The following is a 55,741-nucleotide window of genomic DNA, read 5'->3' as shown; positions in this document are numbered from 1 at the left end:
AGCCCGTGCCGCCTATGACGACATGGTCGCCGCCATGGACAAGGCTGTCGGCATCTCCATGGAAAATGGCGACTATTTCGCTCTGCAGGAAATGCAGAACGTCAACACCCTGCGCCGCGATGCCAATGCCATCCTGCAGTCCATGATTGATCGCAATGCCACCATCATGGACGAAGCCAAGGCACACGCAGCCGAAGTCTATCAGACCTCGACGATGCTGCTGATCGGCCTGCTGGCAGGCTCCGCCCTGATCGCTCTGATCGCCGCCACCTGGATCGTGGTCTCGATCTCCCGGGCTCTCTCTAGCGCCGTGCGTCTGGCCGACGAAGTGGCCGGTGGCAACCTCTCGGCCACTGCCGAGGTGAAATCCGACGACGAAGTGGGTGATCTGATCAAGGCGCTCAACGCCATGACCCAGAAGCTGCGTGAAGTCGTCGCCGAAGTCACCAACGCCACCCGCAATGTCGCCGCCGGTTCCCAGGAAATGTCGGCCACCGCCGAACAGCTCAGCCAGGGTGCCACCGAACAGGCCTCGTCCACCGAAGAGGCATCCGCCTCGATGGAAGAGATGGCGGCCACCATCAAGCAGTCGGCCGACAATGCCACTCAGACCGAAAAGATCGCCCGCCAGTCCGCTGCCGACGCGATTGCCTCGGGCGAGGCCGTAAACAACGCGGTCTCGGCCATGCAGACCATTGCCGAAAAGATCATGGTGGTGCAGGAAATCGCCCGCCAGACCGATCTGCTCGCACTCAACGCGGCAGTCGAAGCGGCCCGCGCTGGCGAACATGGCCGTGGCTTTGCGGTTGTCGCCTCTGAAGTGCGTAAGCTTGCCGAGCGCAGCCAGGCAGCGGCTGGCGAAATCTCGACCCTCTCGGGCACCACGGTCAAAGCGGCCCAGTCAGCCGGCGACATGCTCTCCAAGCTGGTCCCGGACATTCAGCGCACCGCTGAGCTGGTGGAAGAAATCTCGGCCGGCTCCAGGGAGCAGAATGCCGGCGCCGCCCAGATCAACACGGCCATCCAGCAGCTCGACAAGGTGACCCAGCAGAACACCTCTGCCGCCGAGGAAATGTCGGCAACCTCCGAAGAACTGGCCAGCCAGGCCGAGCAGCTCCAGTCCGCCATCAGCTACTTCCGCATCGATCCGTCCTCCATCACGGCTGTTGCCAATGATGCGCCAGCCAGCAAGGCCGATCTCAAGTCTGCCATTTTGGCCAAGGCGCCGCACATGACCCCGCGCAAGCCGGTCCAGAGCAAGCCAAAAGCCAAGAGCGGCGGCGGCTTCGACCTCGACATGGGGGATGCCGGTGATGATCTCGATGGCGATTTCACCCGCCGCGGCGCGGCCTGAGTGGATCGGTAGCCATGGCTGAACAAGCCCAATATGTGACCTTGGGCGTCGCGGAGGAAATCTTCGCGGCGCCCGTCGCCAAGGTCCTCGAAATCCTCGACATGCAGCCCACTGCCCGTCTGCCAAGGGCACCTGAAAACCTGCTCGGCATGATCGATGTGCGCGGTCAGGGCGTGCCGGTGCTGGACTTGCGTCTCACTCTGGGCATGGAGCCTGCACCAGACACGGAGAACACCCGCATTGTGGTCCTCGCCATCAATGGCACGGAGGGCCAAGTGACCATGGGCCTCAGGGCCGACCGGGTGTTCGAGGTGACTGTGCTCGACCACGCAACGCTTGACGCGCCACCGCCCGTGTCCGCCGGCTGGGGCGACCAGGTGATCCAGGGGATCGGCCGGCGCAATGGCGAATTCGTCACCGTGCTCGATCTCGACCGCATGCTGGGCAATATCCCGTTGCCAGCCCATCGCGCGGCCTGAACATCACAAGGCCGGCTCTCCTGCCGGCCTTGCACCGCCTTTTTTGGAGTATTGTAATTGGCTGCCCTTGCACACCGCTTGGAAGACGACGACCACTTGTCCGACGCCGATTTCATCAAGATTTCCAATCTGATCGGCCAGCAGGTCGGCATCAAGCTGCCCCCCAGCAAGCGCCTGATGGTGGAAGGGCGTCTGCGTCGCCGCCTGCGCGCGCTCGATCTGGCCAGCTTTTCCGATTACGGCGACTATCTGTTCCGGCTCGACGGGCTGGAGACCGAGATCACCTATCTGATCAATGCGGTCACCACCAACAAGACCGACTTCTTCCGCGAGCCCGAACATTTCGAATTGATGCAGAAAAAGCTCGTTGCTGAGCTGATTGCGCAACGCCGCGACCGTCTGCCCCTCCTCAAGGTCTGGAGCGCCGCCAGTTCGACCGGCGCCGAAGCCTATACGGCCGCCATGGTATTGGCCGACATGGTCGCCCAACGCCGCGACTTCCGCTTTGCCGTTCTGGGGACGGACATCTCAACCGATGTGCTCGATATCGGTCGCCGGGCCATTTATCCCGCAGAGCAGGTCGTTCCTATGCCTCCCGGCATGCAGTCGCGCCACCTCATGCAGGCCCGCCGCCCCGGCGCCCGCCCCGAAGTGCGCATCGTTCCCGAACTGCGCCGGCTGGTGCGGTTCGACCAGCTCAACCTGATGGACGAGAGCTACCCCTATGACCGGGACGTCGACATCATCTTGCTGCGCAATGTGCTGATCTATTTCGAAAAGGCCGACCAGGCGAAGGTCATATCGCGGCTGGTCGGGCATTTGCGCCCCGGCGGTTATCTTCTTCTTGGTCATTCGGAGTCCATGATCGGTACATCGATCACCATGCGACAGGTTGCCCCTGCCGTGTTCCAGAAGACCTGAGACGAGACGAAGCGATGAAAGACAAGATCCGCGTTCTGATCGTTGACGACAGCGCCTCGGTGCGCACGACGCTTTCCGATATCATCTCGGCCGACCCCGATCTGGAAGTCATGGCAACCGCCGCCGACCCCTATGTGGCCGTCGAACGCATCCGCCAGGAAGTGCCGGATGTGATGTTTCTCGACATTGAATTGCCGCGCATGGACGGGATCACCTTCCTGCGCAAGATCATGTCCCAGCGCCCCATTCCGGTGGTGATTTGCTCGAGTCTGGCTCAGGACGGGTCGGACACCTTCCTGCAGGCGCTTGAAGCCGGCGCGGTCGACGTGGTGGCCAAGCCACGCGTCGACACCGCCCAGTTCCTGCAAGAGTCGCGCATGCGCATCTGCGACGCTGCCAAGGCCGCCGCCCATGCCAAGCTGCGGGGCCTCGCCAAGGTTTCGCCCGAGTTGCGCACGTCACCGCCTGACGTCAAGGTCGAGGCCAAACTGACCGCCGACGCCATCATCCCCCCGATTTCGGATGCACGGCGAGAGAGCCTGTTTGCCCGACTGCCGGTCACCGAACCAATCGTAGCCATCGGCGCTTCAACCGGCGGTACCGAAGCACTGCGCGAAGTGCTCGAAGCCCTGCCCGCCGACGCCCCGCCCATACTGATCGTCCAGCACATGCCGGAGAAATTCACCGCCGCCTTTGCCCGTCGCCTCGACATGGGCTGTGCGGTCCGGGTCAAGGAAGCCGAGGATGGCGATCTGGTGCAGCCCGGCCAGGTGCTCATCGCCCCGGGCAATCTGCACATGCTGCTGGTCCGCAATGGCGCGCGGTATACTGTTTCCATCAAGGAGGGGCCGCATATTTCGCGCCACCGCCCGTCGGTCGATGTGCTGTTTCGCTCGATTGCCCAGGCTGCCGGGCGCAATGCCATGGGCATCATCCTGACCGGTATGGGCGACGACGGAGCGCGCGGCCTGCTTGAGATGCGCCAGATGGGCAGCCCCACCATTGCCCAGGACGAGGCCAGTTGCGTGGTCTTCGGCATGCCCAAGGAAGCCATTGCCCGCGGCGGCGCTGGCCGCACCCTCCCCCTGACCAAAATGGCTGGCGAAATCGTTGCGCATGCGCGCGCCGCCACTTCCGGAGCAAAGACGTGACCTCTTCTGCCGACCCCCACGCCATGCGCCGCCTGGCTGACGATCTGGCCCGCCCACGCCAGGATATTGAAGCGGCCTTCGTTGCCGTGGGCGGCCGGCTGACCGATGGCGCGGCCCTGCTCAACAAGCTTTCCAAACTGTTCGAAGCCCTGCCCCAGACGCTGGGCGGAGAGCAGGTCGAGGAAGCCAGCAGTCATTTGCGCGCCGTGGCCTCCCGCGCCGAACACCTTGCGACCTCGTTTGCCCAGGAAAAATCCGACCTGGCCCGGCTGGCGGAAGTGGTCGCCGCCGCCAATTCGCCGATCTCGGACCTCAAGCGCGCCGTCAAGATGATGGGCATTGTTTCGGTCAATGCGCGCGTCACCGCCGCCGGCATTGTCGGGGACAGCGATGATTTCGAGGTGTTCACCACCGACATCGCCACGCTCTCCGATTCGGCCAGCCGCACCATCCAGGACTTTGCCCAGGTCTATCGCCAACTCACCGCCGAAGTGGATCGCGCCACCAGCCAGCGCGCCCGCTTCGAGGCGGCCCACGCCGATACCCTCACCCATCTGGGCAGCAGCCTGGGCTCGACCCTTGTCGCACTCGACCAGCAGCGCGCCGTGGCGCTGGAGAGCAGCACCGAAACCGGCCGCGTCTCGCGCCAGATTGTTGGCCGCATCGGCAGCGCCGTCATGTCGCTGCAGGTGGGCGACGCGACACGGCAGCGGCTCGAACACGCCGAACTGGCCCTCACCAGCATGGCCGAGCTGCTCGGGGGGGAGACCGCTTTCGATCAGACCCTGCCCGCCGATCAGCATGAAACTGCCCTGGCGGCGCTGGCCGCACTGCAGCACCAGCAAATCGCCGCCACCGCTCAGAGCTTTGCCCAGGAGGTCGAGCAGGCCGAGGCTGATCTGTCGGCCCTGGCCGCCGATGCCGGCACCATCATGGCCCGTAGCCGCGATTTTCACGGCGACGAGCGCGGCACCAGCTCCGCCGTAGCCAGCCTCAGCGCCCAATTGCGCAGGGCCGTGACCATTCTGGCTGATTTCGAGGCAGAACGTGCCAAGCTGGAAATCGTCGCCCAAGCCGTCCAGGAAACGGTCAAGACACTGCTCGAACACGTCGCGGCGGTCCAGGAGATCGAGGCCAATATGCGTCTGGTCAGCCTCAATGCCGCCGTGCGCTGTGCCCAACTCGGGCCGCGCGGCGCCTCGCTCACCGTCATCGCCACCCAATTGCGCGAACTGACCAGCGAAACTGTTATTGCCGCGGAAGCGGCCATGGCAAGACTTGGCGAGTCCTCGACGCTGGCCGGGTCCTTCGGCACCGCCACGGATCAAGGCAGCGGCCAGATCGGGGAACTCGAAGAGCAGGCCAATCTGGCGCTCGACATTCTCTCCACGCTTGATCAGGCCCTTGCCGATGCCCTGAAACGCCTCAACAGCGATGGCCCCAAGGTGATCAAACTGCTCGAAGCGGCCGCTGGCGGTCTATCGGGCCAGTCGGCCATGGCAGAAACTCTCGACGACATCGCAATCGCCACCGCCGCGCTCAGCACCCAGGCCCCACCGGCCCAGCTCACAACCGAGCTGTCAGCCATTCTTGCGAGCCTGCGCAAAACCTACACCATGGAAGCTGAGCGCCAAATCCACGACCGGCTTTTCGCCGCCACCAGCAGCGCACAAAGCGCTGCATCCGATGAGAGCGGCAAAGCGGAACAAGAAGCAGACCTGGCCGAATTCATGCTCTGACCGGGCGCGCAGACGCGCGCCGGCTTGAGCGCCTTTTTTGGCTACCAAAACTTCCAGATTTCAGAGGGGGTTTGGTAGCGGAGGAGGGATTTGAACCCCCGACACAAGGATTATGATTCCTCTGCTCTAACCAACTGAGCTACTCCGCCCCAAAGAGGCCGTCGGTGGTTGGCCGACGCGCGCCTTAGTAAGGTTTGCCGGTTCACTCTGTCAAGCGCTGCTGCACGAGCGGTGAGACTTTTCCATCTCTCTCATCACATCGCGCACTTGCGCCAGATCTGACTCGAATTTCGCCCGCTCACGGGTCCGCCCTTCCTTGTCGGGAATGCGCAGAAGATAAGAGGGGTGATTGGTGACGAACAGCATGGTGGTTTCGCTCAGCGCAATGGGCTTGCCCCTAAGCTTGCTTATGGTGACGCTGCTCCGCCCCAACAAGCTCTGTGCCGCGGTGGCACCTAGCGCCACGATGACCTTCGGATTCACCAGGTTAATCTCATGGTCGAGCCAGAATTTGCAGGCTTGCACTTCGTCGCTATCGGGCCGTTGGTGAATACGCCGCTTGCCGCGCGGGGCGAATTTGAAGTGCTTGACCGCATTGGTGACATAGACCCGCCCTCGATCGATACCGACCTCCTCGATAATGTCGTTCAGCACCTGACCGGCGGGCCCGACGAACGGTTGACCGGCTAGATCCTCCTGATCTCCCGGCTGCTCGCCCACGAACATCACGTCGGCCCGTGCCGGACCTTCGCCGAACACGGCCTGGGTCGCCTGTTCAAAAAGCGGACAGCGCTGACAAGACTGCACAGCCTCGCGCGCTGTTTCCAGCGAGTTGATACCTTCCACCGCTTCCGGTTCCAGCACCCGCGCCTGCTGACGCAGATGACGGGCCGGCGGTTGACTGGCCGCGCGCTCGATCATCTCCTGCTCCATGTGCTTTGCATTGCGAACCAGAGGAGCAATGAGCTCGGCCTCGGGCAGGTTGCGCCAGTATTTCACCGGCATCTCGCTCTTCATCATCGCAACCTTGAGCCGCGCCGGGTTGAAGATTGAGGCGTAGTAGGTTTTCCAATCCTCTTCGACAGCATCGGCAGCCGGCACATCGGATTTGCGTCCACCCGACCCAAACGCCAGACTTTCCCCATCCCACCAGGCACTGGCATAAGGCGTGACGATCCCCCAGCTCATGCCGGCGAAGCGACGCGCGAAGAACGGTGCCGTGGCTTCGAGCACAAAGTGGTCGGGCTCGAACCAGGCGATGAAGCGTTCCCCGTTCCTGCCCTCCACCGCGCGAAATCGCACGAAAGCCTTCAACTTGTGGGCATCGCGGCGCACCGCCGAGGCCATGCGAGCCAACAGCGCGCTATCCCGATCCCCGGCATTGTCGAGGCATCGCGGGTCGGATTGCAGCCGCCAAAGCACGCCATAGAGGACGGCAAAGCGCCCGGGATCGGCGTGCTGAATAACCTGCTCGCCTAACGCGATAAATCTTCGCGGCACGCTCCCAACTGGCCCGTCGGCATCGGGCAACATGTCGTCTCCGGCCTCAAACAAACCATTGTCGTCACCTGCAACCCGCCAGACGAGTTGCCCAGGCGCCATACCGGCCACCAGCAGGCGGCGCGCCTTGTCCCGCCACTCAGCAAAGTCATTGCGCTTTACAAGCCGCACCGCCAGCATCAGAACAGGCTCAATTGCTGCGGCGCTGGCGTCAGCTTCTGTTTGAGCCGCTGATCGTCGAGCAGCCCGCCCGGTGTCCAGTCTGCACAGGTGATGAAGGGCCGCACCTTATCGATTGAGGCAGTCATTCGCGCAATATCCGCCAGGGTAAGCCGGTGATAACGGCGCGAAGCAATGATGCGGTTGACCGCATTGACCCCCAGACCCGGAACACGCAGCAAGCGCTCCCGCTCTGCCCGGTTGACGTCGATCGGAAAATCCTGCCGTCGCTTGATCGCCCAGGCAAGTTTGGGGTCGATGGAAAGGTCGAGATCGCCGCCCTGCCCGCCCGAGACGATTTCTGGCACATCAAAGCCGTAAAATCGGATCAGCCAATCCGCCTGGTAAAGTCGATGCTCCCGCATCAGTGGCGGTGGTTTGAGGGGCAGGCGTGCGCTTGCATCGGGAATGGGCGAAAAGGCCGAATAATACACCCGCTTTAGCCGGTAACCCGAATAAAGGCCCGCGGCGCGCGTCAGGATTGCCGCATCATTGGCGCCATCGGCCCCGACGATCATCTGCGTCGATTGCCCGGCCGGGGCGAATTTTTCTGGTGCGGCTTTCGATTTCTTCTCAGGCGCGGCTTCGTCTAGTCTCCCGCGCAGTCGCGCCATGGCCGTGCGAATTTCTGACGGGCGCTTCTCCGGTGCGAGCTGTTCCAGCGCGACGTCGGTGGGAAGCTCGATATTGGTCGACAGCCTGTCTGCCCAGCGACCCGCCTCGATCAGCAATTCAGGCGCCGCATTGGGAATGACCTTGAGATGGATATAGCCTGCGAACTGATGGGTCTCGCGCAAAGTGCGGGCCACACGGACCAGTTCCTCCATGGTGTGGTCCGGCGACCTGATGATCCCCGAGGACAAAAACAGACCCTCGATGTAGTTCCGACGATAGAAGTCGAGCGTCAGCCGCACGACCTCATCCACCGAAAACCGCGCGCGCTGCACATTGGAGGACGAGCGATTGATGCAATAGACGCAGTCGTAGATACAGAAATTGGTCAGCAGCAGCTTGAGCAGGCTGATGCAGCGTCCGTCCGGTGCGTAGGAGTGACAGATACCGCTCCCTTCGGTCGAACCGATCCCCTTGGTCCCGGCGCTACTGCGCTTCTCGCTGCCGCTTGAGGCGCAGGAAGCATCATACTTGGCGGCATCAGCCAGGATCGCCAGCTTGCGCGAGAGGGTCAGGGCGGCCATTGTTCATCCTTTGTTCCGCTTGGTCATAGCGTCTTTCAGGCGAACCGACACTTCACAAAACTCTTGCGCGCAATAATGTGAACGTCGCGTTTGTTCACCAATCGAAACCAGTGCGTTGCGATTGGCTTGCTTTTCTCCGGGTAATTGCGGCCCTACATTGCTCTCAACACCGGCGCCCATAGCGCCCATGAGGAGTATTGGACATGACTCTCGAACTTGGCGGCATCCACCATCTGACCGCAGTAACGGCCGATGCGCCGAAGAACTTGCAATTTTATACCCAGACCCTGGGCATGCGCCTGATCAAGAAAACGGTGAACCAGGACGACACCTCGGCCTATCACCTGTTCTATGGCGATGGCGTGGCCTCGCCCGGCGCCGACCTGACCTTTTTCGATTTCAACACGATGCGCGAGACGCGTGGCAATCACACCGTGGGCCGCACTGGCCTGCGTGTCGACAGCGCCGAAACCCTGCAATGGTGGAAGGACCACCTGCAGTCCAACAATGTCGGCACCAGTTCCATCAAGGAGCGTTTTGGGCATCTCTCGCTCGACTTCGAGGATTTCGAAGGCCAGCGCTTCCGTCTTGTGGTTGACGATAAAAACACGGTCGTGCCCTGGGAGAAATCCCCGGTTCCGGCCGATAAGCAGATCATTGGACTGGGGCCAATCACGCTTTCCGTGCCAAAGCTCGAGCCGACCGACGCCGTGCTTACCCGCGTGATGAACATGCGCCAGGTGCGCAACTACCCGGCGCGCGAACGCAATGCCGAGGTCTTCGTCTATGAAATGGGTCCGGGCGGACCGGCGGCCGAACTGCATGTGTCGGTCGACCCGAGCCTGCCCCAGGCCCGCCCCGGCGCCGGCGGCGTGCATCACGTCGCCTTCCGCACGCCCGATCAGGACACACTGCGCGAGTGGATCAGCCGCGTGAACAGCTTCGGCATTCGCTCCTCGGGTGAGGTGGAACGCTTTTACTTCACCTCGCTCTATTTCCGCGAGCCAAACGGCATCCTGTTCGAGATCGCCACCGACGTGCCCGGCTTTGCCACCGACGAGCCGATGGAAAGCCTGGGCGAAACCCTGAGCCTGCCACCCTTCCTCGAAGACCGGCGCGCCCAGATTGAAGCCGGCTTGAAGCCATTGGTCTGAAAAGGCGCCCACACCGGCTGTAAACCTCAGCCGGCGTGGGCGACGCACTCGCGCCGGCAGCGCCCACCTGATGGGTCGGGAAGTTGGGGGGGTGCGGCGGTCAGTCCCAACACTTTTGCATGCACTTGCCGCCGCTCCCGGCTATTCTGGTGTGGTAGGACGGGCGCGCCATCCCCTACCTTGGTGCTCTCGGACATGTTCGTTTCTGGGAGGCTCCGTCATGTCGGACAAACCGAAAACCGGGCCCTTCGGGCTCAACCGCATCCGCATCATGATTCTCCTCATGGGCGCGCTGGTGCTGCTGATTTCCATCGGCATGTTTCTGGGCGGCCCGAATTCCTATCAGGCACTCAGGGACGCCTCCAACGCGGCCAAGGAACCGACGGCGGAACAGTTGTCTTCCAACTAACACTATTGTCGGAAATTCCTCAAATTGTATGCTCCATTTACTGGCTGGATTAGGGGTAAACAATGGAGATATTCATAGTCCTTTTGTTCATCGTTGGCGTCGTCGGCGCCATCGTTCAACATCTATTGAAAAAGAAAGATGAGGTTCGTCTGCAACAAGAGGAGTTTGATCGGAAGAGCAGGATCGCCGCCCGCTATTCAAAGGATCCTCTCAGAGACGACATCCTGGGCAATCGAATTCGGCCTGGCATGACAGTTCAACAGCTTGTGGACGCATGGGGGCCACCCGCGGCGATCGACGAACGGGTTCTCAAAACCAAAGTGGTCCACACATACAAGTACGCTCAAACTGGCGCTCGCACGTTTCGCCAAAAGGTGAAGGTTGAGAACGGAATCGTAGTAGGCTGGACGAACACTTAGGACATCACGCCACCAGCGCCTGCGGCACGGCCTCGGCAATGAAGCCGCCACCCAGCACTTCGCTCATTTCGCTGTCATCGGCATAGAACACACAGGCCTGGCCCGGCGAAATGCCATACTCGCCGCTGACCAGTGTCACATAGACTTCGCCGTCCTGCATCTGGATGACAGCCGGCTGTGGGCCACGGGTCGATCGCACCTTGACCTCGACCGGCGCCCCATTGCCTGCACTGACTTCCGCCAATGGCAAGCTACCGAGCCAGTTCACATCGCGCAGCCGGACGGTGTGGGTCTTGAGCGCCTCGCGCGGACCAACGATCACCCGGCCAGCGCGATGATCGAGCTTGACCACATAGAGCGGTTCACCCGCGGCAATGCCCAGGCCTTTGCGCTGGCCAATCGTGTAGTGAACGATACCCTCGTGTTCTCCCAGAACACGACCATCCATATGGACGATCTCGCCCTTGGCCAGCGCCTCGGGGTGCATCTTGGCGATGATGTCGGCATATTTGCCCTGCGGCACAAAGCAAATGTCCTGGCTGTCATGCTTTTCAGCAATTTCCAGGCCCATTTCGCGCGCATGCTCGCGCACTTCCGCCTTACCCATGCCGCCCAGCGGGAAGCGCAGGAAGTCGAGCTGGTCCTGGGTGGTGGCAAACAGGAAATAGGACTGGTCCCGTTCATTGTCGCGTGGGCGGAACAGATGGCGCCTACCGTCCTCGCCCAGCCGGGTCTGCACATAATGGCCCGTGGCCAACACATCGGCGCCCAGGTCCTGCGCCACCGTCATTAGATCAACGAATTTCACCGACTGGTTGCAGGCAATGCAGGGCACTGGTGTTTCGCCCTGCTGATAGGCGTTGGCAAACGGCTCGATGACTGCATTCTTGAAGCGCTCTTCATAGTCGAGCACATAATGGGGAATGCCCAACTTGGCCGCAACGCGGCGCGCATCGTGAATATCCTGCCCGGCGCAGCACGCGCCCTTGCGATGAATGGCTTCGCCATGATCGTAAAGCTGCAGGGTCACGCCGACCACTTCATAGCCCTCTCGGGCGAGCAATCCGGCAACAACGGAGGAATCCACGCCCCCGGACATGGCGACGACGACGCGCGTGTCCTCAGGGCGCTTGGCAATATCAAGCGAGTTCAACATCTCTTCTCGTATCCGGTTGGGGTCAAGGGCCAGCGGAAACTGTGAGCGGTTCCATACGCCGAGATCGCCGATCTGTCCATTGCCGCACCCGGCAGCTTTTGCCCAATGCCCGGCAAGCTCGACCCAGCCAACACCAAGCCTGGGACGAGACCAACTCATAAATCATTGAAAAAAATGACAAAATAGATCGCCCACAATCTGGCAAGCCTCTTGCATTGCACTATCCGGATGAGTGTTTTGTTCAAGGGCGCCCCAAGTTGGCATCACATCTGACAATAATCAGCGGCACCAGCGCCTCCGGCGCCATCGGCAAGGCGTTCGCCGGCCAGTCCGCTGCCGCACAGGACGCAGCCAGCGAACCGACCGGCCTGCTTGGTCTGTTCGCGGCCCTGCTGGACAATGCCGGGTTGGAAACCGGCGCAACCGTGCCGGCGCCCGTGCCCGGTGCCAATTCTGGTCAGCCCAATTCTGTTTTCGATCTGGCCGAACTGTTCCGCCTGGGCTTGGCGACTAGTTCGGGTGAAACCACCTCGGATGACGAAGCCGATCCCGAAGCGCTGGCGACCGCCATCGACCAGCCCACCCAGGCCGCAACTGCCAACCCAACTCCCATGGTCGACTTTGTTGAGGCGTTGAGCGCGCTCAAGACCAGCCTGGATCAGGGCGAAGCGCTCGACCCGGAACTTCTCGAGCAGGTGGAAAACGCACTTTCCGACCTGGCTCAGTCCCTGGGCCTCGACATTGAGGCACTGACCGTGCCCGAAGATTTCGCCGCCCTGCTCGAATCCACCGGCGAAGATGACACGGGCCTGGCTGGTGCGTTGACTCAGTTGCTGGCGCCGCTCGCCCAGTCGCTCTCGACCGCCCAGCCCGCGACCGACGCACAACAGACCCGCGCAACCTCAGAGGCCACCGCGCGGCTCAAGGCACTTGGCGACAAGCTCGGCGCCCTGCTGGCCGCGCTGGCAGACGGTGATGTGCCGGCCGAAAAGCTGGCCGCACTGGGCATGACTCCCGGACAACCCCTCGACGCCGAAATCGAAGCCGCGCTTGGCCGCTTTGCCGCTGGCCTGACTCAGCGGGCCGCTTCTGTCCCCGAGGAACCGGTTCTGGCCGCGCCAACCCTCAAGGTCAGCGAGCCGGTGCTGTCCGGCAAAACTACCGACACGCCGGACACGCTGGACATGTCCGGCGCCACCGCTCGCACCACCGAAGACTCAAACACCTCGGGTCAGCAGCGCGACGACAACGGCCCATCCGCCGCCGATCGCGGCAGGGAACGCATAGAACCCGCCAATCGCGAGACGCGCCGCGGCAATGCGGCAGCCACCGCACCGGTCGACGCTTCGAACACGCCTGCCCCTTCCGCCGATGCCAATGCACAGGCGACGAACGCCGCCCGCATCGATGCGGCGGCCAATCCGCGCATCATCCAAGCCGGCTACCAGACCAGCCAGCAGCAGCTCAACCTGCCTCAGATTGCCTTCGAACTGGCCCGGCAGGTTCAGGACGGCAATACCCGCTTCCAGATCCGCCTCGACCCGCCCGAACTGGGCCGCATTGATGTCCGCCTCGACATTAATGAATCTGGCCAGGTCAATGCGCGGCTGGTAGTGGAAAAGTCCGAAACCCTGGACCTGATGCAGCGCGACCAGCGGGGGCTGGAGCGCGCCCTGCAGCAGGCCGGGCTCGACAGCAGCAAGACCAATCTCGAATTCTCGCTCAAGCAGAACCCCTTTGCGGGACAGCAGGGGCAGATGGGTGATGGCCAGAATACCAGCGGTCAGTCCGGCTCCGCCGACGAGAACACTGGCTCGGCCGAGACCAGCGAAGAGCCGGTGCCCCTGGTCAATCTTTATCGTGGCGCCCTCACGGCCAGTGGCGTCAACATCACCGTGTAAGGAGTTAGGTCTATGGCAGTCGATGGCGTTTCCTCCAGTTCGTCCAGCAGCGCGGTATCTTCTGCGCGCTCGACGATTGCTGGCAATTTCGACACTTTCCTCTCGATCCTGACGACCCAGCTCAAGAATCAGAATCCGCTCGACCCGCTCGACACCAATCAGTTCACCGCACAATTGGTGCAGTTCTCCGGCGTCGAACAGCAGCTCAAGACCAATGAATTCCTCGAAGCCCTGCTGCTCAACACCCAGACCAGCTATCGCGCCGACGCCGTCTCCTATATCGGCAAGGAAGTGACCGCGTCTGGCGAAACCGCCGAACTCAAGGATGGCGGCGCCTATTGGGCCTATAATGCTGCTACCAATGTGGCCAATGCCACGGTGACCATCAAGGACGCGTCCGGCCAGGTGGTCTATACCGAATCCGGCTCGCTCAATGCAGGCCCTGGAAATTTCCTCTGGGACGGCATGGGGTCTGATGGCAATAAGAAGCCGGATGGCGTCTACACCATCTCCATCAAGGGCACCAATCTGGCGGGGAACGAGGTGAAGGTTTCGACCTCCTCGGTGGGCGTCGTCACCGCCGTGGACTTCTCGGGCGCCGAGCCGATGCTGACCGTGGGCAAGAACAAGGTCGCACTTTCTGATGTAACCAGTATCCGGCAGGTCGACACTCCCCCCGCAGAAGAGAAAGCCGGGAGCTGATCGGCTGCTACCGGTGGCCCCTTGCGCAGGCTGATGTCCGGCCCGGATGCGGCCTGCGCATTCTCTTGCGCAATTGATTGAAACCGCTGGCGTTTCTTAACCTGTTGTAAGTTTCCCCTTAGGGGTATCTTAAGCTCACTGCCCTACTCTCAGGCTCATATGGTCAGGTTTGAGTAGAGAGTAAAATGACCGTACAGATGCGTCCTCGCGTGAAGTACGTTATTGGCCCCGACGGCAGCCCGCTGACAATTGCGGATCTTCCTCCAGCCAATACGAGACGGTGGGTAATCCGCCGCAAGGCTGAAGTTGTTGCCGCCGTTCGCGGTGGCCTGCTCAGTCTCGAAGAGGCGTGTGAGCGTTATACGCTCAGCGTCGATGAATTCCTCAACTGGCAGGCCGCCATCGACAAACATGGCCTTGCCGGTCTCCGGACAACCTGGATTCAGCACTACAGAGAAGGCTGATGCCTTTTCTCGCCGATATCAGGCTGCCAATTACAAACCCGCCGGATTTTTCCGGCGGGTTTCTTCTTGCTCGTCAGGGTGTGGCGTCCGTCAGCCACTCGGCCGCCGCCGGGCGGGTCTTCATGCGATTGTAGTAGGTTTCGCAGGCCGGCATCGGGGGATGGTCGAAGGGGATCGCGAACCAGCGGTGCAGCCCCAGCGTGATCGCTATGTCGGCCAGTGAAAATTCACTGCCCACGACAAAATCGCCGCTCTTGGCCAGGTGGGCCTCAATGATGTTCATCTTGCCCGTCCAGGCCGCGATATTGTCGGCCACTTTCTGGCCGTCATCGAACCCCGGCGCCTTGCGAATGATCGACATCAGCGGATAGGCCCAGTTGGACCCCATCTCGTTGTTCTGCCAGAGGACCCATTGCATGACGAGCCCCTGCTGGCGCGCCTCCCCGGGCAAGAGCCCGCCTCCGGCCTTTCGGTTGAGATAGAGCATGATCGCCACGCTGTCCCAGAGCACGAAGTCGTCCTCAACCAGCACCGGCACCTGTGCATTGGGATTGAGGGCCATGAACTCGGGCACTTTGGGATTGCGATTGGGCATGCCCCAATCTTCATGTTCATATTCCAAGCCCAGTTCGCGCGCCGCCCAGGTCGCCTTGCGCACATTGATGGACGTCACCCGCCCCAGAATCCGCATCATGTCCCTTCACCTTCCATTAACTCGACCCGGCAGTTCTTGCCTAAAATCGCAAGTTGCAACAGCCAGTTAATACATTGTTTACCATCCACTAGGTAATTTTTGCCCATCGGTCATGGGGGCACCTCGACCGTTTACAAACGGACCGGGTCTGCCGCGTGGAAAGTCTAACACATCTCATCAACCGCATCGGCCTGCCGCGCATTGCCGCCATGGCTCTGGTCGCCGTGTTGATGTTGGGATTTTTCGGCTTCCTGATCATACGGTCTCAGACGCCGAACCTGGCGCCGCTCTATTCGGGACTGAGCCTGGAAGATTCCTCGGCCATCGTCACCGAGCTGCAAACCCTTAACATTCCCTACGAATTGAGGGGTGAAGGCGCCACCATTCTGGTGCCGCGCGACCAGATCACCACCATGCGCATGACGCTGGCCGGCGAGGGCCTGCCGACCCGCGGCCAGGTCGGCTACGAGATTTTCGATCAGCAATCCACCCTGGGGGCCACCAGCTTCGTGCAGAACATCAACAATGTCCGCGCGCTCGAAGGCGAGCTGGCTCGCACCATCGGTTCGCTTAATCGAATCACCGGCGCCCGCGTGCATCTGGTGTTGCCCGAACGTGAATTGTTCCGTCGCGAACGCCAGGATCCGTCCGCGTCCATCGTTTTGACCACCCGTGGCGAATTATCCACGGGAGAAATTCGCGCTATCCAGCATCTGGTGGCCTCGGCCATCGAAGGGCTGACGCCAGGCCGTGTCTCCATCGTCGACGATCAGGGCACGCTCCTGGCCTCGGGCACCGGCGAAGATGTCGCTGGCGTCATGACCGCGCAGAACGACGAACGCACGCTGGGCTTTGAAAACCGGATGCGGACGCGTGTCGAGGACATGCTGGCCAATGTCGTCGGGGCTGGCCGCGCGCGCGTCGAGGTCGCCGCCGAACTCGACTTCAACCGCTCCACCACCACCCAGGAATTGTTCGATCCCGAAAGCCAGGTGGTGCGGTCTACCCAGACGCGGGAAAGCGAAAATCTCTCCGGCGGCAATAACGGCCAGGTGACCGTGGCCAACGAGTTGCCGGGCGCTGACCAGAACAATGGTGCCGGCGGCGTCACCGAACAGGGCACCTCGAGCGAAGAAGTCATCAATTACGAGATTTCCAAGACCACCCAGACCGATGTGACCGAGGCCGGTGCTGTCAAGCGTCTGTCCGTGGCGGTTGTGGTCGATGGCACCTATGCCGACGACGGCGCCGGCAACATGACCTACACCCCGCGTTCCCCCGACGAGATCGCGCAGATCCTGACCCTGGTCCGTTCCGCCGTCGGTTTTTCGGCCGAACGCGGCGACAGTGTCGAAGTGGTCAATATGCAGTTTGCCGAGCGCCCCGAATTGGCTCCGCTGGGCACTGAGGCCGGCTCAGGCCTGCTCGACTTCACCCGCGACGACCTGATGAACGGCGCAGAAATGGGCGTGACCCTGCTGATCGCCCTGGCCCTTGTGTTCTTTGTCATGCGTCCGCTGCTCAAGAAGGCCCTGACCCCCGAAACCCAGCCGCTGGCTTTGCCAGAGGCCGCCGAAGTCAGCTATCACGGCGTCCTGGACGCCAATGGTCAGGTGGTTCCAGAAATTGAAGAGGCTCCGCGCGACAAGACGCCTGCCTGGGTGGCTAACGCCAAATCCATGGGCGAAACCCAGCTCCAGACGCTTCAAACCGTCGGGGAACTGGTTGAAGAGAACCCCAGACAGGCTGCGCTGATCGTGCGTGACTGGCTGGGCAACGCGGCGTAGGTACGATGGCCCTGGTATCCCAATCCAACGAAGACAATGCCGCCGCCGGCGCCCCGACAACGGTGGGCGCACAGCTGCAGGTCGGTGGCGAACAGCGCGTCCTGAGCGGCGACGAGAAGGCCGCAGCGCTTCTGCTGGCTCTTGGCCCCGACTACGGCAAACCCATTTTCGACGAGCTCGATGAACTCGAGGTCAAGCAGCTTTCCCGCGCCATGGTGCGGCTGGGGCCGATCACCCAGGAAATGCTCGATGATCTGATGATCGAGTTCGTCACCACCATCTCGTCCAATGGTTCGCTCTCGGGCAACACCGACTCGACTGAACGCCTGCTCCTGAGCTTTTTGCCCCAGGACAAGGTCGACGCCATCATGGAAGAAATCCGTGGCCCGGCCGGCCGCAACATGTGGGAAAAGCTTTCCAATGTGCAGGCCGACGTGCTCGCTGCCTATCTCAAGAACGAATACCCCCAGACCATTGCCGTGGTGCTCTCCAAGATCGCCACCGAACACGCTTCCAAGGTGCTCGCCGTGCTGCCCGAAGAGCTGGCCATGGACGTGGTGACGCGCATGCTCGGCCTGGACCCGGTGCAGAAGGAAATTCTCGAAAAGATCGAGATGACTCTGCGCACCGAGTTCATGTCGACCCTGAACCACACCAAGCGGCGAGACAGCCACGAACAGATGGCCGAGATTTTCAACGCCTTCGACCGACAGACCGAGGCGCGCTTCATCACCAGCCTCGAAGAGGTCAATCGCGACGATGCCGAGCGCATCAAGCAGCTGATGTTCACCTTCGAAGATCTGGCCAAGCTCGACATGTCTGCGATCCAGACCCTGCTCTCAAAACTCGACAAGCGTGAACTTGCTTTGGCGCTCAAGGGCGCCAACGACTCGCTCAAGGACAGTTTCTTCAACAACATGTCGAGTCGCGCCGCCAAGATGCTTCAGGACGACATGCAATCAATGGGCCCGGTACGCCTCAAGGACGTGGACGAGGCCCAGACCCGCATGGTCGCCACGGCCAAGGATCTCGCCGCCAAGGGCGAAATCCTGATCATGAAATCCACATCCGACGACCAGATGATTGCGTGACACCATGGCCCAACCCGCACGCTTCACCTTCGATCTGGATCTCGAACCCCGCTCCTCCGCCAGGCGGCCTGCCCCCGCACCAGTGCCCTCCATTCCCGAGGACGTGGTGGCCCAATTGATCGCCAACGCGCGCGAAGAAGCTTATGCCGAGGGTCTCAAGGCCGGCGAACAAAACGCGGCATCCATGGCGACACAGACCATCGCTGCGGCCGCCGGCACCTTGGCGACCCACACCATCAACTCCGCCAAGGCGCTGGACGCAGCGCGCGACGAACATCACCAGCAGGCGGTTGAGTTGGCTCTGAGTATTGGTCGCAAGCTGGCGCTGCACCTGCTCGCGCGCTTTCCGCTGACCGAGCTTGAGGCGTTGATTAGCGAATGCCTGCCCAGCCTCAATGGCGTGCCGCATCTGGTGGTGCGCTGCCATCCAGATCTGGCCGACGCTATTCGCGACACTGCCACCACCCAGATGTCCCATTCCGGCTTCGCTGGCAGGCTGGTCGTCATGGGTGACCCGGAAATCCGCCTTGGCGACGGTCGACTTGAATGGGTTGACGGAGGTCTCGTGCGCGACATTGCCGACACCGCCCGTCAGGTCGATCACCAGATCGCCACCTATCTCGCGGCGCGCACAGGCGGCCAAAGCAAGGAGAACGGTTGATGACCGAGCCTGAAAACGACATCACCGCCGCCGAAGGCTTCAATCTCGGTGAAATGGATGCACCCGAACGCAATAGCCGGGGCGAGGCCCATATGGAGCGCTCCGCAGCCGATCTGGAGGCCGTGTTCGACGTACCCGTGCGCGTTTCAGTCGTCCTGGGGCGCACCAAGATGCCAGTCTCAAGCCTGCTCAAGCTCGACACCGGCACGGTAATCGAACTGGACCGCCAGGTTGGCGAGGCGGTCGAGATTTTCATCAACGAGCGCTTGGTGGCGCGCGGCGAGATTGTGCTGGTCGAAAACCGGCTCGGTGTCACCATGACCGAAATCATCAAGCCGCAATAAGGGAAGACCACGATCATGCGATTGCTCATCATCGGGGCCCTGGAAGGCCAGCTTTCAACAGCAACCAAGATGGCCATGGATGGCGGCGCCAAAGTAGCCCACGCCCCCTCCATCGAAATCGCCCTGGCCTCACTCCGCGCCGGCAAGGGCGCCGACCTGCTGCTGGTCGATGTGATGATGGACATTGCCGGCCTGATCGCAGGCCTGGAAGCCGAGCGCATCGCCATCCCTGTAGTGGCCTGCGGGGTCGAGACAAACGCTGCGGCAGCCGTCAACGCCATTCGCGCCGGGGCCAAGGAATATATCCCGCTGCCGCCGGACGCCGAACTGATTGCAGCTGTGATCGCGGCGGTCGCCCGCGAAAGCTCGGACTTTCTCTATCGCGACCCGGCCATGGAGCGCGTGGTCCGAATGGCCGAGCAGGTCGCTGGCTCGGAAGCCTCCATCCTCATCACCGGCGAGAGCGGCACCGGTAAGGAAGTCGTCGCCAAATATGTGCATGGCCGTTCCAAACGCGCCAGCAAGCCGTTCATCTCGGTCAATTGCGCGGCCATCCCCGAAGCGCTGCTGGAAAGCGAGCTGTTCGGCCATGAAAAGGGTGCCTTCACCGGCGCTGTTGCCCGCCGCATTGGAAAGTTCGAGGAAGCCTCCGGCGGCACGCTACTGCTCGATGAAATCTCGGAAATGGATGTGCGCCTGCAGGCCAAATTGTTGCGTGCCATTCAGGAGCGCATCATTGATCGCGTCGGTGGCACCAAGCCGGTGCCGGTCGACATCCGCATTCTGGCTACGTCCAATCGCAATCTGAACGAGGCCGTGCGCGAAGGCAGCTTCCGCGAAGACCTTCTGTTTCGCCTCAACGTCGTCAACCTCAAGCTCCCGCCCCTGCGCGAGCGCCCCGGCGACATCATTGCCCTGTCCGAACACTTCGTCGCCAAATATGCCAAGGCCAATGGGCTCCCCCCGCGCAGTCTCTCCCCCGAGGCCCGCGACGCGCTCGTCAAGGCGCCCTGGCCGGGCAATGTGCGCGAGCTGGAAAACACCCTGCACCGCGCCGTCCTGCTTTCCTCGGGCGACATTATCGGCCCCGACGCCATCGTGCTGCCCGACGGCATGGGCCTGAGCGAAGCAGCACAGGCAGCCTCTCCGGCCGCCCAATTGGCCCAGACTGCCGAAGCCATGAACCGCGCCCTGGTAGGTCGCACCGTGGCCGATGTCGAACGCGACCTGATCCTCGATACTCTCGACCACACGTTGGGCAATCGCACCCACGCCGCCAACATCCTGGGCATCTCGATCCGCACCTTGCGAAACAAGCTCAACCAATATGCCGACGAGGGTGTGGCTGTGCCTGAGCCCGGCGACAAGCGCGGTGCCGCGTGAGGCAGACCACTAGATGACCGACGCCCCGACCGGCAAACCACCAGGCTTTTCGTTGCCCTCGATCGCGAAGGTAGTCGAGACCCTGCGCTCGGGCGATATCGCGCTCGCCACCGGCGTCATGGCGCTGATCGTCATCCTGATCGTGCCCATGCCACCGATCCTGGTGGACATGCTGCTCGCCATCTCGATCGTCTTCTCGGTGATGATCCTAATGACCTCGCTGTTCATTCAGAAGCCGCTGGAATTTTCGTCTTTTCCGACCGTCCTGCTGATCGCAACCATGCTGCGGCTCGGCCTCAACCTGGCGACCACGCGGCTCATCCTCTCCGACGGTCACAATGGCACCGGCGCTGCCGGGAATGTCATCGAGGCCTTCGGCAGCTTCGTGACGGCGGGCAACTTCGTCATCGGTATTGTCGTCTTCATAATCCTGGTGATCGTCAATTTCATTGTCATCACCAAGGGCTCTGGACGTATCGCCGAAGTCGCGGCCCGTTTCAGCCTCGACGCCATGCCCGGCAAGCAGATGGCCATCGACGCCGACCTGTCAGCTGGCCTGATCGACGAGGACACCGCCAAGAAGCGCCGCGCTGACTTGGAAGGCGAAAGCGCCTTTTTCGGTAACATGGACGGCGCGTCCAAATTCGTGCGTGGCGATGCCATTGCCGGCTTGATCATCACCTTCATCAACGTTTCCGCCGGCATGCTGATCGGCATCATGCAGCAGGGCCTGGGCTTTCAGGAAGCGGCCAACAACTACACTCTGCTCACTATCGGCGATGGCCTGGTCAGCCAGATCCCCGCGCTGATCGTCTCGACCGCCGCCGGCATTCTGGTGTCCAAATCCGGCGTGACCGGCGCCGCCGACAAGGCCCTGTCGCTGCAGTTCACCGGCTACCCACGGGCCCTGGGCATGTCCTCGGCGGTAATGGTTGCCCTGGCGCTGCTACCCGGGATGCCCATGCTGCCGTTCCTGGCTCTGGCCGGCGGCGTCGGCTACGCCGCCTACCGTGCCGGCAGGGCCAAGGCCGGGCGTCAGGTGGAAGAACAGGCCGAGGAACTCGCCAAGTCCGCCCCCCCGCCGCAACCCTCCGAGCCGCCAATTGCCGACAGTCTCAAGATCGACGATCTCAAGCTCGAGCTGGGCTATGGCCTGTTGAGCCTCGTCAAGGAAGACGAGCACGGCAATGACCGGCTGACCGAGCAGATCAAGGCGCTGCGCCGGCAGCTTGCACTGGAATTGGGCTTCATCATGCCGCCCGTGCGCATTCTGGACAACATGCAGCTCGAGCCAAACGATTACAAAGTCCGCATTAAGGAGGTCGAGGCCGGTGTCGGCGAGGTTTATGCCAACCAGCTCATGGTGATGGACCCCTATGGCAACCAGATCGACCTGCCTGGCAACCACACTACCGAGCCCACTTTCGGCCTGCCGGCTACCTGGATCGAACCGGCCCTGCGCGACGAGGCCGAATTGCGCGGTCTTTCCATCATCGACCCCTCAACGGTGATTTCCACCCATCTCACCGAAATTCTCAAGGCCAACGTCTCGGATCTTCTCAGCTACGCCAATGTGCAGTCCCTGCTTTCGGGCCTGCCCAAGGATCAGCAGAAACTGGTCGAGGATCTGGTGCCTGGCCAGATTACCGTTTCTGGCCTGCAGCGCGTGCTTCAGACTCTTCTGTCTGAACGTATTTCCATTCGCGACCTGTCCACCATTCTCGAGGCCGTGGCCGAAATCGCTGGCAATGGCCGCTCTGTTTCCACCATCACCGAACACGTCCGCGCCCGCCTCGCCCGGCAGATCTGTGCCGCCAATCTGGGCAATGACGGTAACCTGCCCCTGCTCACCCTCTCGCCGCAATGGGAGCGTGACTTCGCTGAATCCATGGCAGGCGACGGTGATAACAAGCATTTGGCCATGGCACCGAGCAAGCTGCAGCAATTTATCGGCGCAGTGCAGTCTGCCTATGAGCGCGCCGCCCAGCAGGGCGAATTGCCGGTGCTGATCACCTCGCCCTCGATCCGCCCCCAAGTCCGCTCGATCATTGAGCGCTTCCGTCCGCAAACCGTGGTGATGAGCCAGAACGAGGTACATCCGCGCATCCGGCTCAAGACGGTGGGCAGCGTCTAGGGAGAATCGGTCGGCCGTAGTGTCAGCACGGGGGCAGTTGCGGGGGGTGGATTAGCCTCCAGACCTGCAATCAGCGACTTCATCTCGTCGATCTCACGTACCTGGGCGGCAATGATCTCGTCGGCCAGTTCGCGCACCCGCGCGTCCATTGCCAGGCGCAAACGCTCGTCGCACCCGCAGGTCCCCGATAATGACGCGGGCATCCGCTTTCAGAAACTTTCGGCTCTGGCGCCACTGCATGGCCTCGGCAGTGGCACGCCGCTCCTCATCCCAGAGGTCGAACTTGAGCTCGGCCATCCAGGCGTCCGGCTCCATCCGCACAGCGCCGGTTTCAGCCTCCAGTGCGGCAGCGCGGGTCGATTTCCCTACCCCGGGCAATCCGGATATGATGAACAGTGTCGCACTCACCGCTGGGTCAGCGCCAGCTTTGCCCCCAGCACCACAAAGGCCGCCGCAAAGCTCCGGCGCATCCAGTTCAGCACCGCCGGCCGCGACATCACCTGTCCGCGAATGGCTGCGGCGAACAGTCCATAAAACGCAAAGACCGCGAACGTCATGGCCATGAACACGCCGCTCAATTCGAGCATGCGCGTGACCGCATTCGGCGTGCCCGAGGGCACGAACTGTGGCAGGAAGGCGAAGAAGAAAACGGAGAGCTTGGGATTGAGCAGATTAATCAGCATGACCTCGGCAGCCATGGCACCCAGTGGCTTAGTATCCTGCCGCGCCGCAACCGATACGGCACCGGTCTCCCGCAATGTCGACCAGGCCATGTAGAGCAGATAGGCCACGCCGAGATATTTTATGATGTCGAAGGCCAGCGCGCAGGTGTGGAGCACCGCAGCCAGTCCGGTAATGGCAGTCAGCATGTGCGGCACAATACCGAGCGTACAGAACACGGCCGCCCAAAGGCTCGCCCGACCACCCCGCCCAAGCCCGGTTGCGATAGTGTAGATCGCCCCGGCGCCTGGCGAGATGACGACGATCAGCGTCGTTATCAGAAATTCAATGCTCATCTGGCCCTGCAGCCTGCGCGGGCAATATGCCCGGCGCAGACGGATTGCGCCAGAGGAGCGCGTCTATCCCAGACCGCCCGGCACAACGGGCGGCAGATCAAGTTTTGAGGCCTCGGCGGACGTATCGACCTCGTCTTCTTCGGCCAGCTCGCGCTCGGCTTCATACCAGAATTCCTGTTCGCGCCCCTCGGGCTGCCCGGCCTTGTCCCAGAGCTGAAAGGCGCGGTCGCGAATCTTGTCTTCATCCACGGTGTGCATCTTGTCCTCCTCGGTTGTGCTCGTGAAACGCACACCACTCCATACAGTTGCTGTGGAACAAGCTTGTGACCGGGCGCATTGTGGCTGCGAAGTCGAGGGCGACCGATGAAACTGTTTTCCTGCACCCATTGTGGCAATACGGTCTATTTTGAAAACGCGGTTTGCGAACGCTGCGGCCATCAGCTGGGCTATCTGCCGGAGCGCTCCGCCTTGGTGTCGTTAGTCGAAGATGGCGGGCTTTGGAGCTCTCCGGCCATCGCCGACGATGCCTTCGTGTTCTGCGCCAACGCCGCCCATGGCGCCTGTAACTGGCTGATCCCCGCTGAAGCAGGCGGCGACATCTATTGCGCCGCATGTCGGCACAACGAAACCATTCCCGATCTTTCCGACCCGGAAAATCAGCGCCGCTGGCAGACCATAGAGCGCGCCAAGAAGCGCCTGTTCTATTCACTGATACGCTTGGACCTGCCGCTTCACACCCGTGCAGAGGACAGCCAGCACGGCCTTGCTTTCCGTTTTCTGGCTGACGATGCGCAAGGCAGCGATCGGGTCATGACCGGCCACGACAATGGCATCATCACCATCGCCCTGAGCGAAGCCGACGATGCCGAGCGCGAATACAGGCGCACCAGCATGAACGAGCCCTACCGCACCCTGCTGGGCCATTTCCGCCACGAGATCGGCCATCACTTCTGGGATCTGCTGGTCGCCCAGGGTCCGGCCCTCGAGACCTTCCGCGGCCTGTTCGGCGACGAGCGGCAGGACTACGCTCATGCATTGGAAGCCTACTACGCCAATGGTGCCCCGCAGGGCTGGTCTCAGACCCACATCAGCGCCTATGCCACGGCCCATCCCTGGGAAGACTTTGCCGAAACATTTGCTCATGCCCTGCACATCATCGACACCGTCGAAATGGCCGCGGCTTTCGGCGTTCGCGCTCGCCCGCGCATCGTGGACGAGAATCTCGATATGGCGCCGGTGCAGCTAGATCCCTATCGCGAGCCGGATATGGCAAAGATCATCGACAACTGGGTCCCCTTGGCGAGCCTGATCAACAATCTTAACCGCGCGATGGGGCAGGCCGACGCCTACCCCTTCGTCCTCTCCCCGCCGGTCATCGAAAAGCTCGCCTTCATCAACGCACTGGTGCGCCAGCCATCTGGCTCATTCAGCCCCGCCGTGTGACGTGGTCATAGGGCGACAACGCATCCTCGAGCGCCTGCAGGTCCTCCGGCAATTCGGCTGCAAACAGCATTTCCTCGCCCGTCGTCGGATGCTCGAACCCCAGTTCGGCAGCGTGCAACGCCTGACGTCCCAGCGCCTTCACCGCCTCCGCGATTTCGGCTGGCAGCTTGTTGACCTTGGTCGCAAAACCGGGTGCATAGAGCAAATCGGAAACCAGTGGATGGCCGATATGGGCCATGTGCACGCGGATCTGGTGGGTGCGCCCGGTTTCGAGCTGGCACTGGATGCGGGTGACATCCCAACCCGGCGCGCCATAGCGCGCTTCCACGGCATAGTGGGTGATCGCCTCGCGTCCATGCTTGATGACGGCCTGCTTCAACCGATTGCCCGGATCGCGTCCCAGCGGCGCATCGACCGTACCCATGCCCGACTGGGTCGAACCCCAAGCATAGGCAATATAGGCGCGATGCAGCGGCCCCGTGCGCCCGTGATCGGCGAATTGTTCGCTCAAATGCTTGTGCGCCTGTTCGGTCTTGGCAGCCACCATCACCCCGGAGGTGTCCTTGTCCAGCCGATGCACGATACCGGGCCGCTTGACCCCGCCAATGCCTTTCAGACTATCCCCGCAATGAAAGATCAGTGCGTTGACCAGCGTAGCCGAGGGCGAGCCGGGCGCTGGATGCACGACCATGCCGACCGGCTTGTTGATGACGATCAGGTTTTCGTCTTCAAACAGGATATCGAGCGGAATGTCCTCGGGCCGCGGATCGGGATCTTCGGGGGGTGGGGCGACAAGGACGATTGTCTCCCCGGCCTTGAGTCGGTATTTGGGTTCACCAACCGGGCGTCCGTCGACAGTTACGGCACCGCCCAGGATCAAATCCTTGATGCGATTACGGCTCAGCGCGTTATGCGCCTTGGCCAGCATCGCATCGAGCCGCCCGCCGCTCATTTCGGCGTCGACCACAACCTCAATGGGTTCGCCCTCCAACTCGAAATCGATGTCTTCCGCCATGAGCAATCCTGAACCAAATACGCCGGACACCGCCGACACCGAATTGTCGCCGGAAGCCAGGGCCATGCTGGGAAAAGCCCGCCGCTCCTTCGCGGTCTCCATGGGCATTCTGTTGCTCGGCTTTATGGCGATTGGCTTTGCTCTTGTCTATCGCGTCATGCGCGACAGCCCGCCCCCCGCCGTGGCGGAAAACGTCACCATCCCCGTCGGCGCCGAGGTGATCTCGGCGCTGAGCACCGATGGCACTATCCAGGTAACGTACAGCGCCGGTGGTGCAACTACGCTTAGCGTATTCGACGCCGAGACGGGCGAATTGCAGCGCAGCGTGCAGATCGGGACTGAGTAATCGCCCCACCGCGACAGCCCTAGCGCTCCTGAATTTCCTTGAGGGCCGCCAGGCGGTCCGACACGGTGCCGCGCTGGGTATTGGCGGGTGTGGGCAACACATCCAGCCCCTCTCCGTCATCGGCAAAGCGTTGCACCCGGTCGAACAGGCTTTCCTCGGGCTGCCGGGCCTGGGCCGGCGCCTCGTGATCAACGGCATAGACCAGCCGGCTCACGCTGGCGGCGATGTCATTGAGCTTTTCGCGCAAATGCGCTTCCTCAAACCGCTCGGTTTCCCAATCGGCCATAATCGAGGCTTCCACATTGCTCACCTTGGAACGAAGATGCTCAAGCTCTTCTTCCATTGAAAGCCTGTCGGCCAGCAGTTGCTCGACCCGGTCTTCGTTCTTTTCCACCACCTGGCTGGTTTCGGCCAACAGAGCATTGAGGCGGTTTTCTGCACTTGCAATGCGCGCTTCAGCCGTCACCAGTTCTTCTGCGTCAATCTCGCGCTGGGCTTCGCGTCCGGCCAGGGCGTCGCGCATCTGGGCAATGGCTGCACTGGCCTCGGCACTGCGCCGATCAGACTTCTCCAGCCGCTCGATCAGACTATGCGCCTGGTCCTCAAGGAAAGCGGCCCGCTTGCGCTCGATTGCCAGCGCTGCGGTGAGTTGGTCGATATCGCCTTCGTAATCGCCAGAGAGGGAAATGCCATCGACCCTAGTCGCCTTGGCGAGCCCGCCACGCAGGGAATTGCGGAGTGTTTCGACCTCTTCGGCGCGGTTTTCCAGCTCCCGATCACGCTTGCGCAGCCGGTTGCCGAGATTGGCGCCTTCCTTTTCCAGTTCGAGAATGCGCGCCCGCAACTCGACTTCGCGTTCTTCAAGCTCCCGAACCACGCCGAGGTGTTTTTCGCGCTCGGCCCGGAGCGCCCCAAGTTCAGTGCGCTTCTGATTGGCGTCGCCAAGCTGCTCGGCCAGTCGTTTGCGCAGCGTCTCGACATTCATCTCGAGACGCCGGGTGGATAGCGCAAACTCGGCCCGCAACTGGTCCTTGTCGGCCCGGAATTCGGCCATGGTAATGGGCGTTGCCGCCTCGATGCGGCGCTTGGTCAGGCGCACGGCGCGTCGCCATACCGCCGGCATGATGATGAGCGCCACCAGCCCTGCAACGAGCAGGCCCAGAGCAAAATACATGATATTTTCGATCAGCATCGATGCAGCCTCCGGCGGCGCAGACGCCAGCCTTGGGACAGTCCCTTATCCGGTTTTGGCAGCAAAGACGGGCGGAAGCCATCTTTGGCACTGGTTAACCCTAACGGGTTTCTGGCGGGTCGTCACGACAAAGCCGGGGTGACGAGCCCCGGCTTGGCAATGAATTGATTGATACTGGCGCTCAGAACGGGTTCCAGGTCGGCTCCGCAGTGAAGTTGAGATAGCCCACATTGATGCCCAGCCGCGCGCCGACGCCGGAGCGGATCGGCACCACCACCACATTGCCGCGCTTGGTGACGGTCATGCCGACACCGCCAATAACATAGGCTGAGCCGTCCACCCCAGGATAGCGGCCCAGAATGTCTTGGATGGTGGCAAGGTTATAGACCAGCATCATCACCTTGGAGCCGTCGCCGCCCACATCCAGTCCGATGCTGGGCCCCTGCCAGAAGATCGAAAACTGCCCGGCATTGCGGGTATAAAGCGTGCCCTCGCCATATTTGGCGCCGATGAAGAGGGCCCCGCCCGCTTCCTCACCCAGGATATAGCCATTGGGCTGGCCATATTGCCCCACGGCCCGCTCCACCACCGAAGCCAGCCCCTGTGCAGCAGAGCCGAAGAACTCGCGGCCGCTATCCACCAGTTCCTCACCCGAAAACGTATCGCTCAGCGACCCCTGGGCGAGTGCGGGGGCGTTGAAGGCCACTAGAGCACCGATCAGGGCGGCAAACTGGGCAAGGCGCTTGAACATGGCATATCTCCCGTGTCGATCGCTGCCCTTACGAAGACCTTAAGGTCTTGGCCCCTAGTCTTGGACCCGGCATTCCCGATCATTTGGGCCAATCATGCAGCATATCTCTAAACAAATCTTAACCATGATCGCCCTTGTTCTGCCGCTTTTCGGGCCCTTTCCCGCCACGGTTCAGCAAAGTCTGGCGCAATCCATCGTCACCTATGTCCTCACCGATCCGCTGACCGGACAGGCGATTGGAGGCATGGATCCGGTGTCCTATTTCACCGAACCGGCCCCCCTGCCCGGCCGACCCGATTTTGAGCTGGTCTGGCAGGGCGCCCCCTTCCAGTTCGCCAATGCCGCCAATATGGAAATCTTCCGGCGCAATCCGGAAATCTATGCGCCCCAATATGGCGGGCATGGTGCCATGAGCATGTCGCGCGGCTTTGTGTCCGACGCTGACCCTCTGATCTACACGGTCTTCAAGCAGCGCCTCTTCTTGTTCTATTCCGCCGCCAATCGCGAGGCATTCCTTCTGGCGCCGGACGCGGCGGCCCTGCGTGGTCAGGAACATTGGCCCACCCTGTCCAAAACGCTCTCGACCCGGTAGTGCACCGCCCTCTGGCGCTTTATTGTCCCCAGACTGATTCTCGCCGCCATTCTGCGCATTGCGCCTACGGAGACCCGCACCATGGATATTATTGAGCTCAAGGCCACCGACCTCGCCGCCATGTTGTGCTCGCGGGTCTGCCACGACCTCATCAATCCCATCGGCGCCATCGGCAACGGCCTGGAAGTGCTATCCGACCCCAATCAGGGCGAAATGGCCGAAGGCGCGCGGGACCTGATCGCCAGCGCCGCCAAGCAGAGCCGCGCCAAGCTTGAGTTCGCCCGTCTCGCCTATGGCGCGTCATCGACCGCCGGCACCGATATCGACACGCGCGAGTGCGAACGCGTGGCGCGCATCCTGTTCGAAATTGAAAAAGCCGATCTCGAATGGACCGTGCCGCTGATCCTTCTGCCCAAGCACAAGGCCAAGCTGTTCATGAACATGCTGCTCATTGCAGCCGGCTCAGTGCCGCGCGGGGGTACGGTTTTCGCATCAATCACCGGCGCAACAGGTGAGGAAAAGTTCGAGTTCACCTCGAAGAGCGACCCTGAAAAGCGCCAGAAGACGCTGGTGCCGTCCGGCTCTGCCGGGCTCCTGTCCGGCCTGCCTGAAGACGGGTCGGTGGATGCACGGGGCATCCAGCCCTTCTACACGGGGCTGTTGGCCCGCATGACTGATATGGAGCTCAATATCGGTCTGGAAGACGACATGTTCTTTTTCACAGCCACCCCCAAATCAGGTGCTGTGAACGCCGAATAGGGCGTAAAGACCTGCCAACATGGGATATTACACAAGGTCAATCGGCTTTGAGCGGTAATTTCACACCGTCGCGCTAACCATTCGCCAACCTATTGGGCGGCATAGTGGAAAAAGCGTCTCAACCGTCCCCAGGGGCCCTCTTGCATGCGTAGCTGCCTGATCGTCGATGATTCAAGCGTTGTGCGTAAGGTTGCGCGCCGTATGCTGGAAGATCTCGACTACATCGTGGACGAGGCCGAGGACGGGCAGGAAGCCATCGACAAGTGCCGCCAGGAAATGCCTGACGCCATTCTGCTCGACTGGAACATGCCCATTATGAGCGGTCTGGAGTTCCTCAAGCTGCTGCGCGCCTATGTTGGCGGCGAAAAGCCCCGCGTCATCTATTGCACGATCGAAAACGACGTGGGTGCCATTGCGCTCGCGCTAAAGGCCGGCGCCGATGACTATATGATGAAGCCGTTTGATCGCAACGTGCTCGTCAGCAAGTTCCAGAACAAGGCGGAAGCCGCCTAGCGCCCGCGCCCTGAAGCGCGCTATCAGGCTCGCTCTCCCCCGCAGCAGACAGTGACCTCAGACCGCCTCTTCCGCCCGCCCTTCGAGGAACGCCTTCTCGCGCGCATTGCGCGTCAACTCGGCGGCCCGCCGAAATTCGAGCTTGGCTTCGGTGTGGCGCCCCAGCTTGCGCAGTATATCGCCGCGCACCCCATAGAGCAGGTGATAATTTTCTAACGCGGGGCTCGCCTTGAGCGCATCGACCAGTGGCAGGGCTGCCGCCGGCCCCTCAGCCATTGAAACCGCCACCGCACGGTTAAGCTCGATCACCGGCGAGGGGGTTACTTGGTTGAGCAGACCATAAAGCGCTGCAATCTGTCGCCAATCGGTCTCGTCGGCCTTGCGTGCGCGCCCGTGACAGGCGGCAATGGCGGCCTGCAGCGTATAGGGTCCGGCTATTCCGCCCAATCGCTGCGCTTTCGTCAGCCCGTCGAGGCCGCGCCGAATCATCATCTGATCCCACAGTGCCCGGTTCTGGTCCGGCAGCAACACTGGCTCACCCGCCGCATTGGTGCGCGCCCGGACTCGGGCGTGCTGCAATTCCATCAGTGCCAATAGGCCGTGAGCCTCCGGTTCCTCCGGAATCAGTGAGACAAGAATGCGTCCCATGCGCATCGCCTCCTCGCACAATCTCGGTCGCATCCAGTCTTCGCCGGCGGTGGCCGAATATCCTTCGTTGAAGATTAGATAGAGCACCCCCAACACCGAGGCGACGCGCTCTTCGCGCTCGGCCCCGCGCGGCACCTCAAAGGGCACACCAGCATCGGCAATGGTGCGCTTGGCCCGCACGATGCGCTGCCCGATCGTCGTGTCGGTGGCAAGGAATGCACGGGCAATTTCGTCGGTGGTCAGCCCCCCGATAAGGCGCAGGGTCAACGCCACCCGGCTCTCTGGCGGCAGCACTGGATGGCAGGATGTAAAGATCAGCCGGAGCAGATCATCGCCAACTTCGTCATCCATTTGCTCGTGAATCGCCGTTTCCGCATCGGGCCGTTCATCTTCCATGTCCCGGCCCAGCATTTCGAGCTTGCCGGCCGCCATTTTGCGATGCCGGAAATAGTCGATGGCCTTGCGTTTCCCCGCCTGCATCAGCCATGCACCGGGATTGCGCGGCACACCGGTTTCCGGCCAATTCTTCAGCGCCGCCACCAACGCTTCCTGCGCCAGTTCCTCGGCCAGGGAGATGTCGCGCACCATGCGGGTCAAACCGGCGATGACGCGTGCCTGTTCCACCCGCCAGACGGCAGCAATGGCGCGGTCCGATTCCTCCCGCCCCTTGATTGTCCCCTCACCCAAACCGGCCGTCCTCCCGACAATGGTGCGTCCATATCGCGAGAAGAGCAACTATGCTGGCGCTGCTAGGTCAAGTCAAAATACCAACGCCTGTGGCAACGATGTTCCCCGACCTATTCCTGCAAATCGAACTGCAGCCCAGAGATCGCGCAGCCCTCCGCCGCTCCGACCTTTAGGCCGGTGGAGCCGTCCTCGACGGGGCAGGTCATTGGGAAGCTGGCTGAGCCGACATATCCAGTGACCTCCGAAAGCACCAGTTCTCCGTCGCCGAGTGTATAACTACCCTCAACCCGCGCCCCGGTACGGTCCCGCATTTCGAACCGGCCGTCTTCGGAAAGTTCCAGGCTCAGACCATTGGCCTCACCATCGGCCGCAACCTCGAACGCCCGAGCCTGATCCTCGAACGCCCGAGCCTGATCAGCGCCGTCGTCCTCCTTCGCGGGCACTTGCGATGCGATACGAGCTTCGATCTCCTCCAATTCGCGCGAGCGCTCGGTCAAGGTCTGGGTCAATGCCTCCACCTGCGGCTGCAGGGTCTGCAACTGTTCCTCATAGCCCTGGACATCTTGCTCAAGGCGAGTGCGCTGCGCGCTCAACTCATCGATTTGTTGCTGCAAGGCGGCGAGGTCAGCATCCGCGGCTTCCGCCTGCTGGTCGAGTTCCGCCCGCTCATCCTGTTTCGCCGTCAGTTCCTCACGCGCATCCTGGAGGCGGCTCTGGGTCTCCGCCAGGCTGGCTGTGGCCTCAGCCGCTTCATCGGCGAGCTGCGCGACATTGGCCGTGGCGGTCTCTTCCTGACGGCGCGCTTCCTCAAGACGAGACCCGACATCGTTCAACTGTCGGCTTGAGCTTTGAATCTCCGACTGCAGTGCTGCCTGTCGCGCGGCCAGTTCCTGAACCGTGGCCGTCGCCTCTTCGGCTCGAGACTCCAGCGCGGCGACCTCCTCCTGGGCTGCACGCAGCGACTGCGAGACGCTTTCAAGCTCTCCATTGCGCGCTTCGAAATCCTGGTTGGCAGCTTCTAGCTGGCTATTGGCCTCTACCACCTGAGCCTCGACGGCCTCCAGTTCGGCCCTGGCATCAGTCAGCGCGCCGGCCGTCTCCTCGCGTTCGGCCAGATTCTGCTGCGCGGCATCCCGCTCGGCAGTCAACGTCGCCACATCAGCCCGCAATTGCTCGTTTTGCCCGGTGCTGTTGATCCACATGGCCACGAATGCCAGCCAACCGGCGGCAGCTACGATGAGCACTGTCAGGACAATCGGTTCGCGCAAGCGGGTGGAGAGGTCGGCCATGTGAGTTCCCCCTGAAATTGTGTTCAGGACGAAACGTGATGAGACCGTGCCGGTTCCGAAAGCTGCGCGCTTTGTCGTCGCCTACCGCACACAAAGGCGACAAAAAGCCCCGCGCGAACAAGTCACGCGGGGCTCCAAAACTATTCTGGCCGATGGTTCAGGCGACGTTTTCTGCGTAGCCTTCGGCATCATCGGGCTCACGCAGCACATAGCCACGGCCCCAGACCGTTTCGATGTAGTTCTTGCCGCCGGTGGCAACGCTGAGCTTCTTGCGCAGCTTGCAGATGAAGACGTCGATGATCTTCAGTTCCGGCTCGTCCATGCCGCCATAAAGGTGGTTGAGGAACATTTCCTTGGTGAGCGTCGTACCCTTGCGGAGCGAAAGCAGCTCCAGCATCTGGTATTCCTTGCCGGTCAGATGCACGCGGGCGCCCTGAACCTCGACGGTCTTGGTGTCCAGATTGACCATCAGATCGCCGGTAGAAATGACCGACTGGGCATGGCCCTTGGAGCGACGGACGATGGCGTGGATGCGGGCCACGAGCTCGTCCTTGTGGAACGGCTTGGTCATGTAATCGTCGGCGCCGAAGCCGAGACCACGAACCTTGTCCTCAATGCCGGCGAGGCCAGACAGAATAAGAATGGGCGTCTGAACCTTGGCGACGCGAAGTGTCCGCAAGACTTCGTAGCCGCTCATATCCGGCAGGTTCAGGTCCAGCAGAATAATATCGTAGTCGTATAGCTTACCGAGATCCACGCCCTCTTCACCGAGATCGGTGGTGTAGACGTTGAAACTTTCGGACTTCAGCATCAATTCGATGCTCTGCGCTGTCGCGCTATCGTCCTCAATAAGGAGTACCCGCATTATATTCCCCTTGTCATTCGTTCCTGCTGGAACCCGCGGGAGGCCGAGCCAATCTGCCCTTCCCGCTCCAACCCTACTGGATATGACTGAAGCCTAAGCCCAACTAGTTAACAAAGTTTAATTCTGATCCGCAATACGCAAACGTCGTTAGGATGAATTAATCTTAACTTATTGAAAAATCTAGATAAATGACCTGAAAATTTCTTAAGGTACTACATTAAGAAAGAGTTCCAAGAGACTCTCAGGACTCAGGCATTCAGGGCATTTGGAGGGAGTTCGGCCACATTTGCGCCACAGGACACAATCCACCGATCATCTCAGCCAGTAGCGCTTTTGCGTTAATGATCGGTTACCATCCGATTCGTCAGTCGGCCCGAATCGAGCACCCGAAGAAACCATAATTGTGGCGCCCGGGTCTCCTCCCGGACCCGCAAGATGAACGATCCCTGGAATGCGGCATGAACATGAAGGCCCTGATCTCGGCCATCGAAGCCATAGACGATGTGGAAGTGTTTGGACGGGTCAAATCCGTGCAAGGGTTGCTGATCGAAATTGTCGGCCCGGTGCGCGAACTGCGTGTGGGCGGGCGGGTGGTCATCGAGGCCACCGACGGTCATCATCTTGGCGCTGAGATCATCGGCTTCCGCGACGGCCATGCCCTCTGCCTGCCGTTCGGCGAACTGGGCGGTGTCCGGCTGGGCTGCAAGGCAGTGTTTCGCCGGCATGACGGCTCGGTCAATCCGTCCGAGGGCTGGTTGGGCCGGGTCGTCAATGCCAAGGGCGAACCCATTGATGGCCTTGGCCCGCTGCCCATGGGGGCGACGTCCTATCCGCTGAGGCAGTCGCCCCTGGCGGCGCACGACCGGGACCGCGTCGGCGAGCCGATCGAATTGGGCGTGCGGTGCCTCAATACCTTTGCCACCATGTGCGAAGGCCAGCGCATGGGCATCTTTGCCGGCTCGGGTGTCGGCAAGTCGGTGCTGATGTCGATGCTCGCCCGCAATACCGATGTCGATGTTTCCGTGATCGGTCTCATCGGCGAGCGCGGGCGCGAAGTGCACGAGTTCATCCAGGAATATCTCGGCGAAGAGGGACTGGCGCGGGCTGTGGTGGTGGTGGCCACATCCGACGAAGCCGCGCTGATGCGCCGCCAGGCCGCTTTTATCTCGATGTCGATCGCCGAATATTTCCGCGACAGCGGCCGGCGCGTGCTCTGCATGATGGACAGCCTGACCCGCTTTGCCATGGCCCAGCGTGAAATTGGGCTGGCCATTGGCGAGCCGCCCACGGCCAAGGGCTATCCACCAACCGTCTTTACCGAACTGCCGCGTCTGCTCGAGCGCGCGGGACCCGGCAAACCAAATTCGGGCTCCATTACCGGACTGTTTACCGTTTTGGTGGAAGGTGATGATCACAATGAGCCCATTGCCGATGCCGTGCGCGGCATTCTCGATGGTCACATTGTAATGGAGCGCGGCATTGCCGAACGGGGACGCTACCCGGCCGTCAATGTGCTCCGGTCCATCTCGCGGACCATGCCAGGCTGTGTGCCCGAAGAGATTCGGCCCACCCTGTCTCGGGCGCGGGAGCTCATGTCCATATTTTCGGACATGGAGGAACTGATCCGGCTGGGGGCTTACCGGAAAGGGTCAGATCCGAATGTGGACCGCGCCATCGCTATCTTCCCCAAGCTGGAAGCCTTTCTGGGCCAGCAACGGGACGAGACCACGACGATTGCCGAGGGCTATGCCATGCTCGCCGGATTGATCGCCGAGGCGGATGCGCGGGCCTGAAGGGCAGGCTGAATGTGTGTGAGCCGGTCCGGAACTGACTTGATGTGTAAGGAGTACAGGTCTTGAAATCGCGCAGCGAGAGCCTCATTCGGCTCAAGAAGTTCCAGGTTGACGAGAAGCGCCGGCAGGTTGCGCAGATCGAGATGATGGTCGCCGACTTCGAGCGCATGGCGTCCGAACTCGACCAGCAGATCGAGATCGAGCACACCAAGACCGGTATTTCCGACACCGCTCATTTCGCCTATTCGACCTTCGCCAAGGCCGCGCTGACCCGCCGCGACAATCTGCTGGCATCCGCCAATGACATGAAGGTCAAGCTCGAAGCCGCGCAGGACGCTTTGGCCGAAGCCCTCGAGGACTTGAAAAAGGTCGAGCTGCTCGACCAGCGCGAACACCAACGCGAAAAAGACGAGCAGGCCAAGGTCGAACAATCCGAATATGACGAAGTGGCGCGGATGCACTACCGCCGTCAATAATTCACTATGACAGACACGAAAAGGCCCGCCGAAGCGGGCCTTTTGCATTGGATGGAGCGCTGACCTTAGAGGTCGGTAGCGCGCTGTGCCGGATCGTCGGCGTAAGTCGACTCGTCATACTCCGGCTGTGCTTCAAGCTGTTCGCGCGTGAAATCCGAATAGATGATCAGGTCGCCATTTTCGTTGGCGGCGAAATCAAGGTTATCCAGCGACACCGCGACGCGCTTTTCGCCAATACCCAGGAAGCCGCCGAAATCAATCAGCATGGCATCGATCTGGCCGTCTTCAGTGAGGAGGATGTCGCCAACCTCGGCGATGTCATCATCATTGGGTCCGATCACGGTTGCGCCGGTCAGGTTTTCGGCAGTCAAGGCTTCGACGTCGACGGTGGCATAGCCTTCACGCGGCATCATGCGCTGGTCCGCGCCCATGGCATCATCAGCTGGCGCCATGGTGTCGTTGGCAGGTGCCATCGTCTGATCAGCCGGCGTCACCGCAGGCTCAGCCGGGGCCATGGCCGGATCGGCTGGTGCCATTGCCGGATCACCATTCAGGTTTTCTTCCCAGACGAATTCCGGTGCGGCATTCAGGGCATCGGCGGTCGTAGCCAGCACCCAGCGCTCAGTCTGGTCGAAGGCAATCGTGTGCTCAAGCTCGGCGAAATCGACAGCGACATTCTTTTCGCCAATACCGAGGAAGCCACCAACCCCGATCACCACGGCATGAATTTTGCCATCGGCAGAGATAACCAGGTCATTGACGGAACCGATCTGTTCGGCATCTTCAGCGCCGCTTGAGAAGATCGTCGCACCCATCACTTCAGAGACCAAGGCGTCGCCCTCACCGGCATTGTAGCCGGCCGACATGTCCCAGGGCTCGCGAGCTTCCATGGTATCCATGGCGCCATGATCGGCCGGGGCCATCGCATCATCGGCCGGAGCCATTTCATTGGCAGGTGCCAACTCGGTTGCTGGCGCCTCGGTGGTCGTCGGCGTTTCGGTGGTGGTTGCGTCCTGGGCGATCGCGGACGTACCAAGCACAAGCGCGAGAGCCGAACTGGTAAGTAGGGTGCGGATCATAGTAAGCTCCAAAGGTTCATTGTTTAGGTGAACGGGGCCGTGCGGCGCAAAACTTGCCGGTAGCGTGTCGTGCGGCCCGTTGATGAGCGAAGAACGCAGGTAATGGGCGACCCGTTCCGCAACTTTTTTTGAGCCAACTGCTGGAACCAATAGAAAAAGCCGGCAACTGACTTGCAGCGCCGGCCTTATCTGCCTCCCGGTTAACCGGGTTATGTTTAGTTGTGCGTCCCGAGCGTGTCTGCGGTCACGCCGGTCGATCCTTCGGCGGCGCGGCATGGGACGCGCACGAAGGTCGACAAGTCTACAATAGCGCAAGCCCAATGGCCGGCCAGACAGACCCGGGTTAATGCGTTAACGAACTGCTAATCGACCAGCTCAGCGCTCTGCTTGTCATAATCGCGCATAGCCCGATGCGGCATGCCGCCATCCATAAGTTCGGGACCGAAGGCGACAAAGCCCAGGCTTTCGTAAAAGCCCAGCTTGTCCGATTGCGCGGTCAGGTAAAACCGATCCTGACCGCGTGTCCGTGCATGCGCCATGGCAGCGGCGATCAGCTTGCGCGCAATGCCGCGACCGCGAAAGGCCTGGTGGACCGCTACTCGGCCGATCTTGGTGTGCTCAGGCAGATCGATCAGCCGCAACGTGCCGACTACCTCGCCATCGACCAGGGCGACGAAATGAGTGGCCGTCATGTCGTAATCGTCGTGCTCTTCTTCTTGCGGGACCTTTTGTTCCCACACAAAGACCTCGCGCCGCAGCGCGAACGCCGCATTGCACAGAAGAGAAAAGACCGGAACAGGCATAATGACGGGATCTGACATGAACCCAGATTAATCAGCTTACGACAGCCGCGAAAGGGCGCTGTCACACCAAAGTGTTTTCTCCTCCGGATGATTTCATCGTATATTGACGATGAAAGGTGAAGTGCCAGCGGGAACCCTGTCCAGGATGTAACGTTAGATTCTCCCTGGCCTCTTAAATTCGCCAAACTGCAACTTATATAGTCCTCATATTCCGGCGCTGTGCCTAAGGGACGGCGAGGGATTTTCCGCCCGCGTGATGCGGGGGAAGCTGAAAGGGGGTGCGTCCATGGCCCAAACGAATTTACCAGTCCTCTCTTCCGAGGGTGGCCTCAGCCGCTATCTTCAGGAAATCCGCAAGTTTCCCATGCTGGAAGCGGATGAAGAGTATATGCTGGCCAAGCGCTACAAGGAGCACGCCGATCCCGGTGCGGCCCAGAAGCTCATCACCAGTCATTTGCGCCTCGTGGCCAAGATAGCCATGGGCTATCGCGGCTATGGCCTGCCCATTTCCGAGGTGATCTCGGAAGGCAATGTGGGCCTCATGCATGCCGTCAAGCGGTTCGAGCCCGAAAAGGGCTTCCGCCTGGCGACCTATGCCATGTGGTGGATCCGCGCCGCCATTCAGGAATATGTGCTGCGCTCCTGGAGCCTGGTCAAGATTGGCACCACCGCGGCCCAGAAGCGGCTGTTCTTCAACCTGCGCAAGGTAAAGGGGCAGATCGCTGCGCTTGAGGACGGCTCGCTGCATCCCGATCAGATCAAGCAGATCGCCACCACTCTCAATGTGACCGAGGACGAAGTGGTGCAGATGAACTCGCGCCTGTCGGGTGACGCATCGCTTAATTCGCCCATGCGCGCTGATGAAGGCGCCTCTGAATGGCAGGATTGGCTGGTCGACGATACGCCCGACCAGGAAACCAGCCTGGGCGAAAGCGAGGAATATTCCGAGCGCATGGGCATGCTGAACAAGGCGATGGATGTGCTCAACGAACGCGAGCGCGCTATCTTCCAAGCCCGCCGCCTGCAGGAAAGCCCTTCGACGCTAGAGGAGCTGGCCCAGCATTACGAAGTCAGCCGCGAACGCATCCGCCAGATCGAAGTGCGGGCGTTCGAGAAGGTACAGGAAGCCGTGAAGGAAGCGGCTGGCGCCTAGTCAACGCTGCAAATCAAATTTGACGAGCCCCGGTGATGAGCCGGGGCTTTTTTGTCGGATTTAGTAGGTACCTGAAGGCAAGCCGTAGACTAAGAGTTGCAAGCAACCACGTTAGTACCGAGACTCATCTACCAGTGCACGTATTGTCGCGCTCTGATCGCAGGTAGCTGCCACCGTACGTTTGCATTTCATCACCTTAGCGGATACCGCTCTCCAACACCCGCTTCAACGCCGCCACATCCTTCCTGTTTGCCGCCCTCATTGCCGCGGCCACAATCGGCGCCACTATACCAACAAAGCCCCTGGGCTCGCCGCGATTGGTGAGGCAGAAGCGGGTGCCGCCGGGGCCGGTGGCCTGGAGCTGATAGGCGGTTTCCATGGGGAATGGTCCCTGTGCCGTGCGCATGACCAGGCGATTGTGGGTCAATTCCACTACCCGATAGGTATAGGCCAGTTCCCGCCCCAGGAAATGGGCGACGAAATCCATCTCGCTGCCTTCGGCAACCGGCGGCGATGTGCGCCAGCGCACCGATTTTATGTTGGCATACCATTGCGGCGCATTGGTCGGCTCGAAGGCATAGCTGGCGACGTCCGCCAGTGGTCGCGCGATCTCGATATTGGTCGTCACCTCTACGCGCATATGCTCCCCTCGCGCCCGGTTCGCTCAATCTAGCAAAATATGGCGAACGGCTGCATCCTTTGTCTCGCCACCGCGTATTAACCCCATCGCGACAATATGACTGGACGGGAAGACCGGAACAGCACAGGTCTTGCCCTTGTAACGCCCCATTGGGGGTCTTACATTCGCCCCAATACTGGCGCGCCCCGTGCGCCCGCCTCTCCGGGACAGGATTTGATGAACGGAAACTTCCGCAACTTTGCCATCTGGCTGGTCATTCTCTTTATGCTGATGGGCCTGTTCCAGGTCTTTCAGTCGTCCACGCGCACCATGTCCGTGGCTGAAAAGAGCTACAGCCAGTTCGTCACCGACATCGATGCGGGGCGCGTTTCCACCGTCACCATCACCGACAATGTGGTGTCCGGCCAACTCAATGACGGCACCCGTTTCGAGACCATCATTCCCGATGGCGCCGATGTGATCACCAAGCTGGAAGACCGCGACGTGAGCATCACCGCTCGCGCCCCGGAATCGAGCCCGTTCTGGTCCATCCTGCTTTCGAGCTGGTTGCCGTTCCTCGTCATCATCGGCGTGTGGTTCTTCTTCATCCGCCAGATGCAGGGCGGTGGACGTGGCGGCGCCATGGGCTTTGGCAAGTCTCGCGCCAAGCTGCTGACGGAAACCCAGGGCAAGGTGACCTTCGAAGACGTCGCTGGCGTCGACGAAGCCAAGCAGGACCTGGAGGAAATCGTTGAGTTCCTGCGTGACCCCGGCAAGTTCCAGCGGCTGGGTGGTCGTATTCCGCGCGGTGTGCTGCTGGTCGGCCCTCCGGGTACTGGTAAAACCCTGCTGGCCCGCTCGGTGGCCGGTGAAGCCAATGTGCCCTTCTTTACCATTTCCGGTTCCGACTTCGTGGAAATGTTCGTCGGTGTCGGCGCCAGCCGCGTCCGTGACATGTTCGAGCAGGCCAAGAAGAACGCGCCCTGCATCATCTTTATCGACGAAATCGACGCCGTCGGTCGCCAGCGCGGCGCTGGTCTCGGCGGCGGCAACGACGAGCGCGAGCAGACGCTGAATCAGCTTCTGGTTGAGATGGATGGTTTTGAAGCCAATGAGGGCATTATCCTCATCGCCGCAACCAACCGTCCCGACGTGCTCGACCCAGCCCTGCTTCGTCCCGGCCGTTTCGACCGCCAGGTCGTCGTGCCCAATCCCGATGTGTCGGGCCGCGAAAAGGTCTTGAAAGTCCACGTCCGCAAGGTGCCGCTGGCCCCTGACGTCGACCTCAAGGTGCTGGCCCGTGGTACGCCCGGTTTTTCCGGTGCTGATCTGATGAACCTGGTCAACGAGGCCGCCCTGATGGCGGCGCGCAAGAATAAGCGCTTCGTCACCCATCAGGAGTTCGAGGACGCCAAGGACAAGATCATGATGGGCGCCGAGCGCCGCACTATGGCCATGACCGATGACGAGAAGAAGCTGACCGCCTATCACGAGGCCGGTCACGCCATCATCGCATTGAAGGTTGCCGGTATCGACCCGATCCACAAGGCCACCATCATTCCGCGCGGCCGCGCGCTGGGCATGGTGATGACTCTGCCCGAGAACGACAGCTACTCCTTCTCCCGTGAAAAGGCACTTGCTCGCCTGACCATGCTCTTCGGTGGCCGCGAGGCCGAGATCATCAAGTTCGGCCCCGAAAAGGTGACCTCCGGCGCCTCGGGCGATATTCAGATGGCCACCGCTCTGGCCCGCTCCATGGTCATGGAATGGGGCATGAGCGAGAAGCTCGGACGTGTGCGCTACAAGTCGAACGACCAGGAAGTGTTCCTGGGCCATTCGGTGACGCAGTCCCAGCACATGTCGGACGACACGGCACGCATCATCGACCAGGAAGTGCGCAAGCTGATCGAGGATGGCGAAGCGTCCGCCCGCCATATCCTGACCACTTATCATGACCAGTGGGAAGCGATCGCGCAGGCCCTGCTCGAATTTGAAACCCTGACCGGTGACGAGTTGCGCGCCCTCATGGATGGCAAGCAGCCCGAGCGCCCCGACGACAACGGTGGCCCGACTGCCCCCAAGGCCTCGGGCGTGCCCTCGGCTGGCAAGTCCAACAAGAAGCGCCCGGACGCACCACCCGAGCCGGGCATGGAACCGCAGCCCGAAAGCTGAGGCAATTAGGCATCTTCATTAAGGGTCGCCGCATGGCGGCCCTTTTTTCTTGTCGAACACTCCGCTATTTCCCATCCAAAGTGGTATTATCCACGCAACACCAGTGAATCGGGGGACGCGCCTATGGCCCGCAAATATTTTGGTACCGACGGCATTCGTGGTTTGGCCAATGGCACCAAACTGACCCCTGAACTGGCGCTCAAGGTTGGCATGGCGGCCGGCACGAAGTTCGTCCGCGGTGACCATCGCAATCGCGTCGTCATCGGCAAGGATACAAGGCGTTCCGGTTATATGATCGAGCAGGCCCTGACCGCCGGCTTCACCGCCGTGGGCATGGATGTCTATCTGCTTGGCCCCATGCCCACCCCGGCCGTGGCCATGCTGACCCGCTCGCTGCGCGCCGACCTCGGCGTGATGATCTCTGCCTCGCACAATCCCTATGACGATAACGGCATCAAGCTGTTCCGGCCCGATGGGTACAAGCTCAGCGATCAGATTGAACTGGAGATCGAAAAGCTGATCGACAGCGATATGACGCGCCATCTCGCCAGGGGCCGCGATATCGGACGTGCCCATCGCGACGAGGAAGCGCGCACGCGTTATATCGAATATGCCAAGCGCACCCTGCCCCGGAACATCGACCTTTCCGGCCTGCGCGTCGTGCTCGACTGCGCCAACGGCGCTGCCTACAAGGTCGCCCCGATCGCGCTCTGGGAACTGGGCGCAGAGGTCTTCACCATCGGCGCAGAGCCCGACGGCTTCAACATCAACTACAAGGTCGGCTCCACCGCTCCCGAAGCCGTGGCCGCCAAGGTCAAGGAAGTCCGCGCCGATATTGGTATCGCGCTCGATGGCGACGCCGACCGCGTCATCATCATTGACGAAAAGGGTCATGTGGTCGATGGCGATCAGTTCATGGCCGTTATCGCGGAAAGCTGGATGGAACGTCAGATGCTGACCGGCGGCGGCATTGTGGCCACCGTGATGTCCAATCTTGGCCTGGAGCGTCACCTGACCACACTCGGCCTGACCCTGGAACGCACTCAGGTGGGCGATCGCTACGTGCTCGAAGCCATGCGATCGAAAGGCTTTAACGTCGGCGGCGAACAGTCCGGCCACATTATCCTGTCCGACTTCACCACCACGGGTGATGGCCTTGTGGCCGCCCTGCAATTGTTGGCCGTGCTCAAGCAGATGGACCGCCCGATTTCGGAGATTTGCGCCCGCTTTGAAAAAGTCCCGCAACTGCTGCGCAGCGTGAAGTTCAAGGCCGGCAAGCCGCTTGAGCACAAGCAGGTCATTCAAGCTATTGCCGATGGTCAGGCCATGCTGGGCAGTGGCGGGCGCCTGGTTGTCCGCGCCTCGGGCACCGAACCGGTGATCCGGGTAATGGGCGAGGCAGACGATGCCATGCTGGTGGAAACCGTGGTCGGCCAGATCGAAGCCGCCATCCGCCAGGTGGCCTGATACCTCACGCCAAATATTACCAAAGCAATAACGAGCAGAGGCGCGGATGGTGCTTTGTGAACTGACGATGGTGGCTTGGCGTTAGGGTTAATTCTTTAGGTTAAGTGCGCTTTAAGAAGTTTGCCCGATATTGGTCGCAATCGACTTGGTGTCGTGGCAACCAAAGGACCTTCGTTATGCGTAACCTAACCGCCGCAGTACTGGTCGCAGGAGCGACCATAATTGCAGGGCAAGCTGTAGCTGCCGATCTGCCCTACTACCCACCCGTCATCGAAATCCCCGATGTGGACCACGGCTATTCCGGATCGTTCTACCTGCGCGGCAGCGCCGGGCTGAACCTGCATTGGGCGCCAGAGGTCACACATACGACCCTTGCAACCGGAAACACGCATGCCATCGACCAGTTTGGCTATGGTTATTCTGCCGGCGTTGGTGTGGGCTTCGAAACCGGGACGGGTTGGCGCTTTGATGCCACCGTTGACCATCTGCAGACCGAGGGCTTGCAGACGACTATTGGTGCCAGTGCAAACGCCGCCCTAACGCGAGGCCCCCATCAGCTTTCACTGCGCTCCACAGTGGTGCTCGCCAACGCCTATTACGATTTCGGTCTGGGCAATGACTACGGTTACGGTGCTGCAGGCGGTATGTTCGGCTATGTCGGCGCCGGCGCCGGCGTCGCATTTAATCGCATGGTCACGCAGGGCTCGGCCCTTCCGGACACCTGGGGAAGCAACACCAGCCCAGCTGCGGCAGCCATGGTTGGCGTTGGATATGATTTTGGCCAGGTCGTGGCTGACGTAGGTTACCGTGGCCTTTACATTCACGATATCGCCAATAGCTCGTCCACCTTCCCCTATTCGGTGAAGAACAACTTCGTCCACGAAGTGCGCGGTACGGTTCGCTATCGCTTCAACTAAGGAGCGGCTTGTGGCGGACCGCCACCTCCGCCCCAGACCATATCGGGCCGGTGTCAGAAGACACCGGCCCGATTTATTGTCGCCACTGGACCTCTAGGCCCCGCCAATGCTCAATAGCGGGCGGAGGAATTTTCACATGCATATTCTGATTATCGGCGCCGCCGGCATGGTCGGCCGCAAACTCACTATGGCACTATTGTCGGCCGGCGCGGTCGGCGCAGATCCCATCGATAAGATCACGCTGGCGGATGTTGTCGCGCCCGACACGCCTGTTTCCGCTATTCCTTGCAACTCCCACGCCACCGATCTCTCTGTCCCCGGAGCAGCCGCAAAGCTGGTGGCCGACAGACCGGACGTGGTCTTTCACCTGGCCGCCATTGTATCGGGCGAGGCAGAGGCCGATTTCGAAAAGGGTTATGCCATCAATCTCGATGGCACCCGCTTCCTGCTCGAGGCCATTCGGCAGCAGGGCATGAACGAGCCTTATTGCCCGCGCCTCGTCTTCACCTCGTCCATCGCGGTTTTTGGCGAGCCCCTGCCCCCTGCCATTCCCGATGACATGGCCCACACACCCTTGACCAGCTACGGCACACAAAAAGCGATCTGTGAGCTTTTGCTGGCCGACTATTCGCGCCGCGGCTTCGTCGACGGTATCGGCATTCGCCTGCCCACCATTGCCGTGCGTCCCGGCAAGCCTAACAAGGCGGCCTCTGGCTTCTTCTCCGGCATTATCCGCGAACCGCTCAACGGCATGGAGGCGGTGCTTCCGGTTGACGAGAGCGTCCGCCACTGGTTCGCCAGCCCCCGCGCCGCCATTGGTTTCCTGCTTCAGGCCGCTGCGCTTGACACAGCTCCGCTCGGCCAGCGTCGAACCCTGACCATGCCGGGCCTCTCGGCAACCATTGCCGAGGAGATTGCTGCACTCGAGCGGTTCGGTGGGGTTGCCGCGACCCGCCTGATCCGCCGCGAGCCCGACGAGACCATTGCGCGGATCGTGGCCGGCTGGCCCCAAAATTTTGACGCGCGGCGCGCCCTGGATCTGGGGTTCGTCGCCGAGGCGAGCTTTGACGACATCGTGCGCGCCCACATCGAGGACGAACTGGGCGGCAGGGTTGCACCGACCTGATTGATCGCTGTTCACCAACAAAAAACGCCGCGGCAGACCGCGGCGTTTTTGCGTTCACGAGCCTGAAATTCAGGCGCCGGTCACGCGCCAGATAACGTCGCCCACATCGTCGGCCATCAGCACGGCATTATCAGAGGCCAGTGCCACGCCAACCGGACGTCCATAGGAGTACTTCTCGTCGGGCGAGAGGAAATTGCCAAGGATCTCGCGCGGCATGCCAACCGGCTTGCCGTTCTGGAATTCGACGAAGGCCAGCTTGTAGCCGGACAGCTTGGAGCGATTCCACGAGCCATGCTGGCCAATGGCCATGCCGGCGGGGAAACCGGGCAGCGTGCCTTCGGGCAACCAGCACAGACCCAACGAAGCAGTATGGCCCCCCAGGGCGAAATCGGGCTGCTTGGCGCTTGCAACCTTGGCGGGATCCTGCGGCACGCGATCGTCTACGACACGGTCCCAATAGCAATAGGGCCAACCATAAAAGCCGCCATCGACCACCGAAGTCAGATAGTCGGGTGGGGTCTCATCGCCCAGCCCGTCGCGCTCATTGACCACGGTCCAGAGGTGGCCGCCCTCGGGCTCCCAAGCCATGCCCACCGGATTGCGCAGGCCGGAACCGAATATGCGCGACTTGCCGGTCGCCAGATCCAGTTCGTGGATACAGGCCCGGTTTTCTTCTGCGGCCATGCCCTGGTCGCCGATATTGCTCAGCGAACCAACGGCCACATAGAGCTTGGAGCCGTCCTTGGAAGCGATCAGATTGCGCGTCCAGTGTCCTCCCGGAATCAGGTCCATGATCTTCTTGCCGGGCGTGGTGATCTTCGTCTCACCGGCCACATAGGGATAGGCCAGCACCGCATCGGAGGCGCCAACGTAAAGCGTGTCGCCAATCAGCGCGATACCGAAGGGCTGACGGACATTTTCGATATAGGCGTGACGCTCCTCGGCCACGCCATCGCCATCCGCATCGCGCAGCAAGGTGACACGGTTGGGGCTTTTTCCTGCCGCCCGCGCCCGCTTCATGGTCGCGTGCATGGCATGATCGAAAATGGAGCGCGGGCCGGACCCCTCCTCGCCCATGGACTCGGCTACCAGCACATCGCCATTGGGCAAAACATGCATATTGCGCGGATGCACCAAATCACGGGCAAAGGCATTGACCTTGAGGCCCGCAGCCGGGGTCGGCATGTGATTGCCTTCCCAGCCTTTGGCCGTCGGCATTTTCAGCGTCGGAATCTTGCCCTGCGGCTTGGGGTCGGGAATGGACGGCGTCGTACCGAAGGCGTGCGGCTTGGGACCGTCGCCCGAATGGCGGATGGCAACGGCGGCGCCGCCGACAAGAGCTACGAAGCGGGCGAATAGAGTAGGCTCGGCCATGGATCGTCTCGATTGTGGGGGTTTTGAATCTGGAATGTGGCGCCAAGCTAATGGCTTTGCCCGGCAAGAGCCAGACATTGGTATGATTTATTTGACGGCTTCGACATGTGCCAGGCCGTTAATGAACAGGGTCTGTGGTTTCGGTTTGGGTCTCCAGGGGATCCTCGATCACCAAATCGCTGAGCTGAATGGCTTCTTCGTCCGCCACCACCGAAACGGCGGCACTGGTACCAAGATCGAAATTCTGCTTTTCCTCCTCTGGCAGACCCTCGCGGCGGGCCAGTCGCACGATGACGAACGCCACCAGAATGGCAAACACCACGCCATTGGTAACAAAGATTCCGGTGGGGCCCAGCAATTCAAAACTGAGGGAGGAGACCAAGGGACCGATGGTCGAGCCGATGCCATTGATCAGCAACAGGCCGGCGGACACCTCGACATAGTCGGCTCGGTCGGCGAAGTCGAAAACATGGGCAGCCGCAATGGCATAGCAGGGTAAGAGCCCGGCCCCGAAGGCAAAGCCGATGGCCAGCCATGGCCAGGTGGCGTAGGGCAGGACCACCAGAACCCCGCCGGCGACAATGGAAAACAGCGCCAGCCCGATCAACACCTGGCGGCGATCCATGGTGTCGGAGATCTTGCCGGCCGGCCATTGCAATACAGCGCCGCCCAAAACGGCGGCACTCATGAACAACGCCGCATCGCGAATGCTGCCGCTGGCCGCGCTGGCATAGGCCGGCCCCAGCGACCAGAACGAACCGGTCGCCATGCCGATCAGAAAAATGGAAACCGTGCCGGTGGGCGACAGGCGGAACATGCGCACAGGCCGGAACCGCACGATGGTGATGGGTGCCGGCTGGCTCGATCGTGTCATCACAATGGGCACTGCCGCCAGCGACACCAGCACCGAGGCGATGGAAAACAGCACGAAGCTGTCGGGCTGGAACAGCGTAACCAGCATCTGCCCTAGGGTGATAACGGTGAAATTGACCGTGACATAGATCGAAATCAGCGCGCCGCGGGTTTCATTGGTCGCTTGATCGTTGAGCCAGCTCTCCACCACCAGGTAAAGGCCGGCCAGGCAGAATCCGGTGATCATGCGCAGGGCAATCCAGACCATGGATTCCACCCCAATGGGATAACCCAGCGCCGCCGCCGAAGCGATTGAAACCAGCGCGGCAAACGTACGGATGTGCCCCGCGCGCATGATCAGGCGCGGCGTCAGCACGCAGCCCACCACGAAGCCGAGAAAATAGCCTGACCCCAACAGGCCAACCTCAAAGGGAGAAAAACCCTCCAGCCCGCCGCGAATAGGCAGCAGCATGACCTGCAGGCCATTGCCCATGATCAGCAGAGCCACACTGAGCAGAATGGCGCCGGCCGCCAGCATTGGAGAAAGAAAGGTGTTCCCGGGCATGGTTGCCTGCCTTTATCCGCCCACTCGATTTGCCCCTGTGTTCCGGCCGGGCGATGCACCAGCACAGGCTTTTTGCGTCCTGATCATGCCTGCTTCGGCCCAATGCGCCAAATCAGACCTGAGTACCGCCATGGCGGCAGCGTTTCATGGCTTCGCGTCGACAGCGCGACACCAGTCACGATCTTGGCAGCCTGGCTCGACCCCCTTGGAAAACAGCACTGGTTGCAACGCACCACTCTCAAAACGATCATTGAAAACGCTCGGTTATTTCATGCGAAGCGGCGCGAAATAAATCACCGGCAGGCCCCAGCCGATCGGGCGGGAACAGAAATCAGGGCTCCTCAAAGGAACCCTCGCCGCCGCATGTGATTAGGTCCGGCAGGACAAATCATATTTTTTACGCTAGCAACATGTCAAAAACCGATGAACTCGACCGTATACGCGCAGAAATCCGCGCCGAAATCACTCTTCTCAACAGTCGTCTGAATGCTCTGATTTCGTCGCAATCCTTTCTCGTCATCGCCTATGGATCGGTATTGAGCGCCGCCTTCGGCGAATGGGACGGCCCGTTCACCCTTATCGTGCCGCCGTTCCTCGCCTTGCTGGGTGCAGCTTTGATTATTGAGGCAAGGCCAGCGCTCCGGGCAGCTGAACAGGCCATCACGCATTGGCGTGATCGAGAAAGCGACCTGATAGACCGGAATGCAGAGTTGCGTCCATTTACGCTGGCGCTGGACGAAGACAGCCGACGCCGGACAGAAATGCGCCAACACGCCGGTCGGAAGTTTTCCTCGCGCGCGCCTGCCATCCTGCTGACCGCCTGGGCAGTCTTCTTCATTTGTCCCTTTGCCCTGTACTGGTGGGCGTGATGCCGCCTGCCTGTGCTGCTCCCGGCTGCCCTCGCGCACTCCGACGCTCGGACGCCAGCAGCACCAATGCAGCCGGCGCGGCAAATGCCAACGCGCCCCACGAAATGCGCTCGCGTTCGCGCTCATAGGCCGGTTGCGGGGCCGCATCATCTGGCCAGGGCTCGCCCAACGTGTCAGCGACATGCGCGCCGCGCTCACCCATTGGCGCCCATGCCCCGGTGGTCGAGTCCCGCATCGACTGATGCTCAATCTCCGAGTTTAAAACGGCCCCTATGATAACCAGCGTGGAAGATATCCAAAGCCAGGTCATCAGACCGATGACGGCACCCAGTGAACCATAGGTTGCGTTATTGTCAGCGAAATTGGCCACGTACCACGATAGCGCCACAGATCCCGCGCCCAGCGCCAGAACGGAAACGACCGCGCCTGGAGTGATCCAGCGCCACTTTGCATCCTGCCGGCTGGCGCCCCAGCGATACAGGGCAGCGATCATGAGCGAGACCACCACCAACATGGCCAGATAGCTACCTATCCTCACAAGCCACTCCAGTCCTTCACCCGGCAGCAGCCGTACAAGCGGAGGCATGATGACGACGACTGTCAGCACAAGCATGGCGGCTACTGCACCGCCAAGCGTGAACAGAAGCGCTGTTGCATTGAGTGCGATGAAGGACCGCTCTTCCTGCTCGTGGTAGGCAACATTCATCGCCTCGAACATGGCTTTCACACCCGCGCTGGCGCTCCACAACGCAATGGCTAGAGACACCAACAGGGTCCAGCCCAGCGTGTTGCCACTTTCTGCGGTCAACCTCTCCAGCTGTTCATTGACAATGGACAGTGCCCCGGGAGGGACAATCCCTCGCAACAGTTCGACGTGCTCAAGCACGCTCGCACGGTCGTTGAAAAGCCCGTAAAGCGATACGAAGGCGGTCAGGGTCGGTACCAGTGATAACAGCAAGTAGAAGGTGACACCCGCCGCTGTCAGCAGGACACGGCTCTCGGTAATGTCGCCATAGATACGCCAGACAATGTCCTTCCACCCGCGCGGAGGAATTTTGCTCGGGTCATTGGCGTGACGACCGCGGCCTGGCTGCCCGGTTGGCTTGACTGTCTCGGCCATGAGATCTCCATAAAAGATGGGCGGACCGGTGGTCCGCCCATGAGGATTTATTGAGAGCGCTTCGCGCCATCCTTGGTCTCGCTGGCGCCGGCCACGCCTTCTCGAGCGTCCTGGTACAATTTGCCGGCGCGCTCCGAGGCTTCATCATAAATCGCCTCCGCCCGTTCGCGCCCCTCGTCGTAGAGGCGCTCGGCTTCCCGTCCGGCTCGAGACTTTGCTGCATCGGCCGCATCGCCCATCAATTTGTCCTCTTGCTCGGTGTGGGGAAGGGCCGAACCAAAGGCCGCGCCAACAGCAAAGGCCAGGGCTCCAGCGACCAATGGCTGATCGCGGAACTGGCTGACGATGGTCTGATTGAGCGTATTCATCTGCTCACCCATCGCGTGCGTCGCTTGTGTGGCCTTTGCCTTGCCACCCGCGATACCCTGGCGCACGGCATTCTGGGCATCGCCCATCTTATCCCGCGCTTGCTGCCAGCCATGCGAAGCCCAGCCGCTCGCTTCATCCATCAGGTTCCCGGCCTCGTCCCGGAAATGCTCGACCTGTTTGCCGGTGCCATCCGTGAACCCGCGAAAGCGTTTGCCGGTTTCATCCATGAAATGCCCGGCGCGCCGTCCAGCCTCGTCTGACGCAGCCCGGTATTTCTTTCCGGCCTCGTCGGCGAATTCGCTGAAATGCATTCCGCTCTCGTCGCGCTTGTGCGACACCCGCTTCATGCTGGAGCCGGAGATGGTGGCAACTGGGTAGTCGTCCACTTCACCACCATAGCCGCGCCGGGCATTGATGCTGTCGTCCCACTGTGCGTCCGTATCGACCGGGGCAGAGGCCGGCTTGGCCATGAGCCAGGCGAGACTTACGCCGAGCAGGGCCACCGGCAGTGGGTTGGCCGTCACATTGCGTTGCAGACTGGAGATGAATTCTCCGCCGCCGTCCTTAGTGTAAGCCATCAGTTCATCGATCAACTGACCGGGCGATAGCTTTTGCTGAATGCCGTCGATGCGATCTTCGAGGCGGGCGCGCTGCTGGTCGACTTCGCGTTGCAATTGAGCGGAACTTTTAGTGTCTTCGTGAGCCATCACAGCCTCTCCTTGACGACATCGGCATCGCGACCCAGCGAGGTCGTGGTGCGGTTAAGATTGAGATTGGAAGCCTTGAGAGCGTTGAGGCCCTTCGAAATGAAGACCCAGCCAATAACGCCCACGACCACGGTGACGATGCCGGCCGCAATTGCGGTAGAGATGGTCGCGCCCATGCCTTGGGCTACAAGTATTGCAGCAATGACTGTCACCGCCCCACTGAGCAGCACGCCGAGTGCGCCTAGAGCCAATACGCCACCGATCACCAGCGAGACGACGCCGCCCATCATTTGGCCGACTTTCTCCGAAGTTTCGGCCTTGGCGAGTTGGATTTCCTTTCGGAACAGGCCCGATATGTCGCCCACCAGGCCATTGAGAAGTTCAGAAAGCGTGCGATCTTCATTTGTTTGAGACATTGCCACCTCCTGCAAAATTGCTGCTCGATTGGCCATAGGCGGAGCCACCACTGGTTGGGTTGACACCGCCCGCACTCGTCCGGCCATAGGTTGTGCCTGAAGCTGCTGACCCCGGCACTGCGGTTTCGGAGCCGGTCTGCTTGCGCTGCGCGGACGCGCCAGCAAAACGGCTGGCGACAAAGCCTGCCAGTGCTGCAGCACCCAGGAATGCCAAGGGCTGCCTACGGCCGAAGTCCTGGGCATCACTCATCAACTCGTCCACACTTCGTCCCTCGACTTCCTTGCCGAAGCGATCGAGCCCTTTGGCCAGATCGCGCGCATAGCGGGCAGTTGTCGCCTGGTCGCCTTCCAACTCGTCTGCGACCTTCGAGATCGCCGAGGCAATTCCGGTAATCTGGCTCGCTGCGAGCTTTTTCTGGTCAGAAGCGAATGACTTCGCCCCCTCGCTTGCTTCTCCGATTTTGTCCTGAGCCTGACTTTTGAGTGTCTCGGCTTCATTGGACGCTTCTTTGACTGCAGCATCGAAGTCCTGCCGGACCTTCTGGGCTGCGCCACCGGCGTCTTGCGCAGCGCGCTGTTCGATTCCGGAGCGACTAGCGCCCGGCTGTTCCGTTTTATTTGTGGTCATAGCCGTCTCCTCGATTGTGGCGCGGTTGCTACGCCTTGTTTAGGAAATGGAGAGCGTCCATCGAGGTTCCCTGACCAGCGGGAGTTAGTAGGTTGATCCTGCCGCCGCTTCCGCGAGTTTGTCGCATTCAACCCACCATTGGCTCGGGAAGGCAGCGTCTCGCAGCTGACCAAGCAATCCCTCATCCAGACCGAAGTCGATCAGACATAGGGTTTCATTTTCGGAGGTCAGTGCATTGACCTGAAGCCTGGTGCAATCATCTGGGAGGATAGTGCCTTGGCTTCCGATGGATTGCTCCAGTCCAAGCTGGCTGGGGCAGGCGACCATTCCGCTCTCTGCGCCTGGTGCCTGTGCCCAGACTGACAAGGCAGACATCGGGAAAAAGAGCGCACTGGCCAATAGCACTTTGGTTGTTGGAAACGTCATTTTGCTTGCTCCGTGATCGTTGGGGTCAAGCAAGGGCAACATTTTTGGATGCACATTGTTCCTATCTTTGCGTCCGCGTCGCAAAGGGGGGAAGAAGATTTGCCCCAGGACGATCCAAAACAGCTCAGCGCTGCGTACCCTTTTCGTGAATAGCCGCTCCTGCCCCGCGAACCAGCTCATCGACACCTTGAGCGGGGCCGCCAAGGGTCAGTGCGATTTCGGGTGTGGGACAGAAAAGAGCCCGCGGCGCCGCTCATTCCCGCAGAAATGTTCGCAATAGATCGATCTGCTTGTCGTCCGATAGCGTCGGAGCATGGCCGCAATCGGGGATGGTGACAAGCTCAGGACAGGGGCCACGCATGCGCATCGCACTGGCAATGGTCGGCGGCAACACGTCCGATTGCGCGCCCCGGATCAGCAGGGTACGTGCCGTCACCGCGTCATAGGCGTTCCAGACATCCAGATCGGCCTTGTTCTCGGCCATGGTGGAGACAATTGCCGGATCGTAATGCACCGTGACCTGCCCGGTGCCGGTACGCCGCATTGAGGTATCAACCATACGGCGCCAGAACATTTCGCTATTGGCGCCGAAGGGGGCATAGGTGCGGCGCAGCCAGGCCTCATAATCGGTCACCGTGTCGAACACCGGCGGTTTGCCGACATAGTCGGCGATGCGCCGGGCGCTGTCATAGGGAATATCCGGCCCGACATCATTGATGACGAGGTGCGTGATGCGCTCGCGCAAGCTCCCGGCTGCCAGGGTGATGCCGAGCAGCCCGCCCATGGAGGTGCCAACCCAGGACAGTTGATCGATGCCGAAATGATCGAGCATCGCCGCCGCCATGGCACCATAGGTGGCAAAGGTATAATCGGTGGCGCCACGCCGGGACCATGCCGACAGGCCCCGACCCAGCGTATCGGGGCACAGCACGAAGAAATCCGCCGACAAGGCCCGGGCTGCCTCATCGAAATCCCGGCCGGTGCGCGCCAATCCGTGCCACATGACAAGAGCGGGCTGGCTCGGATCGCCCCATTCGGTGACATGCATCTCAAAGCCGGCGGCATCGAGATAGGTCGAGCGAGGCTGCCTCATTTCCCGCCACCCTTGCCCAGCAGGGTGCCGACAATGCCGGAGGGGAAGAAATACACCAGCAGGATAAAGCCGAGGCCGAGCCAGAGCAGCCAGCGCTCCGGGTTGAGCAGGTCGGGCACCAGCGGCAAACTGCCCGTCGCCTCGGCCCCCAGCGCCATCAGATCCTTCAGGTAGTACTGCGCCAGGGTCATCAGTACCACGCCGATGACCGCGCCCAGCATGGTCCCCATGCCCCCGATCACCACCATGAGCAGAATATCGATCATGATGTCGAAGGACAGCACGACTTCCGGACCGGTATATTTGAGCCAGACGGCGCGCAATATCCCGGCGCAGGCTGCAATTCCGGCGGCGATGCAGAAGATGGTGGTGCGATAGAACACCACGCGATAGCCGATGGCTTCGGCCCGCAACTCGTTTTCACGGATGGCCTTGAGCACGGATCCGAGCGGTGAAGCCACGATGCGCATCATCGCCAGGAACAGCACCAGCGCGGAAATGAAAACGAAGTAATAGAGCGCGATCTTGCCGTTGAGTGGCACGCCGAACAGGCGCACCGCCTTGCCCTCAGCATCGCTCAACAGCTCGAACGCCGGCGAAAACAGGCGCGGTATGGAATAGGTGATGCCGTCCTCGCCACCGGTAAAGTCCGAGAGCTGGCTGGCCAGCACCATCATCACCGAGGCGGCCGAGAGCGTCACCATGGCAAAGAAGATCGCCTTGACGCGCAGCGAAAGCAGCCCGATCAGCAGCGCCAGCACCAGTGCCGCTACCACGCCGAGTCCACCACCAAGCAGTATCGCCTCGAACCCGGGACCCATGGTCTTGAGCGCGATGGCCGTGCCATAGGCGCCCAGGCCGAAGAACATGGTATGGGCAAACGATACGATGCCTGTGTAGCCGATAAGCAGGTCATAGCTGGCGACCAGCACGATGAACACGCAGATGCGGGCCGCCACCTCCTGGCTGCGCACATCGGGAAACAGGAACGGCGCCAGGGCCAGAGCCAACCCGATCAGCGCCACGGCGCCATAAACGATGAGGCGTCCGGGCCAATTAGCCGATATTGCCGATCCGCGAAGGGATTTGGACGCGAGGGCGGAACTGTTGTGTGCCATGCTCATCTCCGCCTCACCGCTTGACCGCCGGGAGCAGCCCGTAGGGGCGCCAGAGCAGGATTGCCATCATCAACAGCATGTTGGAGGCCAGCGCCATCTTGGGGACAAGAAAAGCGACGTAGTTCGCCATCAGCCCGACCAGCAGCGCCCCGAGCATTGACCCCTGGATCGATCCCAGCCCGCCGATAATGACCACGATGAAGACCAGGATCATCATTTCCGAGCCTAGCGCCGCCGTGATCAAGCCCTGATAACCGGCCCACATCGCGCCACCCATGGCAGCCAGCGCCGAGCCGGCCATGAACACCAGAATGAACAGCCGGTCGACGCGGAAGCCCAGCGCTTCGACCATTTCCCGGTTCTCGACACCCGCCCGGATCAGCAGGCCGAGCCGGGTGCGGTTAAGCAGCAGATACATAGCAAGATACACCACCAGGCCGAGCAGAAACGCAAAGATGCGATAGATCTCGACCGACACACCGGCAAACACGATCGATCCGGTCAATACCGCGGGACGCGGCACCGGAATGGGCGCGCCACCCCAGATCAGAAGGACGAGTTCCTCAGCCACGATCAGCGCACCCACGGTAATCAGGATCTGGCGCAAATGGTCCTGATAGACCGG

At 61.3% G+C, this 55,741-nt stretch carries 56 protein-coding genes, 1 tRNA gene and 1 pseudogene (2 of these 58 running past the window's edge); 30 read left to right on the top strand and 28 right to left on the bottom strand.

Features of this window, described 5'->3' with window-relative positions; all coding sequences use genetic code 11:
- The 5 genes in view from GGR20_RS12010 to GGR20_RS11990 are tightly spaced (at most 57 nt apart) and all read left to right on the top strand, a layout consistent with a single transcriptional unit that may run on beyond the window.
- Positions 1–1,354, top strand: partial view of a methyl-accepting chemotaxis protein gene (locus tag GGR20_RS12010; RefSeq protein ID WP_183311569.1) — the 3' portion only. Its footprint begins 743 nt before the window's first position; only the last 1,354 of its 2,097 coding nucleotides appear in the window; its start codon lies off the left edge, out of view; it ends in the stop codon at positions 1,352–1,354.
- A gap of 14 nt (positions 1,355–1,368) precedes the next feature.
- Entirely contained in the window at positions 1,369–1,833 is a 465-nt protein-coding gene (locus GGR20_RS12005; protein ID WP_183311567.1) for a chemotaxis protein CheW, read from the top strand.
- A 57-nt stretch (positions 1,834–1,890) separates the two neighbouring features.
- Positions 1,891–2,754: a CheR family methyltransferase gene (locus tag GGR20_RS12000; protein ID WP_246349564.1), complete on the top strand. Its 864-nt coding sequence runs from the start codon at positions 1,891–1,893 to the stop codon at positions 2,752–2,754.
- 14 nt (positions 2,755–2,768) lie between these two features.
- The gene (locus tag GGR20_RS11995; RefSeq protein ID WP_183311565.1) at positions 2,769–3,905 is read left to right on the top strand and encodes a protein-glutamate methylesterase/protein-glutamine glutaminase; all 1,137 of its coding nucleotides are present in this window, start codon (positions 2,769–2,771) and stop codon (positions 3,903–3,905) included.
- Entirely contained in the window at positions 3,902–5,644 is a 1,743-nt protein-coding gene (locus tag GGR20_RS11990; protein ID WP_183311564.1) for a hypothetical protein, read from the top strand. The genes GGR20_RS11995 and GGR20_RS11990 overlap by 4 nt, the downstream gene beginning before the upstream one ends.
- Positions 5,645–5,716: 72 nt before the next feature.
- Here the strand turns inward: GGR20_RS11990 and GGR20_RS11985 are convergent.
- From GGR20_RS11985 to GGR20_RS11975, 3 genes are all read right to left on the bottom strand, one after another.
- Positions 5,717–5,793, bottom strand: a tRNA-Met gene (locus GGR20_RS11985).
- Between the two features lie 61 nt (positions 5,794–5,854).
- Positions 5,855–7,324, bottom strand: coding sequence for a UdgX family uracil-DNA binding protein (locus GGR20_RS11980; RefSeq protein ID WP_183311562.1), 1,470 nt, complete (start codon positions 7,322–7,324; stop codon positions 5,855–5,857).
- Entirely contained in the window at positions 7,324–8,559 is a 1,236-nt protein-coding gene (locus GGR20_RS11975; protein ID WP_183311560.1) for a putative DNA modification/repair radical SAM protein, read from the bottom strand. The genes GGR20_RS11980 and GGR20_RS11975 overlap by 1 nt, the downstream gene beginning before the upstream one ends.
- Positions 8,560–8,762: 203 nt before the next feature.
- Between GGR20_RS11975 and GGR20_RS11970 the strand changes: the two genes are divergently transcribed.
- From GGR20_RS11970 to GGR20_RS11960, 3 genes are all read left to right on the top strand, one after another.
- Positions 8,763–9,713, top strand: coding sequence for a ring-cleaving dioxygenase (locus tag GGR20_RS11970; RefSeq protein WP_183311558.1), 951 nt, complete (start codon positions 8,763–8,765; stop codon positions 9,711–9,713).
- A 220-nt stretch (positions 9,714–9,933) separates the two neighbouring features.
- Positions 9,934–10,122 carry a hypothetical protein gene (locus tag GGR20_RS11965; RefSeq protein ID WP_183311557.1) on the top strand — a complete coding sequence of 63 codons (189 nt, stop codon included), beginning with the start codon at positions 9,934–9,936 and terminating at the stop codon, positions 10,120–10,122.
- Between the two features lie 62 nt (positions 10,123–10,184).
- On the top strand, positions 10,185–10,541 hold the full coding sequence (locus GGR20_RS11960) for a DUF2845 domain-containing protein (RefSeq protein WP_183311555.1): 357 nt from the start codon (positions 10,185–10,187) through the stop codon (positions 10,539–10,541).
- Between the two features lie 4 nt (positions 10,542–10,545).
- On the opposite strand, the gene mnmA is transcribed toward GGR20_RS11960, so the two are convergent.
- Positions 10,546–11,697, bottom strand: coding sequence for a tRNA 2-thiouridine(34) synthase MnmA (gene mnmA, locus GGR20_RS11955; protein WP_183311553.1), 1,152 nt, complete (start codon positions 11,695–11,697; stop codon positions 10,546–10,548).
- Positions 11,698–11,954: 257 nt separating this feature from the next.
- On the opposite strand from mnmA, the gene GGR20_RS11950 reads away from it, so the two are divergent.
- The 3 genes from GGR20_RS11950 to sciP all read left to right on the top strand — a co-directional run bounded on the left by GGR20_RS11950 (position 11,955) and on the right by sciP (position 14,764).
- On the top strand, positions 11,955–13,598 hold the full coding sequence (locus tag GGR20_RS11950; protein WP_183311551.1) for a flagellar hook-length control protein FliK: 1,644 nt from the start codon (positions 11,955–11,957) through the stop codon (positions 13,596–13,598).
- Between the two features lie 12 nt (positions 13,599–13,610).
- Entirely contained in the window at positions 13,611–14,300 is a 690-nt protein-coding gene (locus GGR20_RS11945) for a flagellar hook assembly protein FlgD (protein WP_183311549.1), read from the top strand.
- Between the two features lie 185 nt (positions 14,301–14,485).
- Positions 14,486–14,764, top strand: a complete 279-nt coding sequence (gene sciP, locus GGR20_RS11940; RefSeq protein ID WP_035085775.1) for a CtrA inhibitor SciP — start codon at positions 14,486–14,488, stop codon at positions 14,762–14,764.
- Between the two features lie 73 nt (positions 14,765–14,837).
- Here the strand turns inward: sciP and GGR20_RS11935 are convergent, their stop codons facing one another.
- Positions 14,838–15,458 carry a glutathione S-transferase family protein gene (locus GGR20_RS11935; RefSeq protein WP_183311548.1) on the bottom strand — a complete coding sequence of 207 codons (621 nt, stop codon included), beginning with the start codon at positions 15,456–15,458 and terminating at the stop codon, positions 14,838–14,840.
- A gap of 155 nt (positions 15,459–15,613) precedes the next feature.
- Between GGR20_RS11935 and fliF the strand changes: the two genes are divergently transcribed.
- The 6 genes from fliF to flhA are packed head-to-tail and all read left to right on the top strand — an operon-like array spanning position 15,614 to position 22,858.
- Positions 15,614–17,245: a flagellar basal-body MS-ring/collar protein FliF gene (gene fliF, locus GGR20_RS11930; protein ID WP_183311546.1), complete on the top strand. Its 1,632-nt coding sequence runs from the start codon at positions 15,614–15,616 to the stop codon at positions 17,243–17,245.
- A 5-nt stretch (positions 17,246–17,250) separates the two neighbouring features.
- Complete coding sequence (gene fliG, locus GGR20_RS11925) at positions 17,251–18,336, top strand: flagellar motor switch protein FliG (protein ID WP_183311544.1); 1,086 nt, start codon at positions 17,251–17,253, stop codon at positions 18,334–18,336.
- 4 nt (positions 18,337–18,340) lie between these two features.
- Positions 18,341–18,997, top strand: a complete 657-nt coding sequence (locus GGR20_RS11920) for a FliH/SctL family protein (RefSeq protein ID WP_183311542.1) — start codon at positions 18,341–18,343, stop codon at positions 18,995–18,997.
- Between the two features lie 53 nt (positions 18,998–19,050).
- Complete coding sequence (fliN, locus tag GGR20_RS11915; protein WP_246349581.1) at positions 19,051–19,341, top strand: flagellar motor switch protein FliN; 291 nt, start codon at positions 19,051–19,053, stop codon at positions 19,339–19,341.
- A 15-nt stretch (positions 19,342–19,356) separates the two neighbouring features.
- Positions 19,357–20,724, top strand: a complete 1,368-nt coding sequence (gene flbD / locus GGR20_RS11910; RefSeq protein WP_183311539.1) for a sigma-54-dependent transcriptional regulator FlbD — start codon at positions 19,357–19,359, stop codon at positions 20,722–20,724.
- Positions 20,725–20,737: 13 nt separating this feature from the next.
- Positions 20,738–22,858: a flagellar biosynthesis protein FlhA gene (flhA, locus tag GGR20_RS11905; protein ID WP_183311537.1), complete on the top strand. Its 2,121-nt coding sequence runs from the start codon at positions 20,738–20,740 to the stop codon at positions 22,856–22,858.
- On the opposite strand, the gene GGR20_RS11900 is transcribed toward flhA, so the two are convergent.
- The 4 genes and pseudogenes from GGR20_RS11900 to GGR20_RS11890 form a co-directional block, all read right to left on the bottom strand.
- Complete coding sequence (locus GGR20_RS11900; protein WP_183311535.1) at positions 22,855–23,061, bottom strand: DUF305 domain-containing protein; 207 nt, start codon at positions 23,059–23,061, stop codon at positions 22,855–22,857. The genes flhA and GGR20_RS11900 overlap by 4 nt on opposite strands.
- A 16-nt stretch (positions 23,062–23,077) precedes the next feature.
- Positions 23,078–23,266: pseudogene (locus tag GGR20_RS19250) on the bottom strand (P-loop nucleotide/nucleoside kinase family protein); the annotation flags it as partial.
- Entirely contained in the window at positions 23,263–23,874 is a 612-nt protein-coding gene (locus tag GGR20_RS11895) for a LysE family translocator (RefSeq protein ID WP_183311533.1), read from the bottom strand. The pseudogene GGR20_RS19250 and the gene GGR20_RS11895, both read right to left, overlap by 4 nt.
- A gap of 63 nt (positions 23,875–23,937) precedes the next feature.
- The gene (locus GGR20_RS11890; RefSeq protein ID WP_183311531.1) at positions 23,938–24,132 is read right to left on the bottom strand and encodes a DUF2934 domain-containing protein; all 195 of its coding nucleotides are present in this window, start codon (positions 24,130–24,132) and stop codon (positions 23,938–23,940) included.
- 105 nt (positions 24,133–24,237) lie between these two features.
- On the opposite strand from GGR20_RS11890, the gene GGR20_RS11885 reads away from it, so the two are divergent.
- A complete protein-coding gene (locus GGR20_RS11885; protein WP_183311529.1) occupies positions 24,238–25,317 on the top strand; it encodes a zinc-binding metallopeptidase family protein in 1,080 nt (359 codons plus the stop codon).
- Here the strand turns inward: GGR20_RS11885 and GGR20_RS11880 are convergent.
- Positions 25,301–26,332 (bottom strand): RluA family pseudouridine synthase, encoded by a 1,032-nt coding sequence (locus tag GGR20_RS11880; protein WP_183311528.1) that lies wholly within the window; start codon positions 26,330–26,332, stop codon positions 25,301–25,303. The genes GGR20_RS11885 and GGR20_RS11880 overlap by 17 nt on opposite strands.
- On the opposite strand from GGR20_RS11880, the gene GGR20_RS11875 reads away from it, so the two are divergent.
- Positions 26,331–26,678 (top strand): DUF6476 family protein, encoded by a 348-nt coding sequence (locus tag GGR20_RS11875; protein ID WP_183311526.1) that lies wholly within the window; start codon positions 26,331–26,333, stop codon positions 26,676–26,678. The genes GGR20_RS11880 and GGR20_RS11875 overlap by 2 nt on opposite strands.
- A gap of 19 nt (positions 26,679–26,697) precedes the next feature.
- Here the strand turns inward: GGR20_RS11875 and GGR20_RS11870 are convergent, their stop codons facing one another.
- Together GGR20_RS11870 and GGR20_RS11865 are read right to left on the bottom strand one after the other, a co-directional pair.
- Positions 26,698–27,870, bottom strand: a complete 1,173-nt coding sequence (locus GGR20_RS11870) for a coiled-coil domain-containing protein (RefSeq protein WP_183311524.1) — start codon at positions 27,868–27,870, stop codon at positions 26,698–26,700.
- A gap of 181 nt (positions 27,871–28,051) precedes the next feature.
- The gene (locus GGR20_RS11865) at positions 28,052–28,621 is read right to left on the bottom strand and encodes a DUF1134 domain-containing protein (protein ID WP_183311522.1); all 570 of its coding nucleotides are present in this window, start codon (positions 28,619–28,621) and stop codon (positions 28,052–28,054) included.
- Positions 28,622–28,745: 124 nt separating this feature from the next.
- On the opposite strand from GGR20_RS11865, the gene GGR20_RS11860 reads away from it, so the two are divergent.
- The 3 genes from GGR20_RS11860 to GGR20_RS11850 all read left to right on the top strand — a co-directional run bounded on the left by GGR20_RS11860 (position 28,746) and on the right by GGR20_RS11850 (position 30,485).
- The gene (locus tag GGR20_RS11860; RefSeq protein ID WP_183311520.1) at positions 28,746–29,213 is read left to right on the top strand and encodes a YHS domain-containing (seleno)protein; all 468 of its coding nucleotides are present in this window, start codon (positions 28,746–28,748) and stop codon (positions 29,211–29,213) included.
- Between the two features lie 81 nt (positions 29,214–29,294).
- The gene (chpT, locus tag GGR20_RS11855) at positions 29,295–29,972 is read left to right on the top strand and encodes a histidine phosphotransferase ChpT (RefSeq protein WP_183311519.1); all 678 of its coding nucleotides are present in this window, start codon (positions 29,295–29,297) and stop codon (positions 29,970–29,972) included.
- Positions 29,973–30,116: 144 nt separating this feature from the next.
- Positions 30,117–30,485 (top strand): response regulator, encoded by a 369-nt coding sequence (locus tag GGR20_RS11850; RefSeq protein WP_183311517.1) that lies wholly within the window; start codon positions 30,117–30,119, stop codon positions 30,483–30,485.
- Positions 30,486–30,542: 57 nt separating this feature from the next.
- Here GGR20_RS11850 and GGR20_RS11845 read toward each other — a convergent pair whose 3' ends face one another.
- The 3 genes from GGR20_RS11845 to ctrA form a co-directional block, all read right to left on the bottom strand.
- On the bottom strand, positions 30,543–31,820 hold the full coding sequence (locus GGR20_RS11845) for an RNA polymerase sigma factor (RefSeq protein ID WP_246349563.1): 1,278 nt from the start codon (positions 31,818–31,820) through the stop codon (positions 30,543–30,545).
- 110 nt (positions 31,821–31,930) lie between these two features.
- Positions 31,931–33,109, bottom strand: coding sequence for a coiled-coil domain-containing protein (locus GGR20_RS11840; protein WP_183311516.1), 1,179 nt, complete (start codon positions 33,107–33,109; stop codon positions 31,931–31,933).
- Positions 33,110–33,266: 157 nt separating this feature from the next.
- On the bottom strand, positions 33,267–33,974 hold the full coding sequence (gene ctrA, locus GGR20_RS11835; protein WP_104893207.1) for a response regulator transcription factor CtrA: 708 nt from the start codon (positions 33,972–33,974) through the stop codon (positions 33,267–33,269).
- Positions 33,975–34,438: 464 nt separating this feature from the next.
- Here ctrA and fliI point away from each other — a divergent pair, with 464 nt between their 5' ends.
- Positions 34,439–35,767 (top strand): flagellar protein export ATPase FliI, encoded by a 1,329-nt coding sequence (gene fliI / locus GGR20_RS11830; RefSeq protein ID WP_183311681.1) that lies wholly within the window; start codon positions 34,439–34,441, stop codon positions 35,765–35,767.
- A 62-nt stretch (positions 35,768–35,829) separates the two neighbouring features.
- The gene (gene fliJ / locus GGR20_RS11825; RefSeq protein ID WP_183311514.1) at positions 35,830–36,243 is read left to right on the top strand and encodes a flagellar export protein FliJ; all 414 of its coding nucleotides are present in this window, start codon (positions 35,830–35,832) and stop codon (positions 36,241–36,243) included.
- A gap of 65 nt (positions 36,244–36,308) precedes the next feature.
- Here the strand turns inward: fliJ and GGR20_RS11820 are convergent, their stop codons facing one another.
- Together GGR20_RS11820 and GGR20_RS11815 are read right to left on the bottom strand one after the other, a co-directional pair.
- Complete coding sequence (locus tag GGR20_RS11820) at positions 36,309–37,322, bottom strand: PRC-barrel domain-containing protein (RefSeq protein WP_183311512.1); 1,014 nt, start codon at positions 37,320–37,322, stop codon at positions 36,309–36,311.
- A gap of 362 nt (positions 37,323–37,684) precedes the next feature.
- Positions 37,685–38,143, bottom strand: a complete 459-nt coding sequence (locus tag GGR20_RS11815) for a GNAT family N-acetyltransferase (protein WP_183311510.1) — start codon at positions 38,141–38,143, stop codon at positions 37,685–37,687.
- A gap of 268 nt (positions 38,144–38,411) precedes the next feature.
- Here GGR20_RS11815 and rpoH point away from each other — a divergent pair, with 268 nt between their 5' ends.
- Positions 38,412–39,278: an RNA polymerase sigma factor RpoH gene (gene rpoH, locus GGR20_RS11810; protein WP_183311508.1), complete on the top strand. Its 867-nt coding sequence runs from the start codon at positions 38,412–38,414 to the stop codon at positions 39,276–39,278.
- Positions 39,279–39,474: 196 nt separating this feature from the next.
- Here rpoH and GGR20_RS11805 read toward each other — a convergent pair whose 3' ends face one another.
- Positions 39,475–39,918 carry an SRPBCC family protein gene (locus GGR20_RS11805; RefSeq protein ID WP_183311506.1) on the bottom strand — a complete coding sequence of 148 codons (444 nt, stop codon included), beginning with the start codon at positions 39,916–39,918 and terminating at the stop codon, positions 39,475–39,477.
- 216 nt (positions 39,919–40,134) lie between these two features.
- Here GGR20_RS11805 and ftsH point away from each other — a divergent pair, with 216 nt between their 5' ends.
- From ftsH to denD, 4 genes are all read left to right on the top strand, one after another.
- Positions 40,135–42,069, top strand: a complete 1,935-nt coding sequence (ftsH, locus tag GGR20_RS11800) for an ATP-dependent zinc metalloprotease FtsH (RefSeq protein ID WP_183311505.1) — start codon at positions 40,135–40,137, stop codon at positions 42,067–42,069.
- A 123-nt stretch (positions 42,070–42,192) separates the two neighbouring features.
- Positions 42,193–43,536: a phosphoglucosamine mutase gene (glmM, locus tag GGR20_RS11795; protein ID WP_183311503.1), complete on the top strand. Its 1,344-nt coding sequence runs from the start codon at positions 42,193–42,195 to the stop codon at positions 43,534–43,536.
- A gap of 176 nt (positions 43,537–43,712) precedes the next feature.
- On the top strand, positions 43,713–44,453 hold the full coding sequence (locus tag GGR20_RS11790; protein ID WP_183311501.1) for an outer membrane protein: 741 nt from the start codon (positions 43,713–43,715) through the stop codon (positions 44,451–44,453).
- A 136-nt stretch (positions 44,454–44,589) separates the two neighbouring features.
- Entirely contained in the window at positions 44,590–45,579 is a 990-nt protein-coding gene (denD, locus tag GGR20_RS11785; protein WP_183311499.1) for a D-erythronate dehydrogenase, read from the top strand.
- 69 nt (positions 45,580–45,648) lie between these two features.
- On the opposite strand, the gene GGR20_RS11780 is transcribed toward denD, so the two are convergent.
- Entirely contained in the window at positions 45,649–46,953 is a 1,305-nt protein-coding gene (locus GGR20_RS11780) for a PQQ-dependent sugar dehydrogenase (protein ID WP_183311497.1), read from the bottom strand.
- Between the two features lie 118 nt (positions 46,954–47,071).
- Positions 47,072–48,370, bottom strand: coding sequence for an MFS transporter (locus GGR20_RS11775; RefSeq protein ID WP_183311495.1), 1,299 nt, complete (start codon positions 48,368–48,370; stop codon positions 47,072–47,074).
- Between the two features lie 410 nt (positions 48,371–48,780).
- Between GGR20_RS11775 and GGR20_RS11770 the strand changes: the two genes are divergently transcribed.
- Positions 48,781–49,239 carry a hypothetical protein gene (locus tag GGR20_RS11770; protein ID WP_183311494.1) on the top strand — a complete coding sequence of 153 codons (459 nt, stop codon included), beginning with the start codon at positions 48,781–48,783 and terminating at the stop codon, positions 49,237–49,239.
- Here GGR20_RS11770 and GGR20_RS11765 read toward each other — a convergent pair.
- The 8 genes from GGR20_RS11765 to GGR20_RS11730 form a co-directional block, all read right to left on the bottom strand.
- The gene (locus GGR20_RS11765; protein ID WP_183311492.1) at positions 49,205–50,359 is read right to left on the bottom strand and encodes a YihY/virulence factor BrkB family protein; all 1,155 of its coding nucleotides are present in this window, start codon (positions 50,357–50,359) and stop codon (positions 49,205–49,207) included. The genes GGR20_RS11770 and GGR20_RS11765 overlap by 35 nt on opposite strands.
- 47 nt (positions 50,360–50,406) lie before the next feature.
- Positions 50,407–51,435 carry a DUF3618 domain-containing protein gene (locus GGR20_RS11760; RefSeq protein ID WP_183311491.1) on the bottom strand — a complete coding sequence of 343 codons (1,029 nt, stop codon included), beginning with the start codon at positions 51,433–51,435 and terminating at the stop codon, positions 50,407–50,409.
- A complete protein-coding gene (locus GGR20_RS11755) occupies positions 51,435–51,851 on the bottom strand; it encodes a phage holin family protein (protein WP_183311489.1) in 417 nt (138 codons plus the stop codon). The genes GGR20_RS11760 and GGR20_RS11755 overlap by 1 nt, the downstream gene beginning before the upstream one ends.
- A complete protein-coding gene (locus tag GGR20_RS11750; RefSeq protein WP_183311487.1) occupies positions 51,835–52,479 on the bottom strand; it encodes a hypothetical protein in 645 nt (214 codons plus the stop codon). The genes GGR20_RS11755 and GGR20_RS11750 overlap by 17 nt, the downstream gene beginning before the upstream one ends.
- Positions 52,480–52,563: 84 nt before the next feature.
- Complete coding sequence (locus GGR20_RS11745) at positions 52,564–53,085, bottom strand: hypothetical protein (protein ID WP_183311486.1); 522 nt, start codon at positions 53,083–53,085, stop codon at positions 52,564–52,566.
- Positions 53,086–53,158: 73 nt separating this feature from the next.
- A complete protein-coding gene (locus GGR20_RS11740) occupies positions 53,159–53,998 on the bottom strand; it encodes an alpha/beta fold hydrolase (protein WP_183311484.1) in 840 nt (279 codons plus the stop codon).
- Complete coding sequence (locus tag GGR20_RS11735) at positions 53,995–55,116, bottom strand: branched-chain amino acid ABC transporter permease (protein WP_183311482.1); 1,122 nt, start codon at positions 55,114–55,116, stop codon at positions 53,995–53,997. Before GGR20_RS11735 ends, GGR20_RS11740 begins: the two co-directional genes overlap by 4 nt.
- 13 nt (positions 55,117–55,129) lie before the next feature.
- Positions 55,130–55,741, bottom strand: the 3' portion of a protein-coding gene (locus tag GGR20_RS11730; RefSeq protein WP_183311480.1) for a branched-chain amino acid ABC transporter permease. It continues 408 nt past the right edge of the window; only the last 612 of its 1,020 coding nucleotides appear in the window; the start codon falls outside the window, past its right edge; its stop codon occupies positions 55,130–55,132.

Source organism: Devosia subaequoris, from assembly GCF_014197055.1.
GTDB lineage: Bacteria > Pseudomonadota > Alphaproteobacteria > Rhizobiales > Devosiaceae > Devosia > Devosia subaequoris.
Note: the sequence above shows the minus strand (reverse complement) of the source record. Positions and strands in the feature narration are given on the sequence as shown.

Bases quoted from the DNA above. Each gene is read 5' to 3' on its own strand.
- GGR20_RS12005 (WP_183311567.1), top strand. From the start codon at position 1,369: ATGGCTGAACAAGCCCAATATGTGACCTTGGGCGTCGCGGAGGAAATC.
- GGR20_RS11995 (WP_183311565.1), top strand. From the start codon at position 2,769: ATGAAAGACAAGATCCGCGTTCTGATCGTTGACGACAGCGCCTCGGTG.
- GGR20_RS11980 (WP_183311562.1), bottom strand. From the start codon at position 7,324: ATGCTGGCGGTGCGGCTTGTAAAGCGCAATGACTTTGCTGAGTGGCGG.
- GGR20_RS11975 (WP_183311560.1), bottom strand. From the start codon at position 8,559: ATGGCCGCCCTGACCCTCTCGCGCAAGCTGGCGATCCTGGCTGATGCC.
- GGR20_RS11970 (WP_183311558.1), top strand. From the start codon at position 8,763: ATGACTCTCGAACTTGGCGGCATCCACCATCTGACCGCAGTAACGGCC.
- GGR20_RS11965 (WP_183311557.1), top strand. From the start codon at position 9,934: ATGTCGGACAAACCGAAAACCGGGCCCTTCGGGCTCAACCGCATCCGC.
- GGR20_RS11960 (WP_183311555.1), top strand. From the start codon at position 10,185: ATGGAGATATTCATAGTCCTTTTGTTCATCGTTGGCGTCGTCGGCGCC.
- mnmA (WP_183311553.1), bottom strand. From the start codon at position 11,697: ATGTTGAACTCGCTTGATATTGCCAAGCGCCCTGAGGACACGCGCGTC.
- GGR20_RS11945 (WP_183311549.1), top strand. From the start codon at position 13,611: ATGGCAGTCGATGGCGTTTCCTCCAGTTCGTCCAGCAGCGCGGTATCT.
- sciP (WP_035085775.1), top strand. From the start codon at position 14,486: ATGACCGTACAGATGCGTCCTCGCGTGAAGTACGTTATTGGCCCCGAC.
- GGR20_RS11935 (WP_183311548.1), bottom strand. From the start codon at position 15,458: ATGATGCGGATTCTGGGGCGGGTGACGTCCATCAATGTGCGCAAGGCG.
- fliG (WP_183311544.1), top strand. From the start codon at position 17,251: ATGGCCCTGGTATCCCAATCCAACGAAGACAATGCCGCCGCCGGCGCC.
- GGR20_RS11920 (WP_183311542.1), top strand. From the start codon at position 18,341: ATGGCCCAACCCGCACGCTTCACCTTCGATCTGGATCTCGAACCCCGC.
- fliN (WP_246349581.1), top strand. From the start codon at position 19,051: ATGGATGCACCCGAACGCAATAGCCGGGGCGAGGCCCATATGGAGCGC.
- flbD (WP_183311539.1), top strand. From the start codon at position 19,357: ATGCGATTGCTCATCATCGGGGCCCTGGAAGGCCAGCTTTCAACAGCA.
- flhA (WP_183311537.1), top strand. From the start codon at position 20,738: ATGACCGACGCCCCGACCGGCAAACCACCAGGCTTTTCGTTGCCCTCG.
- GGR20_RS11900 (WP_183311535.1), bottom strand. From the start codon at position 23,061: ATGCCCGCGTCATTATCGGGGACCTGCGGGTGCGACGAGCGTTTGCGC.
- GGR20_RS11895 (WP_183311533.1), bottom strand. From the start codon at position 23,874: ATGAGCATTGAATTTCTGATAACGACGCTGATCGTCGTCATCTCGCCA.
- GGR20_RS11890 (WP_183311531.1), bottom strand. From the start codon at position 24,132: ATGCACACCGTGGATGAAGACAAGATTCGCGACCGCGCCTTTCAGCTC.
- GGR20_RS11885 (WP_183311529.1), top strand. From the start codon at position 24,238: ATGAAACTGTTTTCCTGCACCCATTGTGGCAATACGGTCTATTTTGAA.
- GGR20_RS11875 (WP_183311526.1), top strand. From the start codon at position 26,331: ATGAGCAATCCTGAACCAAATACGCCGGACACCGCCGACACCGAATTG.
- GGR20_RS11880 (WP_183311528.1), bottom strand. From the start codon at position 26,332: ATGGCGGAAGACATCGATTTCGAGTTGGAGGGCGAACCCATTGAGGTT.
- GGR20_RS11870 (WP_183311524.1), bottom strand. From the start codon at position 27,870: ATGCTGATCGAAAATATCATGTATTTTGCTCTGGGCCTGCTCGTTGCA.
- GGR20_RS11865 (WP_183311522.1), bottom strand. From the start codon at position 28,621: ATGTTCAAGCGCCTTGCCCAGTTTGCCGCCCTGATCGGTGCTCTAGTG.
- GGR20_RS11860 (WP_183311520.1), top strand. From the start codon at position 28,746: ATGATCGCCCTTGTTCTGCCGCTTTTCGGGCCCTTTCCCGCCACGGTT.
- chpT (WP_183311519.1), top strand. From the start codon at position 29,295: ATGGATATTATTGAGCTCAAGGCCACCGACCTCGCCGCCATGTTGTGC.
- GGR20_RS11850 (WP_183311517.1), top strand. From the start codon at position 30,117: ATGCGTAGCTGCCTGATCGTCGATGATTCAAGCGTTGTGCGTAAGGTT.
- GGR20_RS11840 (WP_183311516.1), bottom strand. From the start codon at position 33,109: ATGGCCGACCTCTCCACCCGCTTGCGCGAACCGATTGTCCTGACAGTG.
- ctrA (WP_104893207.1), bottom strand. From the start codon at position 33,974: ATGCGGGTACTCCTTATTGAGGACGATAGCGCGACAGCGCAGAGCATC.
- fliI (WP_183311681.1), top strand. From the start codon at position 34,439: ATGAAGGCCCTGATCTCGGCCATCGAAGCCATAGACGATGTGGAAGTG.
- GGR20_RS11820 (WP_183311512.1), bottom strand. From the start codon at position 37,322: ATGATCCGCACCCTACTTACCAGTTCGGCTCTCGCGCTTGTGCTTGGT.
- GGR20_RS11815 (WP_183311510.1), bottom strand. From the start codon at position 38,143: ATGTCAGATCCCGTCATTATGCCTGTTCCGGTCTTTTCTCTTCTGTGC.
- rpoH (WP_183311508.1), top strand. From the start codon at position 38,412: ATGGCCCAAACGAATTTACCAGTCCTCTCTTCCGAGGGTGGCCTCAGC.
- GGR20_RS11805 (WP_183311506.1), bottom strand. From the start codon at position 39,918: ATGCGCGTAGAGGTGACGACCAATATCGAGATCGCGCGACCACTGGCG.
- ftsH (WP_183311505.1), top strand. From the start codon at position 40,135: ATGAACGGAAACTTCCGCAACTTTGCCATCTGGCTGGTCATTCTCTTT.
- glmM (WP_183311503.1), top strand. From the start codon at position 42,193: ATGGCCCGCAAATATTTTGGTACCGACGGCATTCGTGGTTTGGCCAAT.
- GGR20_RS11790 (WP_183311501.1), top strand. From the start codon at position 43,713: ATGCGTAACCTAACCGCCGCAGTACTGGTCGCAGGAGCGACCATAATT.
- denD (WP_183311499.1), top strand. From the start codon at position 44,590: ATGCATATTCTGATTATCGGCGCCGCCGGCATGGTCGGCCGCAAACTC.
- GGR20_RS11780 (WP_183311497.1), bottom strand. From the start codon at position 46,953: ATGGCCGAGCCTACTCTATTCGCCCGCTTCGTAGCTCTTGTCGGCGGC.
- GGR20_RS11775 (WP_183311495.1), bottom strand. From the start codon at position 48,370: ATGCCCGGGAACACCTTTCTTTCTCCAATGCTGGCGGCCGGCGCCATT.
- GGR20_RS11770 (WP_183311494.1), top strand. From the start codon at position 48,781: ATGTCAAAAACCGATGAACTCGACCGTATACGCGCAGAAATCCGCGCC.
- GGR20_RS11765 (WP_183311492.1), bottom strand. From the start codon at position 50,359: ATGGCCGAGACAGTCAAGCCAACCGGGCAGCCAGGCCGCGGTCGTCAC.
- GGR20_RS11760 (WP_183311491.1), bottom strand. From the start codon at position 51,435: ATGGCTCACGAAGACACTAAAAGTTCCGCTCAATTGCAACGCGAAGTC.
- GGR20_RS11755 (WP_183311489.1), bottom strand. From the start codon at position 51,851: ATGTCTCAAACAAATGAAGATCGCACGCTTTCTGAACTTCTCAATGGC.
- GGR20_RS11750 (WP_183311487.1), bottom strand. From the start codon at position 52,479: ATGACCACAAATAAAACGGAACAGCCGGGCGCTAGTCGCTCCGGAATC.
- GGR20_RS11745 (WP_183311486.1), bottom strand. From the start codon at position 53,085: ATGAGCTGGTTCGCGGGGCAGGAGCGGCTATTCACGAAAAGGGTACGC.
- GGR20_RS11740 (WP_183311484.1), bottom strand. From the start codon at position 53,998: ATGAGGCAGCCTCGCTCGACCTATCTCGATGCCGCCGGCTTTGAGATG.
- GGR20_RS11735 (WP_183311482.1), bottom strand. From the start codon at position 55,116: ATGGCACACAACAGTTCCGCCCTCGCGTCCAAATCCCTTCGCGGATCG.